Below are 55,406 nucleotides of genomic sequence, written 5' to 3' on the forward strand. Positions count from 1 at the left end.
GACGTCGACGCGATGTCGCGCGGCGCCGACCAGTGCTCGCCGCGATCGTCCGAGCGGCGCAGCCTGATGTGCATCGTGTCGCCGTCGAACGCCTTCCACGCGAGCCACACGACGTCGCCGCGCGCGACGAGCGCCGCATGCGACGCCTGTTCGGCCGGCGCCGCCGGATTCGCGCCGAACGCCCACGGCGTGCCGCGCGGCCGCCCGTCTGCGTCGATGCGTGAATAGAACACGTCGGCGCGGCCGTCGACCACGCCGAACCACGCGATGTGGCGCGTGCCGTCCGGCGTGATCGCGAGCGCGGGCCCGTGCTCGGGGCACGCGTCGACCCGCCAGTTCGAGAAGGTCGCGCGCAACGGCACGACCGGCTCCGATGCCGCGATCGGCAGCACCGCGAGCGCGTGATCGCGAATCTGCCCGGGAAGCACGTTGCGCCATACGGCCTCGATGCGGCCGGCCGGATCGACGGCCATCGCGATCCGGCAGCATTCGCAGGTGTGGTCGGTCACCTTGCGCTCCGCTTCGAACGACGCGCCGCCGTCGCGCGACACCGCGTAGTAGACGGCCGCGCCGTCGTACGACTGCCCCGCCGCCTTCGCCGCGACGAGATCGCGCTTGTCGATCCACGCGATCGCGATGTTGCCGGCCGGGTCGACGGCCATCATGTCGAAGCGGTGCGTGATCGCCTGACGGTCGCGATGCACGGTGATCGGCACGCTCCACGTCGCGCCGCCGTCGAGCGAACGCGAGAAGCGCACCATCCCCGTGTAGGGCGCATCGAGCGGCATCGACCACGACACGTACACCGCGCGGCCGTCCGGGCTCGTCGCGAGCTTCGGCCGATTTTCCGCGCTGGTGTAGATCGGCTCGGGCATCGCGTTGACGGTGACCGGCGCGGACAGCGTGCGGCCCGCGTCATCCGAGTGCGCGACGACGACGTGCGCGCCTTCTACCCATGCGACCCACAGCCGGTGCCGCGCATCGAACGCCGCGCCGGTGGCGAGCGGCGGCTTCTGCTGCGCCGGCGCCGGCTGCATGCTCATGTGCGCGGCATGCGGATCGGCCGCCTGCGGTGCGGCGTGCGTATCCCGCAGATCGTGCGCGGCGGCGCACGACAGCGTTGCGAGCCACAACGCGCAAGCTGCCGCGAACGATTTCACAGCGACCATTTCAATTCTCCAAAGAAGGTACGGCCCGGGTACGGATGGAACACGTAGTAGCGGCGGTCGGTCACGTTGTCGATGCCGACCGAGGCGCTCCAGTGACGGTCGAAGCTGTAACGGGCCTTCAGATCGACGATCGTGAAGTTGCTGGTGCCGCCGTACACGTCGGGATTCACGTCGCTGTTGTCGAGCGTGTTGAACTGGCGGCCCGAGTAGCGCACGCCGACGCTTCCCAGCCAGTGTTCGTCGAAGCGGTACGACGCGAGCAGGTTCGCGCGCACGCGCGGGATGCGCGGAAAGCGCGACCCCACGTACGCCGGATTCGCGGCATCGGCCAGGATCTGCGCGTTGCTCGCCGACACGTTCGCGTCGATGTCGAGCCCGCGCAGCCCGACGTTGCGGCCGCTGAATGCGAGCTCGACGCCGCGCACGCGCACGCGGTCGACGTTCGAGATATTGGTGACCGTCGTTGCGCCCGACACCGTCGTCTGGCTGTAGATCGAATCGCGCAGGTCGCTCTGGAACACGCTCGCCCGCACCACGCCGACGCCGACGTCGCGCTCGGCCGTGAAATCCCAGTCGATCGCCTTTTCCGGCCGCAGGCCCGGGTTGTTGTTGACGATCGCGTTGTTCGAGATCGTCCCCTGGAACAGCTCGCCGACCGTCGGAAAGCGCGTGCCCGTCGCGAACGACAGCCGGAAGCGCCACACGTCGGTCGCATCCCATTGCAGCGCGACCTTCGGCGACAGCGCATTCGCGCCGCGGTCGGCGTAGCCGAGCGTGGCGCTCCCGTTGCCGAGCGCGCCGCCGTAGGCGTCCCAGCGCTCGTAGCGCAGGCCGAGCGTCGCGAGCCAGCCGGGCGCGAACCGCCACGCGTCCTGCGCGAACAGCGCCTGCGTGCGCGTATCGCCGCGGTAGACGCTCGCGACCGACGTGCTCGGCCCAGCCAGCCAGTCGGCCGTGTTGTACGTGACGTTGCGCAGGAAATAGTTGTCGTAGTGATAGCCGAACGTGAACGTATGACCGTGCACGTCCGGCGCCTCGGCCTTCAGGTCGAGCGTGCGCCAGCCCGTGCCGTTGCCGTCGAACAGCGTCCCCGCACCGCCCTGCGCGGTCGACGCGGCGCGCAGCACGTCGCGCGACACGTCGTAGGCCGACACCACGCCCGACAGCCTCCAGCCGGAATCGAGCCGGCCGTTCAGCCCGAGCGCGTACAGCCAGTTCTCCTGGTCGCCGCGCTGCGGCGCGAATGCGCTTGGCGCGACGGTCATGTTGCGGCCGCCGATCGACACGTTGCCGCCGTACACCGGATTGCCGGCCGCGTCGCGCAGGAAGGTGGCGCCGTGCTGCCGGTAGTGGTTTTCCCAGTGACCGAGCGTGAGGGTCGCATCGACGTGGTCGGTGAACGCATAGCCCATCCGCACCGTGCCGTTGAGCTGCTCGGTCCGCTCGATGTTCTGCGCGCCGACGATCGTGCGCGGCTTGCCGTTGGGCCCGATGTCGGTGGCCGCGCCGGTCACGGGCACCGCCGCGCCGAGCCGCGGGTTGTACGCGGCATTGGGACTCGCATACTGCATCGGCTGGCCATCGTTCTCCAGCCGGTCGAGCGACAGCGAAAACCAGAACCTGCCGATGCGGTTCGCGATTCTCGCCGTCTGATGGTTGCCGCCGAAGCTGTCCGCGAACCCGTAGCCGTCGCGATAGCGCTGCGTGAAGAACTGCGTCGACACCGACGCCTCGAGCCGGTCGGGCTTGCGCGTCGTCAGCAGCACGGTCGAGCCGATCGCGTTGCCCGGATAGAGCGCGGAAAACGGGCCGTACAGCACGTCGACGCGCGCGATGTCGTCGGGGGCGATCAGCGACCAGCGCGGCGGATACGCGTAGCTCGAGCCGAGCAGGTTCGACAGCAGCAGGCCGTCGGCATAGACGAGCCCGCGCGCACTCTGCAGCTCGTTGAAGTCGCGCCCGGCGAACACGCTGTTGCGGTCGCCGATGTAGCGCTTGCGCACCATCAGGTTGGGCGCGTACTTCAGCGCGTCCTCGGTGCTGGTGTTGGTGTGCGAGTCGATCTGCTCGCGCGTGATCGACTCGACGACGGCCGGCGTGTCGGGATCGACGCTTTGGCGCTGGGCGGTGATGCTGACGGCGCTGAGCGTGTCGCCGGTCGGCGTGGGTGCGGGCGTGGGTACGGCAGCGGACGGCACGCCGTCGGCGGACACGCGCGTCGCGCCGGAGGTCGGATCGGCGGACGCGCCGTCGATCGGGGCCGCTTGCGCGAGCGGCCATACGAAAGCGGTCGCGCACGCGAGCGCGAGCCGTCCGCGCGGCGGGCGCGCGGCGAAGGTGAACGACATGGATCAATTCCTGAAAACGTGACCGAATGCCGCAGCACGCGAGCGCACGCAGCGCGCGCGTGAGGCGTGGCGCGCGGAACGCGCCCGCGGGCGGCACGCGCGCCGTCGAGGCGCGCGGACGATATCAATCAGATCGGGACGTATTCAGGCGGGCCGCGCGGCTGCGCGAGTCGGATAGGCTGCCCGGGACGATCGGGCACGACAGGTGCGACGGCCCGGTAGGCGAACGCGCGCACGAAGCCGGGCAAGACAGGCACGCTAGTGGCGAGCGCGACGTTCGACGCGAAGCCCGGGCAGTACACGCAGTGCGGTACGGCGGCATGGTCGAACGACGCCGCGCCCTGCTCGTCGGCGGACGGTGCGAACACGACGCGGTGGGCGCCGGCCGCACTGCACAGCTCGAGCGGAAGCGCGCCGGAACCGCTCGCCGCGACGCGCGCATAGCCGATGACTGGCGACAGTACGTTCAGTACCAGCGCCAGCCAGACGAGGCCGATCCATCGCGTCTTTCGTGTCATCGCGGTCGAGGAAAAAGTGCGCGCGAAGTATAACAAGCGGACCGATCGTTGCCGATCCTGCGCGGCGCAATAGTCGGCATCGGACAGCGCGCGCCAACGCATGTGCCGTTAATACAACAGAGACAAAAACTAACGATTCGCCTCTGGCATAAATCCGAGCGCGAGGTTGATAATTATTGAACCCGCTGGAGAAACGATCATGGATGAAAGACCAACCCGCATGCCGCCGCCCGAGCAAGTGATGAGCCCGGATCCGGAGCCCGTCGGCGTCGAGTTCCTCGCCGAGTTGCCCGAGCACGTCCGGGCATTCTTCGACGAGCAGCACAAGCTCTACGCGCCGAAGTGATCGCGCGTTCCGTTCCGTAACCGTCGCGTGTCGATCGAGATCGTGCGGTTTCTCGCTGCGTTTCGTGCGCAGATCGCTTTGCACCCGGGCTGCAACGGCCTGACGGTGCCGGTTCGGCGCGTCCGCTGAATATCCGCTGTCGCGTCGCTCCGCCGCGCGGCCGTCTTCGTCTATCCTTCTGGTTTTCCCGCCACGGCCCCTGCGGCCACTTCCGAACGTCCCGATGAAACAAGCCATTCGTGCCAGCCTCGCTGTCGCCACGCTGGGTGTCGCATTCCTTTCGGCGCCGCCCGCGGCGCGCGCAGACGGCGACGACACCGCGCTCACCAATCTCGTCGCCCTTGCGTCGCAGCGGCTCGCGCTTGCCGAGCCGGTCGCGCGCTGGAAATGGGCCAACCACCAGGCGATCGAAGACAAGCCGCGCGAAGCCGCGCTGCTCGCGTCGGTGGAAAAGCGCGCGGTCCAAGCCGGCGTCGACGCGGCGGTCGCCCGCACCTTCTTCGAGGACCAGATCGCCGCCAGCAAGGACGTGCAAAACGCGCTGTTCGCCAACTGGCGCGCGACGCGGCCTCCGGAAGGAACGCCACCCGACCTCGCGACCAGCACGCGCCCGGCGCTCGATCAGCTCACGCAGAAGATGCTGGCCGCGCTCGCGCAAGCCGCGCCGGTGCGCGACGCCCCGGATTGCCAGGCACGGCTCGCGCGCAGCATCGCGAACTGGAAGACGCTTACCCGCTACGATTCGACGCGTACGCAGGCGCTCGGCACCGCGCTGTCCCATGTTTGCTCGGCGGGCGGTGCCAGCGCGATCGGCTGACCGGCCGCCACGATCGCAGGCAGCCGCGCGCGATTCTCAGTCGGCGGCCGCGAGCGCCGCCAGCGGGATCAATTGCAGGCCGCGCGCGAGATAGGTCTGCAACAGACGCTGCGTATGGGGCTCGAACGCGCCGTCCGTGCCGTCCGCCGCGAGCCGCGCGGCGGCGTCGAGCGACTCGGCCACGCCGAGGTAACGCCACGCATCGATCACATGAAACAGGCTGCGCTCGCCGTGCGCCTCGAACGCGACCGCGCCGTCGAACGGCCAGGGCGCATCACCGGCACGTACGGCCGCAGCCGTGGGTCGCCGGTTGTATGCCGGGCGCAGGCGCGCGATCCACTGCGCTTCGGCAAGCATCGCGCCCAGCTCGTTGCCGGTCTCCCGCCACTCGACGCGCCGCACCTGCTGCGCGATCCGCATTTCCTTCGACGAGCGCCGCTCGCCGGTCAGCAGCGCACGCAAGCGCTGCCGGACACGCACGCTGCGGCCGACGTACAGCGCTTCGTCGCCCTCGCCGAACAGCGCATAGGCGCCGCATCCGGCCGGCGCGGTATCGAGCCATGCTTCGGTCAAGTCGCCGCCCAGACGGAAGTGGCGCGTCGTACGTGCGATCTGGTCGCGCAAGCGCTCGAGCGGCACGAGCGTGTGTAATTGCCGCCAGAACTGCCAAATCAGGTCCGCATCCGCGAGCGCGCGGTGGCGCGCGGCGGGGACCAGCCCATACCGCTCGATCAGCGCATCGAGGCCATGCCGCGACTCGCGCGGAAACAGCGCGCGCGACAGCTTCACCGTGCATAGCACGTCGGGGTTGAATGCGAGGCCGGCGCGCTCGAATTCTGCGCGCAGAAAACCACGGTCGAAGCTCGCGTTGTGCGCGACGAACAGCTTGCCGTCCAAACGCTCGAACAGCGCCGGCGCGAGCGACGCAAACGACGGCGCGTCGCGCACCATGTCGTCCGAAATACCGGTCAGCTGTTGGATGAACGGCGGGATCGGCTGCCCGGGATTGACCAGCGTCGTCCATGTGGACATGTGGCCCGGACCGATTTCGACTACCCCGATTTCGGTAATGCGATGTTCGGCGGGCGATCCACCAGTGGTTTCGAGGTCGACGAAGACGAGCGGCTGTTCGCTGGCAGGATCGGACGGATAAAGGTCGGACATGAAGAGACGGGAGAAACGATGCTTCCGCGAGTATGCACCGGCGCGGGTGTCGCGGGCCAGTGCAACCGAAATCGATCCGCCCGTCGACCGTTTTCGCGGCCGGAAAAGCAAAAAGCCCCCGCTATGCGGGGGCCGGACGTGATCGGTACTACGCGGCGCGTCAGGCTGCCTGGATATTCGCTGCCTGCTTGCCCTTCGGGCCGACCTTCACCTCGAACGAAACGCGCTGGTTTTCCTTCAACGTCTTGAAGCCTTCCATCCGGATTTCGGAGAAGTGCGCAAACAAATCTTCGCCGCCATTGTCGGATGTAATAAAGCCAAAACCTTTAGCATCGTTAAACCATTTTACGATACCGGTATCCATACCTTCGTTCCCCACTCGTTTAGATCAAAAAAGCTACCATTTATAGCCGCTTCCCGAACACCCGTAACAGCGTGCCGATTCTCAATGGGCGCTGCGTCCGGGGACGGAGTGCTCACTTTATAAATTGGACGATCCAGGCGCGTCAAGCGAATTTTTAACGCCCTCTTTATCAAAATCACATCAATGCCATTGGAATGGGCACACACTCGTCTTCTATTAACTAATTCGCGCCAAAACCCTGTCAATATTACCGGGCATGGATCACCGTTAATCGAAGTGATGAAAAACATACCGGGGTCGAATCATGCCGGTAAAATCCTCGGGGTTTTTTCCGGTTGCGCAAGCCGCGCCACGTTGCGATGCTGGAGTCACGCAATTGGAGGAGAAGGTCATGTGGCTGGACGGAATCAAGCGCTTCGCGAGCCGACTCGCACGCGCACGCCGCAAGTCCCGCGCGCTGGCCGAGTCCCGTGAAGCGCCGTGTGACACCGAGTTCGATCCGACCTGGCACGGCGACCATTGGCAAAACCTGTTGGCGTCGCCGCTGGATGCCCGTCACTACGTGATGGAAGACTGGACCTATACGCCGCCGCAGGCGCAAACCAAAGACGCGGAACCGGCTGCGAGACGCAAGCGACGCTCGTACTCGTAGCGGCGCGGGAGAAGCCGCGGGGAAGGACAGGAACGACGGGCAAAAAAAAGCGCGACTGGGAAGTCGCGCCGACAAAGGTTTGGAGATCTTTTCCGTCAACGAAAAAGTCTGCTTCGGAAAGCAGAGACTGCAGTATAACGAGATTACATCCTTTCATTATCCATGCTCCGCACAAACCTCTATTGCCGATGTGTCAATAATCGGATTGTTTGCGCGGAGGCGTTGGCAGTGTCGCGACGGCGCAACGTCAGTACGCACTGCTGACGACTGCAATCGTATGTTGCGCCGCCGCAATGCCCGGATAATCGGGGCACTCCGCCCGCGCGACGATTCTTGCGCCATCCTAAATACAGTATTGCGGCACGCGCTTCTCTACCGGAGCCACGGCGCTTCATACACTACAAAACGGATTGGTGACTGAGCGGCCGCTGCCCCGCATGTCACGCGTGTACAGCTCGATGGCGATGCACGCGACAGCCCGCTGCGGCTTCGATCGACAACAATCGTTTGGAGACAGATCATGAAAAAGACGCTGATCGTTGCCGCATTGGCCGGCATTCCGGCGATCGCCGCCCATGCGCAAAGCAGTGTCACGCTATACGGGCTGATCGACGCCGGCATCACCTACACGAACAACCAGGGCGGCCACAGCGCGTGGCAGGAAACGAGCGGCTCGATCAACGGCAGCCGCTGGGGGCTGCGCGGTACCGAGGATCTCGGCGGCGGCCTGAAAGCAATCTTCACGCTGGAGAACGGCTTCGGCATCAACAATGGCACGCTGAAGCAGAACGGCCGCGAGTTCGGCCGGCAGGCATTCGTCGGGCTCGCGCATGACGGCTTCGGCTCGCTCACGCTCGGCCGCCAATACGACAGCGTCGTCGATTACCTGGGGCCGCTGTCGCTCACGGGCACGCAGTACGGCGGCACCGAGTTCGCGCACCCGTTCGACAACGACAACCTGAACAACTCGTTCCGGATCAACAACGCCATCAAATACCAGAGCGTGAACTACGGCGGCCTGAAATTCGGCGCGCTGTACGGCTTCTCGAACGCCACGAATTTCGCGAACAATCGCGCATACAGCGTCGGCGCGTCATACAGCTACCTCGGCTTCAACGTCGCGGCCGCTTACATGCAGCTGAACAACAACGTCAACGCGCCGGCGTTCGCAGCGAGCGACCCGGGCGCCGTGGCCGGCGACTGGACCTTCGCGGCCGGCCGCCAGCGTACCTGGGGCGCCGGCCTGAACTACGGCTTCGGCCCGGCGACCGCCGGCTTCGTGTTCACGCAGACCCGCCTCACCGATTCGGCCGGCATCAGCGCCGGACAGTCGGGCGTGTCGCGCGGCATCGCGCTCACGGGCGGCACGCGCTTCAACAACTATGAGGTGAACGGCCGCTATGCGCTGACGCCGGCATTCTCGCTGGCCGGCTCGTACACCTACACCGATGCCCGCCTCGACGGCCAGTCGCCCAGCTGGCACCAGTTCAACCTGCAAGCCGACTATGCGCTGTCGAAGCGCACCGACCTGTATCTGCAAGGGGAATACCAGCGCGTCAACGCGGACGGCTTGGCGATCGGCGCGAACATCAACGGGCTCGGCAGCGCGTCGTCGACGAACAAGCAAATCGCCGTCACCGCGGGTATGCGCCACCGCTTCTGAACCATTGCTGCGGCGATCGCGCCGCCGTCATGGGGGCTGGCCGTGCGGGCGCCGCGGACGTCGATACGCACCGCTGCGACGCCGCACGCCGCTACGCGCTCATGCGTCGTCCCGCGCCGGATAGCGCACGTCGAGCACGTCGATCGGTTGCGGGCCGGCCGGCGTCATCAACGTGACGGTATCGCCGATCTTCGCCTTGATCAGCGCCCGTGCAATCGGCGAGATCCAGCTGACGCAGCCGCGGTCGAGGTCCACCTCGTCGATCCCGACGATCGTCACGGTGTGGTCCTCGCCGTCCGGCGTCGCGTAATCGACGGTCGCGCCGAAGAACACCTGGTCGACGTTCTCCTGCCGGCTCGCGTCGACGACTTCGGCGAGATCGAGCCGCTTCGTCAGGAAGCGGATCCGGCGGTCGATTTCGCGCAGCCGCCGCTTGCCGTAGATGTAATCGCCGTTCTCGGACCGGTCGCCGTTCGACGCGGCCCACGACACGAGGCGCACGACCTCCGGACGCTCGACGTCGATCAGGTTCAGCAACTCGTCCCTGAGCCGCTTGTGGCCGGCCGGCGTGATGTAGTTCTTGGTGCCCGCCGGGATCGCCGGCTGACCGGGGTCGAGATCGTCGTCGTCGCCTTCCGATTCTTTGACAAACGCCTTGTTCATGATGCTGATTCGATACGTGAATGACTGATGCCCCAAGGGTACACGAACGCGGGCATGCAAGATCAGGCGACATTTTTTGCGGATAAGGCTTCCCTTTTTATACAACCCTGCTATACTTCCGCTTCTGCGTGCGGCTGTAGCTCAGTTGGATAGAGTACTTGGCTACGAACCAAGGGGTCGTGGGTTCGAATCCTGCCAGCCGCGCCACCTTTTCGAGGGCCTTCCAAACCGAAGGCCCTTTCAGTTCGAAGCAGTAGTGTTTGTTGTTGCGTGCGGCTGTAGCTCAGTTGGATAGAGTACTTGGCTACGAACCAAGGGGTCGTGGGTTCGAATCCTGCCAGCCGCGCCACTTTTTTGGGGGCCTTCCCATCGCAGAAGGTTCCGACAGTTGAAGCAGTACCGTCTTGCGTGCGGCTGTAGCTCAGTTGGATAGAGTACTTGGCTACGAACCAAGGGGTCGTGGGTTCGAATCCTGCCAGCCGCGCCACCTCAGAAGGGCCTTCCTCCGGGAAGGCCCTTTTTTCTTTTCCGCTCCCTTCTTCGGCTTCCCTTCCGTCGCCCCAAAGAAAACGGCGGCCCGTGGCCGCCGTCTCGACTCGCCGCAACCGTGCAGCGTCAGTAATCCTGGCGCTCGCGCTCGATCCGCATGCCGCCGTCGTGACGCGCATGCGCGCCGTCCTCGGTCGAGCGTTCGCGCATGATCCGCATCACGTCGGGATTGGTGCGCACGCGGCGCATCACGTTCGCGAGATGCAGGCGGTCGCTGACCTGGATGACGAAGCGCAGCACCGTCGACTCGTGCGTCAGATCTTCGTCCATCGCGATATGCACGATGTTCGCGTCGGCCGACGTGATGTCCGCCGCAACGCGCGCGAAGATGCCCTTCGTGTTCTTGACCAGCGCCTTCACCGCGACGTCGAACAGCCTGCCCGGCTGCGGCGCCCATTCGACGTCGATCCAGCGCCCCGGATCGCGCCGGTGGATGCGCTGCGCGACACGGCAATCGGTCGTATGAATCGCCATCCCGAGGCCGATGCCGATATAGCCCATGATCGCATCGCCCGGAATCGGCCGGCAGCATGCCGACAGCTGCACCGACATGCCTTCGGTGCCGGTGATCACGACCGGCGGCGCATGGTGCGCGGGATGGCGCTCGGACTTCGGCAGATCGTCGTCCGCGTCGCGGCCGCTCATCAGCACTTCGATGCGCTTGGCCATCACGGCCGCCACCCGCCGGCCGAGGCCGATGTCCGCGAAGATTTCCTGGCGACTCTTGTTGCCGGTCCACTGGACGAGCTTGTCCCACACCTCCGGCGTCACGTCGGCGAGCGCGAACCCATAACCCTTCAGGCTCTGGTCGACGAGCCGCTCGCCGAGTTGCACCGACTCGTTCAGGCGCATCGTCTTCAGATAGTGACGAATCGCCGAACGTGCCTTGCCGGTGCGCACGAAGCCGAGCCACGCGGGGTTCGGCTTCGAATACGGCGCCGTGATCACCTCGACGATATCGCCGCTCTTGAGCTCGGTGCGCAGCGGCAGCAATTCGTTGTTGATCTTCACGGCCACGCACTGGTTGCCGAGATCGCTGTGGATCGAATACGCGAAGTCGAGCGCCGTCGCGCCGCGCGGCAGCGCCATGATCTTCGACTTCGGCGTGAACACGTAGACGGCGTCCGGGAACAGGTCGATCTTCACGTGCTCGAGGAACTCGCTCGAATCGCCCGCTTCGCTCTGGATGTCGAGCAGCGACTTCAGCCACTGGTGCGCGCGCTTCTGCACGTCGTTCAGATCGGCGCCGCCGTTCTTGTACAGCCAGTGGGCGGCCACGCCGGCCTCGGCGATCTCGTGCATCTTGCGCGTGCGCACCTGGAACTCGATCGGCGCGCCGAACGGGCCGACGAGCGTCGTGTGCAGCGACTGATAGCCGTTGATCTTCGGGATCGCGATGTAGTCCTTGAACTTGCCGGGCACCGGCTTGTACAGCGCATGCAGTGCGCCGATGCACGTGTAGCAGTCGAGCGGGTTGTCGACGACGACGCGAAAGCCGTACACGTCGAGCACCTGCGAGAACGACAGCTGCTTGTCGCGCATCTTGCGGTAGATGCTGTAGATGGTCTTTTCGCGGCCGGTGATTTCCGCGTCGATCTTCGCGTCGGTCATCGCACGCTGCGCGGCCTCGAGGATCTTGCTGATCACCTCGCGACGATTGCCGCGCGCGGCCTTCACGGCCTTCTCGAGCGTCGCGTAGCGATGCGGGTTGAAGTTCGCGAAGCTCATGTCCTGCAGCTCGCGATACGTGTTGTTCAACCCGAGGCGGTGCGCGATCGGTGCGTAGATGTCGAGCGTCTCGCGCGCGACGCGGCGGCGCTTTTCCATCGGCACCGCGCCGAGCGTGCGCATGTTGTGCAGCCGATCGGCGAGCTTGACGAGGATGACGCGCACGTCGCGCGCCATCGCGAGCAGCATCTTGCGGAAGTTTTCCGCCTGCGCTTCCTCGCGGCTGCGGAATTCCATCTTGTCGAGCTTCGACAAGCCATCGACCAGTTCCGCGACCTTCGGGCCGAACCGTTCGGCCAGCTCGCTCTTGGTCACGCCCTGGTCTTCCATCACGTCGTGCAGCAGCGCGGCCATCACGGCTTGCGCGTCGAGCTTCCAGCCGGCGCAGATTTCCGCGACGGCGACCGGATGAGTGATGTAGGGTTCGCCGCTCTGGCGATATTGACCGAGGTGGGCTTCGTCGCTGAAGTGGAACGCCGCCTTGACCTCTTTGATTTCGTCCGGACCGAGATACTCGGCAAGCGCGGTCGTCAGATTCGCGATCGAAACGACGCCGTGCTTGCGAGGCTGCTCCGGTGTGGCGGTCGGCCCGAACAGATGCCGGAAGGATTGTTCGAGGACCGCGTCGATGTACTGGCGCGCAGGCGACTGGGCCGTGACTTCGGTGGTCGAATCCGCGGAGGCGGACGATGGGGTGGTGCTCATATTCGCCTCCAGGTCGAGTCGTTGCGCGCGTGCACTACATGGCTGGAACGGGCCGGATGCGCGTTACACCGGCACCTTCTTCAGCATCTCGACGCCGACCTGACCGGCAGCGATTTCGCGCAGCGCGACGACCGTCGGCTTGTCGCGGCTTTCGATCTTCGGCGTATGGCCTTGCGCGAGCTGCCGCGCGCGGTAGGTGGCGGCGAGCGCCAGTTCGAAGCGGTTGGGGATTTGCTTCAGGCAGTCTTCGACGGTAATGCGAGCCATGTTGGAAATTCCTTCTGAATATAGTCGTTATTCTACCTTATGTCCCTCTACCCTCGCGTCATTCCGCGTGGGGCAGATGGATGCCGAGTTCGATGAACAGCTCCGCATGTCGCGCGTACTGCGAACCAAAACGCAGGCGCGTCGCCGCGACGATGCACTCCAGTTCCGCGAGCGCACGATCGAAATTCTCGTTGATCACCACGTATTCCGCTTCGGACGCGTGCGCCATCTCGCTGCCGGCCGCGAGCAGGCGGCGCGTGATGACGTTCGGCTCGTCCTGGCCGCGCTTCTTCAGACGCTCCTCGAGCGCATCGAGCGACGGCGGCAGGATGAAGATGCCGACCGCGTTGTGAAACTGCCGCTTCACCTGCTGCGCGCCCTGCCAGTCGATCTCGAGCAGCACGTCGTGGCCGCTCGCCATCTGCTCCTCGATCCACACGCGCGACGTGCCGTAGTAGTTGCCGTGCACTTCCGCGCTTTCGAGGAATTCGTGCGCGGCGTGACGCGCGCGGAAATCCTCGACGGTGGTGAAGTGATAGTGCTGGCCGTCCTGCTCGCCCGGGCGCGGCTTGCGCGTCGTGTACGAAATCGACAGGCAGATGTCGCTGTCCTTCGACAGCAGCGCGTTCACGAGCGTCGACTTGCCGGCGCCCGACGGCGCGATGACCATGAACAGGTTGCCGGGATAGACGCCGCCGTGCAGCGCATGCGACGCGTGGCCGTCGCGATGGGAATCGGTCATGACAGCCTCCGCCGGGCCGCCCCCTCGGGGGGCAGCGAACGTAGTGAGCATGGGGATCGTTTCATCTCTGTTACTCCAGGTTTTGCACTTGCTCACGCATCTGCTCGATCAACAGCTTGAGCGCCATCGATGCGTCGGCGAGCTCCTTCGCCGCCGCCTTCGAGCCGAGCGTGTTCGCTTCGCGATTCAGTTCCTGCATCATGAAGTCGAGACGCTTGCCGACGCGGCCGCCCTTCTCGATCACATGACGCGTTTCGTTCAGGTGCGCGGTGAGGCGCGACAGCTCTTCCGCGATGTCGATGCGGATGCCGTACATCGTCACTTCCTGACGAATGCGCTCCGCCGCTTCCTCGCGCGTGACGATCGTCGCGCTGCCTTCCGGCGCCGCGAGGCCAAGCGCTTCCTGCAGCCGCTCGACGATCTTCTGCTGATGTTTCGCGATCAGCTCCGGCACGAGCGGCGTGATGCGCGCGACGATCGCCTCCATTTCGGTGACGTTCGACAGCAGCATCGTCGCAAGTTGCGCGCCTTCGCGCGAGCGCACCACGACCAGCTCGCCGATCGCTTCCTTGCCGCACGCGAGCACCGCGTCGCGGATCGCGTCCGCCGACACGCCGCTCTCGGCCAGCACGCCGGGCCAGCGCAGGACTTCACCGGCGCGCAGGCGGCCGACGCCCGGGAACGCATCGAGCACGGAGCGCTCGAGCTCGGCGAGCTGGCCGAGCGCCGTCTGGTTCAGCGCGCCCGCGCCGATGCTCTGCTCGCCGCGCTGCAGGTTGATACGGACGTCGACCTTGCCGCGCGACAGCTTGTTCATCAGCATTTCGCGCAGCGCCGGCTCGCATGCGCGCACGTCGTCGGGCATCCGGAAATTGAGGTCGAGGAAACGCGAGTTCACGGTGCGCAGTTCGACCGACACGCTCGCGCCGCCGTTGCCGGCAGCCGTCGCGAGTTCGCGCGTCGCGCTCGCATAGCCCGTCATGCTGTAGATCATGGTTCGTCTCGCCGTGGGTGTGCCCGGATCGGGCGGGAATAAGTCGAGGCGCCCGGCGCATTGCAAGGCGCGGGGCGGGAAGCGCGCATTATCCCATTTTTGCGCGCGACCCCGCCGGGCAAGGCCGCCGTTCGGCGCTAAAATCGGGGTTTCCTCTTCCGTGCCCGATTCCCGATGACGTCATCCCTGTCCCGCCCGAGCGGCCGTCGCGCCGACGAACTGCGCAAGGTCGCCCTCACGCGCCACTACACGAAACACGCCGAAGGCTCGGTGCTCGTCGAATTCGGCGATACCAAGGTGATCTGCACGGCAAGCGTCGTGGAACGCGTGCCCGAATTCCTGCGCGAGCGCGGCCAGGGCTGGCTGACCGCCGAATACGGGATGCTGCCGCGCGCGACGCACACACGCAGCGATCGCGAAGCGGCGCGCGGCAAGCAGACGGGCCGCACGCAGGAGATTCAGCGCCTGATCGGCCGCGCGCTGCGCGCGGTGTTCGATCTGGAAGCGCTCGGCCCGCGCACCATCAACATCGACTGCGACGTGATCCAGGCCGACGGCGGCACGCGCACGGCGAGCATCACCGGCGCGTTCGTCGCCGCGCACGACGCCGTGTCGAAGCTGATCGCGGCCGGCAAGCTCGCGCGCTCGCCGATCACCGATCACGTCGCGGCGATCTCGGTCGGCGTGTACGAAGGCGCGCCCGTGCTCGACCTCGACTACGCGGAAGACTCGCGCTGCGACACCGACATGAACGTCGTGATGACGGGCGCCGGCGGCTTCGTCGAAGTCCAGGGCACCGCCGAAGGCGTGCCGTTCTCGCGCGCCGAAATGAACGCGCTGCTCGACCTCGCGCAAGCCGGCATCGGCCGGCTCGTGCAGCTGCAGAAGGACGTTCTGGGCGCCGACCATGTCTGACGATCGCACTGCCGCGCCGCTGTCGCGCATCGTGCTCGCGTCGAACAACGCCGGCAAGCTGCGCGAATTCGCGGCGCTGTTCTCGACGGTCGGCATCGAGATCGTCCCGCAGGGCGAACTGGCCGTGCCCGAGGCCGACGAGCCGTTCGGCACGTTCATCGAGAATGCGCTGACCAAGGCGCGCCATGCGGCGCGCCTCACCGGCCTGCCGGCGATCGCCGACGATTCCGGCCTGTGCGTGCGCGCGCTGCGCGGCGCGCCGGGCGTCTATTCGGCGCGCTATGCGCAGCGTGCCGGCGGCGCTCGCGGCGACGCGGCGAACAACGCGCATCTGGTCGAGCAGCTGCGCGGCGTCGACGACCGCCGCGCCTACTATTGCTGCGTGCTCGCGCTGGTGCGTCATCCGGACGATCCCGAGCCGCTGTTCGCCGAAGGGCGCTGGCTCGGCGAGATCGTCGACACCCCGCGCGGCGAGCACGGCTTCGGCTACGACCCGTATTTCTACGTGCCGGCGCTCGGCGCCACGGCCGCCGAGCTCGAGCCGTCCGTGAAGAACACGCACAGCCATCGAGCGCTTGCGCTCGACGCGCTGCTCGCGCGGCTCGCAGAGGAAACCGCATGATCGTCTACGTCACGCCTTCGCAACCGGAGGCCGCATGAGCCAGGCGGCGCAAACCGGCGCACGCGTCGTCGCAACGTTCACGTCGCCCGGGCAGGTGCGGCTCACGTCGCTACCGCCGCTCGCGCTGTACGTGCATTTTCCGTGGTGCGTGCGCAAGTGCCCGTACTGCGATTTCAATTCGCACGAATGGAAAGGCGAGCGCTTCCCGGAAACCGAGTATCTCGACGCGCTGCGCGCCGATCTCGAGCAGGCGCTGCCGCTCGTGTGGGGCCGCCAGGTGCATACGGTGTTCATCGGCGGCGGCACGCCGAGCCTGCTGTCGGCGGCCGGCCTCGACCGGCTGCTGTCCGACGTGCGCGCGCTGCTGCCGCTCGACGCGGATGCCGAGATCACGCTCGAGGCGAACCCCGGCACGTTCGAAGCGGCGAAGTTCGCGCAGTTTCGCGCGAGCGGCGTGAACCGCCTGTCGGTCGGCATCCAGAGCTTCAACGAAGGTCATCTGAAGGCGCTCGGCCGCATTCACGACACGGCGCAGGCGCGCGCGGCCGTCGAGATCGCCGCGCAGACCTTCGACAACTTCAACCTCGACCTGATGTTCGCGCTGCCCAACCAGACGCTCGCCGAATGCCGCGCCGACATCGAGACGGCGCTGTCGTATGCGCCACCGCATCTGTCGCTCTATCACCTGACGCTCGAGCCGAACACGCTGTTCGCGAAGTTCCCGCCGGTCGTGCCGGACGACGACGCGTCGGCCGACATGCAGGAATGGATCCACGAGCGCACGGCCGAGGCCGGCTACGGCCGCTACGAGGTGTCCGCGTATGCGAAGCCGAATCATCAGTGCAAGCACAACCTGAATTACTGGCGCTTCGGCGACTATCTCGGAATCGGCGCGGGCGCCCACACGAAGCTGTCGTTCCCGAACCGGATCCTGCGCCAGGCGCGCTACAAGCATCCGGCCACCTTCATCGAACAGGCGATGGCCGGCACGCCGGTGCAGGAAGAACGCGAAGTGGGCGCGCGCGACCTGCCGTTCGAGTTCATGCTGAACACGCTGCGGCTCGTGGAGGGCTTTCCGGTGCACAGCTTCGCCGAACGCACCGGCCTGCCGATGGGCACGATCGAGCCGGCGCTGAACGAAGCGGAACGCCGTGGGCTCATCACGCGCGACTTCACGCAGATCGCGCCGACGCCGCTCGGCCAGCGCTTTCTCAACGACCTGCAGGAATTGTTCCTGCGCGACGATTGACGCGGAACGACGCGGCATTTCGGTTACAATGCACGCCTCGCGTGGAAGCGTGGCCGAGCGGTTTAAGGCACCGGTCTTGAAAACCGGCGACGGGAAACTGTCCGTGAGTTCGAATCTCACCGCTTCCGCCAGGAAATTCGCCAAACCCCGTCCATTCATCGAATGACGGGGTTTTTGTTTGTGTCCGCGGCGTTTGCACGCGCAGCGCCGCAACGCGCCGACGCGCGCCGCCGGATGCCGTTACAATCCGGCGCTCCGAATCGCGAAACGGGACACCCACGTCATGAAACCCTTCATCGCCTCCTCGCTCGTCGCGCTGCTGGCCACGGTCGGCACGCATGCGGCGGCTGCCGATTCCGCCTCCGACGCCGACGCGCAAACGCCGTCGTGCGCGATCGCGTACGTGAAAGGCGTCGGCGGCTCGCCGCGCAGCCTGCGCGAATATCTGGCGAGCCCGACGCCGTACAACTACCTGAAGGAAAACGAGCTGCAGTGCAAGGTGTCGGACGACGGGCGCGCATCGAACTGCACCGGCGTGACCTACATCCGCAACGAGCAGGTCAGCGTGTACGACGATTCCGACCCGGCGACGCTGACGGTCGTCGCCCCGGTGGAGCTCGATCACGGCCAGAAATATCCGGTGATCCTCGTCATTCAGCGCAAGGACGCGCGCTGCGCCCGTTGAGCGGCGCTGCCGCGGGATCGTGGCGGGTGTGAGAACGACTGCGAGCCGCTTCGTGCAGCGAAGGCCCACTACACGCAACACTGACGACCCGCGCCGCCATCGCCTAGAATTCGATCAGCACGGCGACACGACCGCCGCCGCGACTCGCTGCCGCCCGCACCATCCCCGCGCGCGGCACATGGAGAGCGCCATGACCGAACTGTCGACCGCGACCGATCACGTCGATTACGAAGGCTTCGAAATTCATGTCGTGCCCGGCCTCGCGCCCGGCAGCGACGCGCGTTATACCTACACCGGCTATGTGTGCCATCCGGGCGTGAATCCCGCCCTGCCCGATCATGCGGTGGCCTTCCATGCCGACGGCGAAGAGAACTTCGCGAGCCTCGACGAAGCGGTGCGCGAAGCCGTGCACATCGGTAAAAGCATCGTCGACGGCACACATCCGGATCTGTCCGTTCTGGCGCTCGTGACGCACGGCTACTGAACGCGTTCGGCCGTGGCTGCATCCGCCGCGTCGAATCGCGACGTGGCCCCGGCGCCGCACCGGTTGCCGTTATCCGCGCATCGCGACGGCGCGTTTCGCGCGCTATGCGTTTCCCCGGATAACACGCCGCGCGCGGACGCCTATCATTTTTGTATCGTCACCCTCCGGCACTTCCCCATGCGCTCCGTTCTCCGCCCGTGCGCCAGCCGGCGGCGTATTGCCGTGCTCGTCGCCATCCCGCTGCTCGCCGCCTGCACGATCACGCCGCCGCCGTCGCTGCACTCGGTGCTGACGATCCCGTCGGTCGTGCGCAGCGCGAACCTCGACCAGTATCGCGTCGAAGTCGCGCGGTGCGTGGCCGACCACAACCCGTCGGGCGTGTCGCGCGGCACGCCGCAGGCGATGCTGCGCTCGCTCGTCGTCGTCGCGTTCACCGTCGATCGCGGCGGCCGCGTCGTCAATGCTTCCGTCTATCGCAGCAACGGCGACAGCGAGGCCGAAGCCCTTGCGCTGGCGTCGCTGCGCCGCTCGGCGCCGCTGCCTCCTCCGCCGCCGAAACTGCTCGACGGCAACGGCCGGCTGGAGATACTGGAAGGCTGGCTCTTCAACGACGACGGCCGCTTCGCGCTGCAGAGCACCGCGTCCGCGCAGGCGCAATCGCTCGATTGAACCGTCGGCACTCCGCACTTACCGCTCCGCGGCCGCGCTCGCTATAATTTTTCGCCATTGCGCGGCCATCCCGCCGCGCACGCGTTCGCACGCCGCATCCGGCACGCGAGCCGATCACGCCGGCATCCGGCGGCGGCGGCCTATCCGTCTCCATCGTCGAACGGCGGGCGATGCCCGCGCCACGACACGCGGCGCGCAACGCCACCGCGTCATCCGCTCGGCCGCGCCCGGCTGCGCCAGTCCGCGCTCGCCGCGGCCGAACACCCCAACGATAAAACGGAGACATCCATGTCCGCATTCCCCCCGGCCGTTGCACGCGCAACCGGCTCGGCCGGCGCCGTCAGCCATCGGCGCATCGTGTTCGCGAGCTTCATCGGCACCGCGATCGAGTTCTACGATTTCTACGTGTATGCGACGGCCGCGGCGCTCGTGATCGGGCCCGTGTTCTTCCCGCACGGCTCCGCGACCGCGCAGGCGCTGTCGGCGTTCGTGACGTTCGGCATCGCGTTCATCGCGCGGCCGATCGGCTCGTTCCTGTTCGGTCACTTCGGCGACCGCATCGGCCGCAAGTCGACGCTGGTCGCGTCGCTGCTCGTGATGGGCATTTCGACCACCGCGATCGGCTTCGTGCCGGGCTACGACACGATCGGCACGCTCGCGCCGGTGCTGCTGTGCGTGCTGCGCTTCGGCCAGGGCATCGGCCTCGGCGGCGAATGGGGCGGCGCGGCGCTGCTCGCGACCGAGCACGCGCCGCCCGGCAAGCGCGGCTGGTTCGGGATGTTTCCGCAACTGGGCCCGTCGGTCGGCTTCCTGATGTCGAACGGGCTGTTCTTCGCGCTCGCGCTGTCGCTGTCGGACGAACAGTTCCGCAGCTGGGGCTGGCGGATTCCGTTCCTGGTCAGTGCGGTGCTCGTCGCGGTGGGCCTGTACGTACGACTGAAGATCGCCGAGACGCCGGCCTTCCAGGCCGCGCTCGAGCGCGACGAACGCGTGCGCGTACCGGTCGCGACGCTGATCTCCCAACACTGGCAGCCGACGCTGCTCGGCGCGCTCGCGATGGTGGTCTGCTACACGCTGTTCTATATCTCGACGGTGTTCTCGCTGTCGTACGGCGTGTCGGCGCTGCATATTCCGCGCCAGAGCTTCCTCGGTCTGCTGTGCTTCGCCGTCGTGTTCATGGGGCTCGCGACGCCACTGTCGGCATGGGCGGCCGACCGCTTCGGGCGCAAGCCGGTGCTGGCCGCGGGCGCGATCGCCGCGCTGCTGTCCGGCTTCGCGATGGAGCCGCTGCTCGGCAGCGGCTCGATGCCGCTCGTCGCGCTGTTCCTGACGCTCGAGCTGTTCCTGATGGGCGTGACGTTCGCGCCGATGGGCGCGCTGCTGCCCGAGTTGTTCCCGACCAACGTCCGCTACACGGGCGCCGGCGTCGCGTACAACCTCGGCGGGATCCTCGGCGCGTCGATCGCGCCGTACATCGCGCAGCTGCTCGCCGCGCGCGGCGGCCTGTCGTGGGTCGGCGGCTATGTGTCGGTCGCGGCGGCACTGAGCCTGATCGGCGTGCTGCTGATGCGCGAAACCCGCGACGCATCGCTCGTCTGAACTCCGGGACAGCCCCCGTTGTACGGCGCGCGGCGCTGCCTATACTCGGAGCCGGGCGCACCGCGCCCGGAACTTCTCCATCTCAAGGAGGCGCCGCGATGAACGTCCATCTGAACAACGCCGACCTCGTGCTGATCCTCGCGCTCGCGCTCGGCAGCGCGCTGCTGCTCGCCGCGCGCTTTCGGCCGCAAAGCTGGCGCGGGCTGCTCGTCGAAGCCTTGCTGGCGAATCTGGCCGCGATCGCGGCGGTGGTGACGGTCGAAGCGTTGCTCGCGTGAAGCGCTCGCGCGCACAGCGGCGTCGATAGCCCCGTCAGGCCGTCAAGCGCACACGCCGCGCGCCATGCGCCGGGCCGACCGCATCGATCGCGTCGAGCACCTGCGCAACCGACGGCGGCGCACCGGGCTCGCCGATCGACAGCGCGTGCGGCGCGCCGCCGATGCCGCAATGGTGCCGCGACGTCGCGACGAAGATCATCACGGTCGGGCGCTTCAATGCGTGCGCCATATGCACGAAGCCGGTGTCGACACCGACCACGAGCGTCGCCAGACCGATCGCCGCGCCCAGTTCGCGCACGGACATCGCGGGCAGCACGATCGCGCCGGGCGCCCGCGCGGCGATCTGCTGCGCGTCGTCGTGTTCGGCCGGCGATCCCCACGGCAGCAAGACGCGCACGCCGCGCGCGATCATCTGCGTGGCCAGCGCGGCCCAGTGATCGGCCGGCCATTGCTTGTCCGGATTCGACGTCGCATGAAACAGCAGCACGAACGGCGTGCCGTCGGTCAGCGCGGCCGGCAGGCGCGCGTCCTGCGGCGCGACGATCCCGTGATCGGCGAGGCCTTCGGGGACATAGCCCAGCGCCTCGCCGGCGCTCACGCGCATCCCGTGCCACGCGTCGCAGTCCGGCCGCGGGCCGAAGCGATGCGAGTACGCGAAGCGGGCGCCCGTCTCGCCGAGATCCTGGGTCTGGTAGCCGACGCGGCGCGCCGCGCGCGCCAGCGCCGAGATGATCGCGCTCTTGTAGACGCCGTGCAGATCGATGACCGCATCGTAGCGATGCGCGCGCAACGCGCCGATCGACGCGGAGATCGCCTTGAAGTCACCGCCGTTGCGCAGCTTCTTGAAACGCCGCAGCGGCGCGCACAGCACGTTGCTGACGCCGGGGTGCCAGCGCACGACTTCGGCGCAGGATTCGTCCACGGCCCAGTCGACCGCCACACCGGGGAACGCACGATGGAGGTCCGCGACGACAGGCAACGTCTGGACGACGTCGCCGAGCGAGGTCACTTTTACGATGAGGATGCGTTTCACTTTTCTTGTGGGGAATGGCCGGCCATTTCGCCATGCTAACGACGCTTGGCGGCCCCACACATTACACCAACATTACATTTGCAACAAAATGCGTCGGTTTCGTAAAGTTTTGTCATGCGCCCATGGCATCCGAATCTTCCTATAATGCGTCTTTGCCCTGCCGGCCGACGCCGATGCAACGCTCAGAGCTTCCCGCCCCGCTTTCCCGTCTGTTTCCGTTCCTCACCCGACGCTCGCTGCGAATCTGGCGCCAGTTCGGCGTCTTCTGGCTCGGCGCCATCGCCGTCGGTCTCGTGGCCGTGCTGTATGCGCGGCTGATCGACTGGGGTTACGACACGTTCCGCACGATGCGCGAGCACGCCGCCTGGCTGCCGCTGCTGCTGACGCCGTCGATCGCCGCGGCGTCCGCGTGGATCACCCGCCGCTTCTTCCGCGGCGCCGAGGGCAGCGGGATTCCGCAAGTCATCGCCACGCTGCATGCGAGCCCGCGCGCATTCGGCTCGCGGCTGCTGACGCTGCGCATCCTGTTCGGCAAGGTGCTGGTTTCGTTCCTGGGGATCCTGGGCGGCTTCACGATCGGCCGCGAGGGCCCGACCGTGCAGGTCGGCGCCGCGCTGATGTTCAACCTGCGGCGCCTCTATCCGCGCTCGAACGCACAAATCGAACGGCAGCTGGTGCTCGCCGGCGCGGCGGCCGGCCTGTCCGCGGCGTTCAACACGCCGCTCGCCGGTATCGTGTTCGCGATCGAGGAACTCACGCGCAGCTTCTCCGCGCGCGCAAGCGGCGTGCTGATCACCGCGATCATCCTCGCCGGCGTCGTCGCGTTGGGCGTGAACGGCAACTACACGTACTTCGGCACGATCAACGCCGGCCAGCATTTCCCGAAGATGCTGGCGGTCGCCGTGCTCGTCACCGCGATCGTGACGGGCATCGCCGGCGGCCTGTTCAGCTGGCTGCTGCTCAACACCGGACGCTGGCTGCCCGCGCGCCTGCTCGTGCTGTATCGCGAGCGCCCGATCGCGTTCGCCGCGCTGTGCGGGTTCGTGATCGCCGTCGTGGGCATCGCGTCGGGCGGCACGACGTTCGGCAGCGGCTATGCCGAGGCACGCGGGCTGCTCGACGGCCACGAGCAGCTGTCGGTGTTCTATCCATTTCTGAAGATGGTGTCGATGGTCGGGTCGTACCTGCCCGGCATCCCGGGCGGGATCTTCGCGCCGTCGCTGTCGATCGGCGCGGGGTTCGGCAACCTGCTGCACCTCGCGTTCGGCAACATGAGCCTGCCGATGCTGATCGCGCTCGCGATGGTCGGCTACCTCGCGGCGGTCACGCAATCGCCGATCACGTCGTTCGTGATCGTGATGGAGATGATCAACGGCCACGCGCTCGTGATTTCGCTGATGGCGACCGCGCTGGTGTCGAGCCGCATCGCGCGCTTCTTCGCCCCGCCGCTCTATGAAACGCTCGCGGAGCGCTATCTCGCGCCGCCGGCCGCCGCACCGTCCGCTACGGCACCGGCGGCGGCTGCCGCTGCGGCTGCGACCGCAAGCGGCGTCACGGAGCCGCAGGATGCGCCCGCCGATCCGCTCGACACGCTGCGCGAAGAAGACGGCGACGCAGAGGTCGCGACGCAGGCGCAGGCGCAGTCATCCGGATCGGCACCCGCAGCCGGCCACGACGCCGCGCACGCCTCTGCGGCACGGCCCGATGCCGACTCACCGGCGTCGACGGCGGCCGACCCGCGCGGCCCTCAGTAGATCACCACCGGCGCAGGCCGATAGTAAATCGGCCGGGCCGGCACGACGATACAGCCGGCGAGCGCGATGGCGACGAGCGCAATCGCGATGGCGGTTCGTTTCATCGCAGCCCCCGGTCAGGCCCAGTGGCCGCGCGTCCAGAACCAGTTCGGCCCGCGCTGATCCCAGTGGCCCGGCACCCAGTGCATGCCGATACGCTCGGCTTCCCAGTGGCCGCCGATCCAGACGTAACGGCCATGCTCCCAACGCCAGTGACCGCGCTCCCACACGTAGCCGACGCGCGCGTCCGGCACGACCTCGTAGCGAACCGGCGGCGGCGCGTTCGGCGCGACGACGACGATCTGCCCGGCCGGCATCGCGACCGGCTCCGCGACGACCATCCGGCCCGACGGCACCATCAGCGGCGCGCCGACGAGAATCTCGTCCGCGCGCGCGGCGAGCGGCGCGACGACGGCCGACAGGCCCGCGACGCACAAGGCCAGCGAAACGATACGGCGTTGAACAGTAGAGACAGCCATCACAACCTCCTGATTGACGAATGACGCGAGCGTATTCGTTCAATGCGGGAGGCCGGCGAGCGGCCGACAGGCGCCGTGTTACGGCGTGCCCGAAAGTGCAACAGGGCGTAAGACGCGCACGGCGGCGTGGCGCCGCCGTGCGGAGAGGGACCGAACAGCTCAGGCTTGCGGAATCTCGATCTTCACTTCGAGCACTTCGAGATCGTCCTGACGCTCGAGGCTCACGCGGATGTCGTCGTTCGAAATCTGCACGTACTTCGAAATGACCGCGACGAGTTCCTTCTGCAGCGCCGGCAGGTAATCGGCCGGCGGACGGCCGCCGACCCGCTCGTGCGCGATGATGAGCTGCAGGCGCTCCTTCGCGACCGACGCGGACTTCTTCTTCTCACCGAGGAGAAACGAAAGAATGGACATGGGCGGCCTCCGTTACTTGCTGCCGAAGAGGCGCTGCAGCAGGCCCGGCTTCTGGTAATCGGTGAAGCGCAGCGGCTTGTCCTCGCCGAGGAAGCGCGCGACGACGTCCTTGTACGCTTCGGCGACGTCGGTGCCGTCGATATGGACGGCCGGCAAGCCCTGGTTCGATGCGTGCAGCACGGCTTCCGACTCCGGCACCACGCCGATCAGCTTGATGCGCAGGATCTCGCTGATGTCCTCGAGCGACAGCATTTCGCCTTCGCTCACGCGCTTCGGGCTGTAGCGGGTGATCAGCAGATGCTCCTTGATCGGCTCCTTGCCTTCGGTCGCGCGCTTGGTCTTCGACGACAGGATGCCGAGGATGCGGTCCGAGTCGCGCACCGACGACACTTCCGGGTTCGTGACGATCAGCGCTTCGTCGGCGAAGTACATCGCGTGCAGTGCACCGGCCTCGATACCGGCCGGCGAGTCACAGACGATGAATTCGAAGTCCATTGCGGCCAGGTCGTTCAGCACCTTCTCGACGCCGTCACGCGTGAGCGCATCCTTGTCGCGCGTCTGCGACGCCGGCAGGATGAACAGGTTCTCGCACTTCTTGTCCTTGATCAGCGCCTGGTTCAGGTTCGCTTCGCCCTGGATCACGTTCACGAGGTCGTACACGACGCGACGCTCGCAGCCCATGATGAGATCGAGGTTGCGCAGGCCGACGTCGAAGTCGATCACGGCCGTCTTGTGGCCGCGCAGCGCAAGGCCGGACGCGAAGCTGGCGCTCGTCGTCGTCTTGCCTACGCCGCCCTTGCCCGAAGTCACCACGATGATTTTTGCCATTTACCCAATACCCTGTGTTCGTCAATGAGAGCCGATCGATCCGGAGCGCAGCGCGTGAATCACGTCAGGCGCAGCGGTTCGATCATCAGTTTTTCCTCTTCGAGCCGGATCTGCACCGCTTTACCCAGTATGTCGGCGGGCAACGGGTTCTCGGTGGTTCGATAGATACCCGCGATCGAAATCAGTTCCGGCTCCAGACACGTGCAGAAAATGCGCGCATCGTGGTTGCCGTGCACGCCCGCGAGTGCGCGGCCGCGCAACGGCGCGTAGATGTGGATGTTGCCTTCCGCGATGATCTCGGCGCCGTGGCTGACCGGCGCGAGCACCACGAGGTCCCCTTTCGCGTAAATCTGCTGCCCCGAACGCAGCGGCCGGTCGATCACCAGCGTCTGCGCACCCGTCGTGGGCGCGCTCGGTGCGAGCTCCGGCGCCGGTTCCGGCACCGCTTCCGCTGCCGCCGCAGCGACAGGCGGCTCGGCCTCGTCGGCCGGCTCCGGCTTCGCCGTGGCCCCGCGGCGATCGCGCGCCTCGAGCAACGGCAGGCCGGCTTCGGCCGCCCACGCCTGCGACGCCTGCGCGACGACACCCACCGGACGCATCCGCACGTCGTTCAGCATCTGGCGAATGTCCGAGAGCGCGACGCGTTCGCCCTCCGCCAGGCGGCGGACGTCGATCGCGACGACGTCGTCGGCGAAAAATTCGGGAGTCGCTTCGAAGCGCTTGACCAGTTCGGCACGCAACGCATCGAGATCGGTCGTCTTCACGGTGAACAGCAACGTATCGACCGATCCGCTGCGCAGCTCGAAGAATGGCGATTTTTTAAGCGACATGGACACTCTGCAAAAATTTTTTGCGTATTTTACAGGCGTCCAAGCGGCCGGCCATTATTTTTGGGCGACCTGGCAAGCGGTATCGCAAGGCGCGCGCGACCAGCGCGCGGACAGCGGGACGCGTACACGGGCCTTCGTCGCTCGGCGCGGGCCCGCACCGGCGCGCGTCACGGTGTATCGATGTGGGATACGAACAACGACTTCATCGCGCCGGGCATCCGCGCGACCGGCGCGTGCTCGCCCGTGTTGCCGAAGCCGGCGCGCTCGTAGAAACGGATCGCGTCGCGGTTCGCATCGGCAATCCATGCGTAGATGTCCCGCGCGCCGCGCTCGGCCAGCCAGCCGGTGGCGGTTTCGAGCAGCAGCACGCCGCCGCGCAGGTGACGCACCGCGTGCGCGACCCACAGCTCGCTGACGAACGCGCGCCGCTCGCGCGTATTGTCGAAATACGCGCCGATCATGCCGGCCGGATGGCCTTCGGTGTACAGCAGGAAAGTCGTCGATTCGTCGGACGCGGCGCGCAACGCGGCAATGGCCGCCGCCGCGTCGGCGTCGACGGTCAGCAATTCGGCCTCCGGCGCTTCGCCCGGCGCGTAGGGCTCACGAAGCGACGCGGCGCGGAGTTCGCGATACACGCTGCCTTGGTCGGCAGCGATACGACGAACAGTCAAGGTCGAACTCATGCAGGCACAGCCCCCTTCGGACAGCAAGCTACTAGCTTCAACCGAAAGCGGGGCATGAGTCAAATCGTTATTTTCAAACGGCCGCGCCGATCGAGAGTCGGCACGCAACGCAAGCGCGTGCGGGCCGCCGCCGCTGTGCAGGTGCAGCATGCTGCCGTCGGTCGGCGAACCGTCACGACGATCGCGTCCGGCCTTCGGACCGTGCGCCTCGCTCGGCTTGTCACTCGGGCATTCGAGCAATCGACGTCCGATGCGGAGACGTCGAAACCGTCAGCGTCCGGCATCCGCACATGCGAAAACGCGGCGCGCGCCGTCCTCGTCGCGCGATCGATATTGCGACGCAACATTCGTTGCAGCGTCGGTCGTCGGCTGTCGCACAGGCTTCGGGCATGCATTCATCTGATCAGAACGCGGGCCGCGCGGGCAGATCGCGCCGCGCGGTGCCCGTTTCAATCGCCCGGCGTCGCCGCCCGCCCGCGAGCCCCACATGCGGTCCGCCGTTTGGAGTTTCGCGCCTAGCGCCGGAGTTTGGAAAGCGGCCGCGCCCATCGTATAACTGGCACAGCCGGACGATCGATCCGGTGCCGCGCCTGCCTCACGCCGCATCGCGGACCACCACGACGAAATGACACGAGCGGCCGTCGCGCTTGCAGGCGCAGCCGGCCCCCAATGGAGGGAGACGATGGCAACGACCGACGGACCGGCCTCGGGCTGGTCGGATGGCAAACGTTATCTGTGGCTGCTCGGCGCGGTGACGATCACGTTGCCGATCCTCGCGGCGCAACTCGCACTGTCGACCGGCGTGCACCTGTTCTGGTGGTTCGGCCCGCTGTTCGCCTTCGGCGTGATCCCGATCCTCGACACGCTGATCGGCGACGACCGCGACAATCCGCCCGAAGCCGTGGTGCCGCAACTCGAACGGTCGCGCTACTACCGCTGGATCGTCTATCTGGCGACGCTGGTCGAATACGTCGCCTTCTTCATGTGCGTGCGGATCGTCGGCACACATGCGCTCGCGTGGTACGACTACGTCGGCTTCGCGCTGTCGCTCGGTGCCGCCACCGGCATCTCGATCAACACCGCGCACGAGCTCGGGCACAAAACCAACCGGTTCGAGCGCTGGCTCGCCAAAATCACGCTCGCGCCGGTCGCGTACGGACACTTCTTCGTCGAACACAACCGCGGCCATCACGTGCGCGTCGCGACGGCCGAGGATCCCGCCAGCGCCCGCTTCGGCGAGTCGTTCTGGGCGTTCCTGCCGCGCACGGTGGCCGGCAGCATCCGTTCGGCGTGGCGGCTCGAGAAGGCACGCCTCGAACGGCTCGGCCGCTCGCCGTGGACCTGGCGCAACGAGGTGCTGCACGCGTGGGCGATGACCGTCGTCGTGTGGGGCATCGCGATCGCGATGGCCGGCCCGGTCGTGATCCCGTTCCTCGTGATCCAGGCGGCGTACGGCGCGTCGCTGCTCGAAGTCGTCAACTACGTCGAGCACTACGGGCTCGGCCGCCGCAAGCTGCCGAGCGGCCGCTACGAGCGCTGCACGCCGCAGCATTCGTGGAACAGCAATCACGTCGTCACGAACCTGTTCCTGTACCAGTTGCAGCGCCACGCCGACCATCACGCGAATCCGACGCGCTCGTATCAGGCGCTGCGCCATTTCGACGACTCGCCGCAGCTGCCGGCCGGCTACGCGACGATGATCCTGTTCGCCTATGTGCCGCCGCTCTGGTATCGCGTGATGAACCCGCGCGTGGTCGCACATTACGGCGGCGACATGGCGCAGTCGAACATCAAGCCGTCGATCCGCGAACGCGTGCTCGCGCAGTATCCGGCCGCGACCTGACGCGGGCCTAGGCGGTCGCGGCCGCGCCGCTCAAGCGGCCTGCGGCAGCCTGAATACGGCTACCGCGCGCCGCAGCGCGTTCGCCTGCTCGGCGAGCGCCTGGGTCGCGGCCGAGGCCTGCTCGACCAGCGCCGCGTTGCGCTGCGTCGCTTCGTCCATCTGCGCGACGGCGACGTTCACCTGCTGGATGCCGGCGCTCTGCTCCTGCGATGCCGACGAGATCTCGCCGACGATCGTGGTCACGCGCTCGACCGCGCCGACGATCTCGCGGATCGAGTCGCCCGCGCGGCCGATCAGCACCGCGCCCTGATCGACGCGCTGCGTCGATTGCTCGATGAGCCCCTTGATCTCCTTCGCGGCGGACGCGCTGCGCTGCGCGAGCGAGCGCACCTCCGACGCGACGACCGCGAACCCGCGCCCCTGCTCGCCGGCCCGCGCCGCCTCGACGGCCGCATTCAGCGCGAGGATGTTGGTCTGGAACGCGATGCCGTCGATCACGGCGATGATCTCGCCGACCTTCGCCGAACTCGCGGCGATGCCGTCCATCGTCTGGACGGCGTCGGTCATCACCCCGCCGCCCGCCGACGCGACCTCGGACGCGTCGCGCGCCAGTTGCGCCGCATACTGCGCGTGCTCAGCCGATTTACCGACGATGCCGGTCAGCTCGGTCATGCTGGCCGCGGTTTCCTCGAGCGACGCGGCCTGCGACTCGGTACGCGACGACAGGTCGTGATTGCCCGAGGCGATCTCCGCGCTCGCGGTCGCGACCGCTTCGGCGTGCGTGCGCACTTCGTGCACGACCTCCGACAGGCTCGCCTGCATCGTCTGCAACGCGCGCAGCAGATCGGCGATCTCGTCGCGGCCGGCCGCGTCGACCGTACGCGTGAGGTCGCCGCCGGCCACCGCCTGCGCACAGGCGACCGCGCGATCGAGCGGCCGCAAGATCGCGCGACTGAACAGGAAGGCGCCGATCATCGCGATGCCGAGCACGATCAGCATCAGCACGACGCTCGTCACGCTCGCGTAGCTCGCATCGCGGCTCGCCTGCGCGGACACCGCCGCGCTCTGCTCGGCGATCACCTTCGCCGCGCGTTCGAGCAACGCGGCGGGCGTCCGGTCGACGCCGGCGACCGCCGCGTCGCCGGCGGAAGGCTCGAAGCCCGCGGCCTTGAATGCGTCGAAGCCGCGGCGATAACCGTCGCCCATCGCCGCATGCGCGCGCGTGAACTGCTCGACGAGCGTTCTGCTGTCGCCGGGCGGCAGCTGCTTGACGAGCTGCGCGGCGAGCGTATCGACGGTGCGCTCGCGCGTCTCGAACGCGTGCCAGTATTTGTCGAGCATCTCCGGCTGCTTGCCGCGCAGCAGCGTGTCCTTCCATTCCTGGACCTGCAGCTTGAATTCAATCAGCGTCGCCGACACGAGCCGCTCGTTGGCGACCTGCGTCTGGACGTCGTTGGCGAACGTGTCGATCGAGCGATTGAGAATGCGGATGCCGTACAGCGCACCGCCGAACATCAGCAGCAGCGCAACGGCGAATGCGAGAGGAATCTTGTAACTGAGCTTCATGGGGCCTTGAATCGGAAGACGGCGACGACGCGGAAAACGCGCGTTGCTGACTTCTGTTAACGGCGTAAGGGGCCGGGGCTGAAGCGGCGAAGCCGCGGGGATGGGCGGTGCTGGCGACGTTGCGGAGCGGAATGCCTGCCGGCGCGCATGCGGGGCATCGAAGGCATCGACACCGCTTCCGTTCGCGATCGCACGGACAAAACGAAAAACCCCGTGATCCTTTCGAATCACGGGGCTTCGTATTTTGGCGGAGAGGGTGGGATTCGAACCCACGGTACGGGGAAACCGTACGCCTGATTTCGAGTCAGGTACATTCGACCACTCTGCCACCTCTCCTTCCTTGCTGCATTTCGCGGTTGGTCGTTTCCGCGAGAAAAAGATTATAAGACGATCACTTCGCGGCTGACAAGCCCTTTCTGAAAATTTTTTACGAGGGCTTCGCAAGACCCGCGTTACGACGCCTGCACCGGTGCGTCGATCCGCTCCATGCCACCCATGTACGGACGCAGCACTTCCGGCACCGTGACCGAGCCGTCCGCGTTCTGGTAGTTCTCCAGCACTGCGACGAGCGTACGACCGACGGCGAGACCCGAACCGTTCAGCGTATGCACGAGTTCCGGCTTGCCCTGCGCGTTGCGGAACCGCGCCTGCATCCGGCGCGCCTGGAACGCCTCGGTATTCGAGCAGCTCGAGATCTCGCGATAGGTGTTCTGCGCGGGCAGCCATACCTCGAGGTCGAACGTCTTCGCCGCCGAGAAGCCCATGTCGCCCGTGCACAGCGTGATCACGCGGTACGGCAGGCCGAGCTTCTGCAGGATCGCTTCCGCATGGCCGACCATCTCGTCGAGCGCAGCGTACGACGTGTCGGGCGCGACGACCTGCACCATCTCGACCTTGTCGAACTGGTGCTGGCGAATCATGCCGCGCGTGTCGCGGCCATACGAGCCGGCTTCCGAGCGGAAGCACGGCGAATGCGCGGTCAGCTTGATCGGCAACGCCGACGCATCGACGATCGACTCGCGCACGGTGTTCGTCAGCGAGATCTCGGACGTGGAGATCAGGTACTGCGTGATCGTGTTTTCGGCGCCGCCCTTCTCGACGCGGAACATGTCGTCCGCGAATTTCGGCAACTGGCCGGTACCGTACAGGATCTCGGGATTCACGATGTACGGCGTGTACGTCTCGCTGTAGCCGTGCTGCTGCGTGTGCGTGTCGAGCATGAACTGCGCGAGCGCGCGGTGCAGGCGCGCGATCGGCCCGCGCAGCATCGTGAAGCGCGCGCCGGCGAGCTTCGCGCCGGTTTCGAAATCGAGGCCGAGCGGCGTGCCGACGTCGACGTGATCCTTCACGTCGAAATCGAACTGGCGCGGCGTGCCCCAGCGACGCAGCTCGACGTTGTCGGCCTCATCCTTGCCGACCGGCACGCTTTCGTGCGCGATGTTCGGCATGCCCAGCATCAGGTCGGACAGGCGCGACTGGATCTCGCCGAGCTTCACCTCCGACGCCTTCATCTCGTCGCCGATGCCGCCGACTTCGGCCATCACGGCCGACGTGTCCTCGCCCTTCCCCTTCATCGCGCCGATCTGCTTCGACAGGCTGTTGCGGCGCGCCTGGAGCTCTTCGGTACGGGTCTGGATCGCACGGCGTTCCGCTTCGAGGGCGGAGAACGCGGCGACGTCGAGGGTGTAGCCGCGATCGGCGAGGCGCTTCGCGACGCCGTCGAGGTCTTTGCGCAGCAACTGGATGTCGAGCATGGGAGGACTTGGAAAATCGTTGTGTAAGACGCGAATTCTAACGCACCGCGGCGGCGCCACGGCATCGGCCGGACGGACAGTGCCGCAAATAGCCGGCCGCGTGGCAGTATCGGATCCGGCGGCGCACCCGCGTCTGTGCCGCGCCGGCCGCACGCGACGTCGCCGGCAACGCGTGCACCCGCACCACCCTCAACGGAGCAACCCGATGGCCATCGATCTGGACAAGGACGTACGCGAGCGCGCGATCGCATCGCTGCAACGCTATTTCACCGAAAACATGGACGAGCCGATCGGCAACATCCAGGCCGGTGCGCTGCTGCACTTCTTCGTCGAGGAGATCGCGCCGGCGATCTACAACCTCGCGATCGCGGACGCGCAGGAGCGGCTGCACGCACGCGTCGCCGAACTCGACATCGAATGCCACGCGGAGCCGTTCGAATACTGGAACAAGCAGCCGGGCCGCAGGCGCTGATGTGCCGAGGCCCGTCGCGGCCGGCCGCTCAATCCTTCTTGCCGGCGTCGCGATCGAGCTCGCGCAGCCATGCGAGCTTCTCGGCGATCTTCGATTCGAGCCCGCGCGGCACCGGCTTGTACCAGTGCGGTTCGCGCATGCCGTCCGGCAGATAGGTCTCGCCGGCCGCATACGCGTTCGGCTCGTCGTGCGCGTAGCGATACGCATGGCCGTAGCCGAGCTCCTTCATCAGCTTGGTCGGCGCATTGCGCAAGTGCACGGGCACCTCGCGCGACTTGTCCTGCTTGACGAACGCCATCGCCTGGTTGAACGCGTTGTAGCCCGCATTGCTCTTCGCCGCGCACGCGAGATAGATCACCGCCTGCCCGAGCGCCAGTTCGCCTTCCGGCGAGCCGAGCCGTTCGTAGGTTTCGGCCGCATCGTTCGCGATCTGCAGCGCGCGCGGGTCGGCCAGGCCGATGTCTTCCCATGCCATCCGCACGATGCGCCGCGCGAGATATTTGGGATCGGCGCCGCCGTCGATCATCCGGCAGAACCAGTACAGCGCACCGTCCGGGCTCGAACCGCGCACCGACTTGTGCAACGCCGAGATCTGGTCGTAGAAATTGTCGCCGCCCTTGTCGAAGCGGCGCGCGTTCAGCGTCATCGCGCTGCTGACGAAATCGGCGTCGATCGTCGTCACGCGCGCGGACGACGCGGCCGTCTGCGCCTGCTCGAGCAGGTTCAGGAAGCGCCGCGCGTCGCCGTCCGCATAGCCGATCAGCGTATCGACCGCCTTGTCGTCGAACGCGAGGCCGTCGAGCGCAATTTGCTGCGCGCGCTCGAGCAGCTGACGCATCTCGTCGTCGTCGAGCGACTTCAGCACGTACACCTGAGCGCGCGACAGCAGCGCCGAGTTGACCTCGAAGCTCGGATTCTCGGTGGTCGCGCCGATGAAGGTCACGAGCCCCGACTCGACGAACGGCAGCAATGCATCCTGCTGCCCCTTGTTGAAGCGGTGGATTTCGTCGACGAACAGGATCGTGTGGCGGCCGGTGCGATTCAGCGTGTCCTTCGCCTGCTCCATCGCCTCGCGGATATCCTTCACGCCGCCGAGCACCGCGGACAGCGCGATGAACTCGCAGTCGAACGCGAGCGCGGTGAGGCGCGCGAGCGTCGTCTTGCCGACGCCCGGCGGCCCCCACAGAATCATCGAATGCGGCTTGCCGGATTCGAAGGCGAGCCGCAGCGGCTTGCCTTCGCCCAAGAGATGCGTCTGGCCGATCACTTCGGCGAGCGTCTTCGGCCGCAGCGCCTCGGCGAGCGGCCGGCGCGGCTCGACTTGAAACAGGTCGGACATGAACCCTCGCTCCAGATCAAACGGTGGCGGCCGCGACGGCCGCCGGACCCGCCATTATGACAGCCGCACGACCCGGCGGCGGTGCGCGCCGCCGCAAGCGCGGCGCGCCAAAACAGCACGGGCCCGCCGTCGCCGGCAGGCCCGTGCAGCGAAACGGCGCGATGCCGGTCAGCCGTTGATCACGTCCGCGCCCTTCGGCACGACGAACTTGAACGTATCGCTCTTCAGCGGCGGGTTCGTCTGGATGTTGGTGAACGTGAGCAGCGTCACGTTGCCGAACACGTCGTGCAGCTCCATCGCGGCGAGCGTGCCGTTGCGAAAGCCGATGCCGATCCGCTGGAACTGCGTGTCCTGCGCCTTCGGCAGCATCTCGAGCCAGTCGATGCCGCCCTTCTCGCCCGCGTCGCGCAGCGTGTAGTTCTTGTCGAGATCGTTGCTGCCGAACAGGATCGCGGCCGGGCTCGCGCCCAGTGCGCCGTTCAGCTTGCGCTCGGTCACCTGGTTCAGGTCGCGGTCGTACACGTAGAGCTTGTCGCCGTCGGCCTGCAGCACCTGCTGATACGGCTTCTGATAAGTCCAAATGAATTTGCCCGGGCGCGCGAACACGAACGTGCCGCTCGAGTTGTCGTTCGGCTTCGGCGCGACCTGTGCGGCGCTCGCGCCCTTGGCCGGCGCCTTGACGATCTGCTGCGTGAAATCGCCCCGCGCCGAGCGCACCTGCGACACGAAGGCCTTCAGTTGTTCGGTGCCGCCCGCGAACGCGTGCGTCGCCGCGAGCATCAGCGATGCGCCGGCGAGCGCCGCGCCAAGCCAGCGCCGCGTCGAACGAAGGGAAGGAACGAACGAATGTTGCTGCATGATCCGGTTTTCTCCGTGGGTGGCCGGCGCCTCGGGCGCCGCGGACTCATTCCGCGTCGCGCGCCGGCACAAGAATTTCGCGGTTGCCGCTCGACGACATCGCCGACACGAGCCCCGACTGTTCCATTTGTTCGAGCAGCCGCGCCGCGCGGTTATAGCCGATCCGCAGATGACGCTGCACGAGCGAGATCGACGCGCGGCGGTTCTTGATGACGATCTCGACCGCCTGGTCGTACAGCGGATCAGACTCGCCGCCGCCTTCGCCGGTTCCCGCGCCGGCCGAACCTTCGTCGCCGTCGACGGTGCCGCCTTCGAGCAGACCTTCGACGTAGTTCGGCTCGCCGTGCTCCTTGAGCTTCTCGACGACGCGATGCACCTCGTCGTCGGCGACGAACGCGCCGTGCACGCGCACCGGCAGCCCGCTGCCGGGCGGCAGGTACAGCATGTCGCCCATCCCGAGCAACGATTCGGCGCCCATCTGGTCGAGAATCGTGCGCGAGTCGATCTTCGACGACACCTGGAACGCGATGCGCGTCGGCACGTTCGCCTTGATCAGCCCGGTGATCACGTCGACCGACGGGCGCTGCGTCGCGAGGATCAGATGAATGCCGGCCGCGCGCGCCTTCTGCGCGATCCGCGCGATCAGCTCCTCGACCTTCTTACCGACGACCATCATCAGGTCAGCCAACTCGTCGATCACGACGACGATGTTCGGCAGCCGGCCGAGCGGTTCCGGTTCGTCCGGCGTCAGGCTGAACGGGTTCGGAATCTTCTCCTCGCGCTTGGCGGCCTCGTCGATCTTGTTGTTGTAGCCGGCCAGGTTGCGCACGCCGAGCTTGCTCATCAGCTTGTAGCGGCGCTCCATCTCCGCGACCGTCCAGTTCAGCGCGTGGCCGGCCTGGCGCATGTCGGTCACGACCGGACACAGCAGATGCGGAATGCCTTCGTAGACGCTCATTTCGAGCATCTTCGGATCGATCAGGATCAGGCGCACCTGCTCGGCCGTCGCCTTGTACAGCAGCGACAGGATCATCGCGTTGATCCCCACCGACTTGCCGGAGCCCGTCGTGCCGGCGACCAGCAGGTGCGGCATCTTCGCGAGATCGGCGCACACCGGCTTGCCGCCGATGTCCTTGCCGAGGCTCAGCGTCAGCGCCGACGACGCGGCCGCATAGACCTCGGAGCCGATGATCTCCGACAGATGGACCGTCTGACGGCGCTGGTTCGGCAGCTCGAGCGCCATGTAGTTCTTGCCGGGGATCGTCTCGACCACGCGGATCGACACGAGCGACAGCGAGCGCGCGAGGTCCTTCGCGAGATTCACGATCTGGCTGCCCTTCACGCCGGTGGCCGGCTCGATCTCGTAGCGCGTGACGACCGGGCCCGGATAGGCGGCGACGACGCTCGCCTCGACGCCGAAGTCCTTCAGCTTCTTCTCGATCAGGCGCGACGTGAATTCGAGCGTGTCGGCGGAAATGGCTTCCTGCGCCCTCGGCGCGGGATCGAGCAGCGACACCGGCGGCAGCGTCGAATCGCCGGGCAGATCGGTGAACAGCGGCACCTGGCGCTCGCGCTCGACGCGCTCGGACTTCGCCGGCGTGACGACCGGCGGCACGATCGTCACGGGCTCGTGATCCTCGATCCGCACGCGCTCCTCCTCGACCTTGCCTTCGCGGCGCACGGCCGCGGCCTCGCCGAGCCGGCGGTCGCGCTCGGCCTCGCGGCGCAGCTTCGCGACGTTGACGGCGGACAGGATCGCCCCGCCGACGCGCTCGGCGACCGACAGCCACGAGAAGCGAAAATACAGCGACAGCCCGATCGCCAGCAGGACCAGCAGCAGCAGCGTGCCGCCGGTGAAGCCGAAAGCATGCGACATCGCGCCGGCCACCGCCTCGCCGATCACGCCGCCCGGCGCGCGCGGCAACTGCACCTTCAGCGACCACATCCGCAACGCCTCGATGCCGTCGCACGCGAGCACGACGAGCACGAACGCGAAGATCTCGGTGAGCCAGCCGATCGGCCGCTCGGGCTCGTCGACGACGGCCTCGTGACGCGTGATGCGCCGGTAGTTGACCGCGATGCGCCGCCCGAGCGGCACGATCAGCCAGTAGGCCGACAGGCCGAACAGCAGCAGGATGATGTCGGCCGTCCACGCGCCGACGCGCCCGGCCCAGTTCGAGATGTGATCGACCTGCGCGGCATGCGTCCAGCTCGGATCGCGCCGGCTGTAGCTCAGCAGGGCCATCACCAGAAAAGCGCAGAGCGCGACCTGGAGAATCCAGCGGATCTCCGTGAGGAGCTTCGACATCCGGTGCGGCAACGCCTGTGCCTGGGCGGAATAAGGAGCTTTTGCCATGAATCCGTATAAAGATGGCGGGCCGCGCGCCCGCCTGTCGTTCGTTCCCGCTTATTGTAAACGCTGCACTGCGCCGCCAAGTGTAAATGACGGTTACATCGCGCGAAGACCACCGCGCACCGAGGCGCCGCCTGCGCGCACGCCGAACGCCACGCGCGCATCGCATTCGATGCATGGGACTTTTGCATGCGGCAACGCGCCGCGACAGGCGGCCGGGCAGCCGCCTGCGCCGCGCTCCCCCGCTCCTGCCGGCCGCCGCGTGCTTGGCCCGGTACGTGCCGCCGCCACACGCTATCGCCGCGATTGAAACTCTCGTTCGGCAGTGCCGCAACGGGGCCTTTATAATGCGCGTCTGATACCCATCTATGACGGCATACCGGTCAACCCAGACCGTCCGGCGAGCCTTGTCCCGCACGCCGCGGCCGCCTTTTACGGATTCGCACATGTCCACGCCCAAACACGCCAAAGTCCTGATTCTCGGTTCCGGCCCTGCCGGCTACACGGCTGCCGTCTACGCGGCACGCGCCAACCTGTCTCCGGTGCTGATCACCGGCATCGCGCAGGGCGGCCAGCTGATGACGACGACCGACGTCGAAAACTGGCCGGCGGACGCGAAGGGCGTGCAAGGTCCGGAACTGATGGCGCGCTTCCAGGAGCACGCCGAGCGCTTCAACACCGAGATCGTGTTCGACCACATCCACACCGCGAAGCTGCACGAGAAGCCGATCCGGCTGATCGGCGACGCGGGCGAATACACGTGCGACGCGCTGATCATCGCGACCGGCGCATCGGCGCAGTATCTCGGCCTGCCGTCCGAGGAAGCGTTCATGGGCAAGGGCGTGTCGGCCTGCGCCACCTGCGACGGCTTCTTCTATCGCAACCAGGAGGTCGCGGTGATCGGCGGCGGCAACACGGCCGTCGAAGAAGCGCTGTACCTGACGGGCATCGCGAAGAAGGTCACGGTGATCCACCGCCGCGACAAGTTCCGCGCGGAGCCGATCCTGATCGACCGGCTGCTGGAGAAGGAAAAGGAAGGCGTCGTCGACATCAAGTGGGATCACGTGCTCGACGAGGTGACCGGCGAAGAGTCGGGCGTCACGGGCCTGCGCATCAAGAACGTGAAGACCGGCGCGACGCAGGACCTGACCGTGCAGGGCGTGTTCGTCGCGATCGGCCACAAGCCGAACACCGACCTGTTCCAAGGCCAGCTCGAGATGAAGGACGGCTACATCCTGACGAAGAGCGGCCTGCAGGGCAACGCGACGTCGACCAGCGTGCCGGGCGTGTTCGCCGCGGGCGACGTGCAGGACAACGTCTACCGTCAGGCGATCACCAGCGCCGGCACCGGCTGCATGGCCGCGCTCGACGCGCAGCGCTACCTCGAAACCCTGCACGACAAGCAGTAAGCGCGAGAAACGAGCCGCGGGCCCCGCGGCAGCACGGCGCTACAATGGCGTTCGCTGCCGCCGAGCGGGCTCGACCGAACAACCGCTGCCGTCGCGCAGCGGTTTTTTTGTGCCCGCGCGCCCGAACGCGCCTGCCCCGTTATCGAATCATGGCGAAGAACCAGCCCCACCCGAGCGATCCCGCGAAGCGGCAGCTCGCCGCCCGCCCCGTGACCCCCGCGCCCGCCGCGCCGCCGCCCGCGCTCGACGCCGCTGCCTTGCGCGGCCAGGGCCTCGCCGGCCTCGGCGCCTTGCGCAAGTCGCTGCAAGGCGAAGCCGAACGGCGCGAACGCACGCGCGTCGAAGCCGCGAAGGCCACGCGCCAGGCGGAGGCCGACGCAAACCTGTTCCGCAATGAAATCGGCGCGATCCGGCCGCTGAACGCGCCGCCGCGCGCGAGCGCCGGCCGCACGCCGCCCGATCCGGTGCCGAAGCAGACGCAGCGCGACGAGGAAGCGGTGCTGAACGCGACGCTGTCGGACGAATTCGATCCCGAAACGCTGCTCGACAGCGACGAATCGCTGTACTACCACCGCCCCGGCATCAGCCGCGACGTGGTGCGCAAGCTGCGCAGCGGCGCATGGATCGTGCAGGCGCAGCTCGACCTGCACGGGATGCGGCGCGACGAGGCGCGCGACGCGCTCGCGGAATTCATCCGCGAAGCCGGCAAGAAGGGCTTGCGCTGCCTGCGCGTGATCCACGGCAAGGGGCTCGGCTCGATCGGCAAGGAGCCGGTGCTGAAGGGCAAGGTGCGCGCGTGGCTCGTGCAGAAGGAAGAAGTGATCGCGTTCTGCGAGGCGCGCGGCCACGACGGCGGCGCCGGCGCGGTGCTCGTGCTGCTGCAGCCGCCCGCGTCGCCGGCCGATCGGGGGCCGCGTGCCGCATCCTAGGCTCACGCTCGCGATCTCGATCCTCGAGGCGATCGCGACGCTGGCGTTTGCGATCTCCGGCTTCATCGAGGCGCGCAAGAACCGCCTCGACTCGGTCGGCACGTTCGTCGTCGCGCTCGCCACCGCGTTCGGCGGCGGCACGCTGCGCGACATCCTGCTCGAACGCCGGCCGTTCTACTGGGTCGTGCACGACGACTACGTGATCGCGATCTTCGTGCTCGCGCTGTTCGCGCCGTTCGTGCTGCGGATGCTGTCGCGGCTGTCGGCCGAGCGCCTGCTGCTCGTCGCCGACGCGATCGGGCTCGGCATCTTCAGCATCTCCGGCACCGCGATCGCGCTCGACGCCGAGATGCCGCGCTTCATCGCGGTGATGATGGGCGTGATCACCGGCGTGGTCGGCGGCATCGTGCGCGACGTGCTGTGCAACGACATCCCGCTGATCCTGCGCGATTCACGGCCCTATGCGACCTGCGCGTTCGCCGGCTGCTGGTTCTATCTGCTGCTCGTATGGCTGCAGTACGACTCGGTGTACAGCGTGCTGCTCGCGACCGGCTTCATTCTCGTCGCGCGGCTGGCGACGTTCAAATTCGACGTGCGGCTGCCGCACTGACATCGTCGCGCCCCACCCTATGCCGTGCCGCGCCGGCGCCCGAAAACGAACGGGGCCGTCCATCGACGGCCCCGTTCCGTTTCATTCAGCGCATCAGCGCACGCGCTGCGTCACGCGATCCGCTCTTCCGACGCCGGATCGAACAGCACCGCCTTCGACACGTCGAACAGCAGCGACTGCGTCTGCCCCGGCTGCGGGTTCGCGGCCGGATGCACGCGGCTCACGATCCGCTTGCCGTTCACCTGCGCGAACACGTGCGTGTCCGGGCCCGTCGGCTCGGTCACGTCGACGCGCACGTCGATCGGCTGCAGTTTCGACGCCTCGCCGTGATGGGCGTTGCGCGCGTCGGTGATGCGCTCCGGACGCAGCCCGAGGATCACCTCGCGGCCGACGTGGCCGTTCATGCGCTGCGCGTCGAACGGCAGGTGCAGCGCGCTGCGCGCGAGGCCCGTGTCGATCTCGAGCGCGACGCCGCTGCCCTGCTCGACGAGCTTGCCGTTGATGAAGTTCATCGGCGGCGCGCCGATGAAGCCCGCGACGAACAGGTTCGACGGCGAATCGTAGATGTCCTGCGGCGCGCCGAATTGCTGGACCACGCCGTCCTTCATCACCGCGATGCGGTCGCCGAGCGTCATCGCCTCGATCTGGTCGTGCGTCACGTAGACGATCGTCGTGCCGAGACGCTGGTGCAGCAGCTTGATTTCGGCGCGCATTTCGATGCGCAGCTTCGCGTCGAGGTTCGACAGCGGCTCGTCGAACAGGAACAGCGACGGATCGCGCGCGAGCGCGCGGCCCATCGCGACGCGCTGCCGCTGGCCGCCGGACAGCTGGCCCGGCTTGCGGTCGAGCAGATGCTGGATCTGCAGCATCGCCGACACGCGCTCGACGATCTGCTGCTGCTCGCTCTTCGGCACCTTGCGGATGTTCAGGCCGAACGAGATGTTCTCGCGCACCGTCATCGACGGATACAGCGCGTACGACTGGAACACCATCGCGATGTCGCGATCCTTCGGCGACAGGTCGTTGACGACCTTGCCGTCGATGCAGATCTCGCCGCTCGTCACCGTCTCGAGGCCGGCGATCATGTTGAGCAGCGTCGACTTCCCGCAGCCCGACCCGCCGACCAGGATCAGGAACTGTCCGTCCTCGATCTCGATGTCGACACCCTTCAGGACCGGCACCCCGTTCGGGTAGGTCTTGTACACGTCACGGATGGAAAGGCTTGCCATGCTGTGAATCCTCTGTCTCGTCTCGCGCGGCGCACACGGGCGCCGCGTCGGGTTCGTTTCGATGCGCCGCGCGCGCGGCGCGGCCGGTTCGTCGTATCGGATGGAGCCGCTTACCCCTTCACCGCGCCCGCCGTCAGCCCGCGCACGAAGTAGCGGCCGGCGACCACGTAGACGAGCAGCGTCGGCAGCGCGGCGATGATCGCGCCGGCCATGTCGACGTTGTATTCCTTCACGCCCGTCGACGTGTTGACGAGGTTGTTCAGCGCAACCGTGATCGGCATCGAGTCGACGCCGGAGAACACGATCCCGAACAGGAAGTCGTTCCAGATCTGCGTGAACTGCCAGATCAGGCAGACCATGAAGATCGGCAGCGACACGGGCATCAGGATCTTCGTGAAGATCGTGAAGAAGCCCGCGCCGTCGATGCGCGCGGCCTTCACGAGCTCGGCCGGCACGCTCACGTAGAAGTTGCGGAAGAACATCGTCGTGAATGCGATCCCGTACACGACGTGCACGAACACCAGGCCCGGAATCGTGTTCGCGAGGCCGAGCATCCCCTGCAGGCGCGCCATCGGCAGCAGGATCACCTGGAACGGAATGAAGCAGCCGACCAGCATCATCGTGAACAGCGCGTCGGCGCCGCGAAAGCGCCAGTGCGTGAGCACGTAGCCGTTGAACGCGCCGATCAGCGACGAGATCAGCACGGCCGGGATCACCATCTGCAGCGAGTTCAGGAAGAACGGCTTCATGCCGTCGCAGCGCACGCCGGTGCACGCGCCGCTCCACGCCTTCACCCACGGATCGAAGGTCCAGTGCGACGGCGGCGTCAGCAGGTTGCCGGTGCGCAGCTGGTCGAGATCCTTGAACGAGGTCGACAGCATCACGTAGATCGGGAACAGGAAATACAGCGCGAACAGGATCAGCGCCGCATAGATCACTGCCCGGCTGATCGTCATCTTAGGCTGCATTGCGGGTGCTCCTCGATTCCATATACATCAGCGGCACCAGCACCGCGACCACGGTCGCGAGCATCATCACCGACGACGCCGCGCCGAGCCCGAGCTGGCCGCGGTTGAACGAAAACGTGTACATGAACATGGCCGGCAGCGACGACGACGTGCCGGGGCCGCCCGCCGTCAGTGCGACGACCAGGTCGAAGGTCTTGATCGTGATGTGGCAGAGGATCAGCAGCACCGAGAAGAACACCGGGCGCATGCTCGGGATCACGATCTTGCGGTAGATGGTCGGCAGCGTCGCGCCGTCGACCTGCGCGGCCTTGAAGATCTCCGCGTCGACGCCGCGCAGCCCCGCGAGGAACAGCGCCATCACGAAGCCGGTCGACTGCCAGACGGCCGCGATCACGATACAGAAGATGGCCTTGTCCGGATCGTCGAGCCAGCCGAACGAGAAGCTCGTCCAGCCCCAGTCGTGCATCACCTTCTCGAGGCCGAGGCCGGGGTTCAGGATCCACTGCCATGCGGTGCCGGTGACGATGAACGACAGCGCCATCGGATACAGGAAGATCGCGCGCAGCGCGCCTTCGTTGCGGATCCGCTGGTCGAGCAGGATCGCGAGGAACAGCCCGAGCCCGACGCAGAACGCGATGAACGGAATCCCGAACCAGCCGAGGTTGGCGGCGGAGGTCCACCACACGTCGTTCTGGAACAGGTCCGTATAGCGGCCGAAGCCGTCGAATTCGTAGTTCGGCAACAGCCGCGAGTTGGTCAGCGACAGATAGCCGGTAATCAGAATGAAGCCGTAGATGAACACCACGGCGATCGCGAGGCTCGGCGCGAGCACGAGCTTCGGGATCCAGCGATCGGCGAAGGCCGACATCGGCGACGTGCGCCGTGCGACGGCAGCGCCGGATCCGTTTCCGCTAAGAGGGGCAGCCACTTGATTCGACTCCTGGAACGAGGGCGGCGCAGGCCGGGCCGGCGCCGGGTACGGCACGGGCTCGCGGGCGAGCCCGTTTGCTGCACATGCAAAAACGCCCGGCCGACGATGCGTGCGCGGCCGGGCGCCCGTCGCGCGTTACTTGACCTTCGCGGCCTTCGCGAGCGCGGCGACCGCGCTCTTCGAATCCTGCTGCGAGTTCATGAACTTCGTCACGACGTCGGTGATCGCGCCGGCGGTCGCGTCGCCCTGGGCCATCCCGTGCGCGAGCGACGGCACGAACCCGCCCGACTTGATCGCGGTCTGCTCGTCGGCATACGACTTCTTCGCGCAGTCGTCGAACTTGTCCATCTTCACGCCGAGACGCACCGGCACCGAACCCTTCAGCAGGCTGAACTGCTCCTGGAACGCCGGCGTCATGATCGTCTTCGCGAGCGCGAGCTGGCCCGGCGTCGCGTTCTTCTCGCCCTTCTGCTGGAAGAACACGAACGAGTCGACGTTGAACGTGTAAGCGTTCGCGGTGCCCGGCACCGGCGCGCAGATGTAGTCCTTGCCCGCCTTCTTGCCGGCGTTCTCGAACTCGCCCTTCGCCCAGTCGCCCATGAACTGCATGCCGGCCTTGCCGTTGATCACCATCGCGGTCGCGAGGTTCCAGTCGCGGCCGTTGCGGCCGGTGTCGAAGTAGCCCTGGATCTTGCGCACCGTGTCGAACACCGACAGCATCTGCGGCGACGTCAGCGTGGCCTGGTCGAGATCGACCAGCGCCTTCTTGTAGAACGCCGGGCCCTGCGACAGCACGACGTCTTCCCACAGCGTCAGGTCCTGCCACGGCTGGCCGCCCATCGCGACCGGCTGGATGCCCGCGGCCTTCAGCTTGTCGGCGACCGCGAAGAATTCAGGCCAGGTGGTCGGCACCTTCGCGCCGATCTTGTCGAGCGCGGCCTTGTTCACGTAGAGCCAGTTGACGCGGTGCACCGAGAACGGCGCGGCGACCGTGTGGCCCTTGTACTTGATGATCTTGTCGATTTCCGGCGGCAGGTTCTGCTTCCAGTCGGTGGCGGCGGAATCGATGTTGACGAGCACGCCCTGGTCGGCCCAGTCCTGGATCAGCGGGCCCTTGATCTGCGCGGCCGACGGTGCGTCGCCGCTGATCACCTTGGTCTTCAGCGCCGTCATGGCCGCCGCCCCCGCGCCGCCCGCGACCGCGAAGTCCTTCCACACGTAGCCCTGCTTCTGCAGGTCGTCCTTCAGCACGCCGACGGCCTTCGACTCGCCGCCCGAAGTCCACCAGTGCAGCACCGTAACGTTCTCGGCCGCCTGCGCCGCCACGGCGCCAGCCATCAGACCCGCGGCGCAGAGCGCGCCCATGATCGAGCGAACTTTCATTACTTATCTCCTCCAGACTGAATCAACTCTTGAAGTTCCCCGCGGGGAACCGGCTTCTTGATAAACGACGGGGAAATCGAGCCGCGGGACGCATGCAGCGTACGGGGCCGATGACCGGCCGGGCTCTTACAGAAAGCGTGAATCGAGATTCAACGGCGTGTCTCCTCTTTGTGTTTCTGGCCCGCCGCAATGCCGCGACGCGAGCCCGGGGCGACGGCGCGCGAACCATGCGCACCGCCAATGTCCGATAACATTCGGCACAAGGCGCTCCACCGGCGAAGCTCGTGCAGTTCGTCGACCGCACATGTTTTTTTCTTCACCCAGGTGCTACCCCTTGCGGCGGATTGTAGTTAAACTACAATTCAGTGTCAAAAATATTTTTATCGCACTACGGATCGCTTCCCAGCACCCCAACCGGCGGAGACACATGCATACCGATTCCAGCTTTACTTTCGTCCTTTTCGGCGGCACCGGCGACCTGTCGATGCGCAAGATCCTGCCCGCGCTGTTCGAAGCGCACCGCGGCAACATGCTCGCGGAAGGCGGCCGGATCGTCGCCGTCGCGCGACACGAATCGGATCAGGCCGGCTATCTCGAATGGGTCGACACGCACGTGAAACCGCACGCGGTGAAGGCGGCCGGCAAGGCGTTCGACGAAAGCGCGTGGAAGTCCTTCCTCGCGCGCATCGAATACGTGAAGCTCGATCTCGGCCGCGCGGAAGACTACGTCGTGCTGCGCGACGCGGTGGCGCCGCACGAGGGCATCCGCGTGTTCTATCTGGCGACCGGCCCGTCGCTGTTCGTGCCGATCTGCAACGCGCTCGCGTCGGTTGGGCTGAACGAAGGCGCGCGCATCGTGCTGGAGAAGCCGCTCGGCTACGACCTGCGCTCGTCGAACGCGATCAACGACGCGGTCGGCGAGATCTTCGCGGAAGACCAGATCTACCGGATCGACCACTACCTCGGCAAGGAGCCGGTGCAGAACCTGCTCGCGCTGCGCTTCGGCAACGCGCTGTTCGAGCCGCTGTGGCGCCGCGAATGGGTCGAGAGCATCCAGATCACGATCGCCGAGGAGCTCGGCGTCGAGGCGCGCGGCGATTTCTACGACAATACGGGCGCGCTGCGCGACATGGTGCAGAACCACCTGCTGCAGTTGCTGTCGATCGTCGCGATGGAGCCGCCGCATTCGATGGATTCCGACTCGGTGCGCGACGAGAAGCTGCGCGTGCTGCGCGCGCTGAAGCCCATCGATCCGCGCGACATCGGCAAGGTCGCGGTGCGCGGCCAGTACCATGCGGGCGTGATCAAGGGCGCGCAGGTGCCGGCCTATGCGACCGAGCCGGGCGTGAAGCCCGACAGCCCGACCGAAACCTTCGTCGCGCTGAAGGTCGAGATCGAGAACTGGCGCTGGGCCGGCGTGCCGTTCTTCCTGCGCACGGGCAAGCGTCTGGCCGACCGCGTCGCCGAGATCGTCGTCAACTTCCGGCCGGTGCCGCACTCGGCGCTCGGCGCGCCCGCGCTGCGCCCCGGCTCGAACCGCCTGGTGATCCGGCTGCAGCCGAACGAGACGATTCGCCTGTATTGCCTCGCGAAGCAGCCGGGCGAAGGCATGAACCTCGCGAGCGTGCACCTCGATCTGGCGTTCGACCGGTTCTTCAAGGAAGGGCAGATGGAGGCGTATCAGCGCCTGCTGCTCGACGTGATCAACGGCCGCCTCGCGTTGTTCGTGCGCCGCGACGAGCAGGAAGCCGCATGGCGCTGGGTCGAGCCGATCCTGAATGAATGGGCACGCACGCTGAAGCCGCCGAAGCCGTACGCGGCGGGCACGTGGGGGCCGGCTGCGTCGAGCGCGATGCTCGCGCAGCACGGCACCTGCTGGCTCGAAGAGGAAAACTGATGCAGACCGGTGGCGCGCGCCACCGTGTCAGATGGTTCACATGAATTGAACAGACAAAGCAGTCCGGAGGAGATGTGATCGAGATCCACGCTTTCGACACCCAGGAAGCGCAAAGTGAAGCGCTCGCACGCGCCGTCGGCGACGCGCTGCGCGCGGCCCTCGCCGGCCCCGCGCGCCCGACGCTCGCGGTGTCGGGCGGCACCAGCCCGCGCCCGTTTCTGCACACGCTGTCGCACACGGCCCTCGACTGGGCCGGCGTCGACGTGACGCTGGTCGACGACCGCTGGGTACCCGAGGACGACCTGGCCAGCAACGCGCAACTCGTGCGCGACACGCTGCTGCAGGACGCGGCGCGCGCCGCGCGCTTCCTGCCGCTCGTCGACACGCGCGTGCCGCTCGACGCGCACGTCGCCGCGCTCAATGCGAACGCCGACCATCGCGTGCCGAACGTCGCGGTGCTGGGCATGGGCGAGGACGGCCACACCGCGTCGATCTTCGCCGACGCGCCCGAATGGCAGCACGCGATCACGACCCGCGAGCGTTTCGTCGCGGTTCATCCCGGCGCCGCGCCGCATGCACGCGTGAGCTTGTCGCTCGATGCGCTCAAGCGCGTCGAGCGACTGTTCCTGCTGATCGCAGGCGCCCGCAAACGCGACGTGCTCGAAGCCGCGGCCGCAACGCTGCAGCACAACGCGATTTCCCAACTGGCCAACGACAAGGGGACCCAGCTCGATGTCTACTGGTGCGCAAAGTAAGGCCGTCGTCGCGGGTCAGCATGCCGACGGCCCGCGCCTGCTCGCGGATGTCGGCGGCACCAACGCGCGTTTCGCGCTGGAAACCGGCCCGGGTGAGATCACGCAGATCCGCGTCTATCCGGGCGCCGATTATCCGACGCTCACCGACGCGATCCGCAAGTATCTGAAGGACGTGAAGATCGCCCGCGTGAACCACGCGGCGATCGCGATCGCGAACCCGGTCGACGGCGACCAGGTCACGATGACCAACCACGACTGGAGCTTCTCGATCGAGGCGACGCGCCGCGCGCTCGGCTTCGACACGCTGCTCGTCGTCAACGACTTCACCGCGCTCGCGATGGCGCTGCCCGGCCTCACCGATGCGCAGCGCGTGCAGATCGGCGGCGGCACGCGGCGCCAGAACAGCGTGATCGGGCTGCTCGGCCCGGGCACCGGGCTCGGCGTGTCGGGCCTGATCCCGGCGGACGACCGCTGGATCGCGCTCGGCAGCGAAGGCGGCCACGCTTCGTTCGCGCCGCAGGACGAGCGCGAGGACCTCGTGCTGCAGTACGCGCGCAAGAAGTTTCCGCACGTGTCGTTCGAGCGGGTGTGCGCAGGCCCCGGCATCGAGATCATCTATCGCGCGCTCGCCGCGCGCGACAAGAAGCGCGTCGCCGCGAGCGTCGACACGGCCGACATCGTCGAGCGCGCGCACGCGGGCGAAGCGCTCGCGCTCGAGACGGTCGAATGCTTCTGCGGCATTCTCGGCTCGTTCGCGGGCAGCGTCGCGCTCACGCTCGGCGCGCTCGGCGGCGTCTACATCGGCGGCGGCGTCGCGCTCAAGCTCGGCGAGCTGTTCACGCGCTCGTCGTTCCGCGCGCGCTTCGAGGCGAAGGGCCGCTTCGCGCACTATCTGCAGAACATCCCGACCTACCTGATCACCGCCGAATATCCGGCGTTCCTCGGCGTGTCGGCGATCCTCGCGGAGCAGTTGTCGAACCGCTCGGGCGGTGCGTCGTCGGCGGTGTTCGAGCGGATTCGCCAGATGCGCGACGCGCTGACGCCGGCCGAGCGCCGCGTCGCCGATCTCGCGCTGAACCATCCGCGCTCGATCATCAACGATCCGATCGTCGATATCGCGCGCAAGGCCGACGTGAGCCAGCCGACGGTGATCCGCTTCTGCCGCTCGCTCGGCTGCCAAGGGCTGTCGGACTTCAAGCTGAAGCTCGCGACCGGCCTCACCGGCACGATTCCGATGAGCCACAGCCAGGTGCATCTCGGCGACACGGCCACCGACTTCGGCGCGAAGGTGCTCGACAACACGGTGTCGGCGATCCTGCAGCTGCGCGAACACCTGAACTTCGAGCACGTCGAGAACGCGATCGAGATCCTGAACGGCGCGCGCCGCATCGAGTTCTACGGGCTCGGCAACTCGAACATCGTCGCGCAGGACGCGCACTACAAGTTCTTCCGCTTCGGGATTCCGACGATCGCCTACGGCGACCTGTACATGCAGGCCGCGTCGGCCGCGCTGCTCGGCAAGGGGGACGTGATCGTCGCGGTGTCGAAATCGGGGCGCGCGCCCGAGCTGCTGCGCGTGCTCGACGTCGCGATGCAGGCGGGCGCGAAGGTGATCGCGATTACGTCGAGCAACACGCCGCTCGCGAAGCGCGCAACCGTGGCGCTCGAAACCGACCACATCGAGATGCGCGAGTCGCAGTTGTCGATGATCTCGCGGATCCTGCATCTGGTGATGATCGACATCCTCGCGGTCGGCGTCGCGATCCGCCGCGCGTCGACCGCCGGCGAACTGCCGGAAGCCGTCGCGCAGGCGCGTGCGCGCGCGAGCGACGACGAAACGGCCGACGTGCTCGACTGGCTGAGCCACGGCGCGTCGCCGGCGGCGAAGGACGTCGCGCGCGACTGAGGTGCTCGGCAGCGGTCGGCGGCGCTCGCCGCCGTGCGCGCGCCGCAAAACGAAACGCCACCGCGCGCGCTGCGCCGGTGGCGTTTTTCATGGCGGGCCGCAGCCGCGGCGCGTCGGGCGTCAGGCGTCGGCCTTCACCGGCCGGCCATGCCAGCGCAGCACGAACCAGCGGCCGACGAAACATAGCACGCCGCACACGCCGATCGTCACGCCCATCGCGAACGGCGTGCCGTCCGCAAGCGCGCCGATCGCGACGCTCGCGAGCGCGCCGAGCGCGAGCTGCATCGCGCCGAACACGGCCGCCGATGCGCCCGCGTTGTGCGGATAGCGATGCATCAGGTCGGTCGTGCAGTTGGCCGACAGGATGCCGACTACGCCGACCACGAAGAATAGGCACACGACGATCGACCACAGCCCGCCCCACCCCGTCAGCGCGACGAGCGCGACCGCGAGCGACGCGATGCAGCTCACGAGCGACGCGGCCGCGATGATGCGCAGCGAGCCGACGCTGCCCACCAGCCGCGTGTTCGCGAAGTTGCCGATCATGATCCCGACGACGTTCAGCCCGAACAGCAGCCCGTAGTGCTGCGGCGAGACGTGGAAGTACTCGATGTAGACGAACGGCGTCGCGGTGATGTACGAGAACATCGACGCGAACGCCATCCCGCCGCACAGCATGTGCCCCCACGCGACCGGGTCGGACAGGATGCGCCCGTACGACGCGAACGATGCGAGCACGGCCGCGCTCTTGCGCCGCTCCTTCGGCCAGGTTTCGGGCACGCGCAGGTAGGCGGTCGCCGCGCACAGCGCGCCGAATGACGCCAGCACGACGAACACGCCGCGCCAGCCGGCGAAACGCAGGATCTGGCCGCCGATCAGCGGCGCGAGCAGCGGCCCGACCGCGGTGACGATCGCGACCATCGACAGCACCTTCGCCGCATCGGTCGGCTCGTGCGCGTCGCGCGCGATCGCGCGGGCCAGCACGGACGCGGCGCCCGCGCCGAGCGCCTGCAGGAAGCGCACGAAGATCAGCATGTCGATGGAGCCCGCGACGAAGCAGCCGATGCTCGCGAGCGTGAATAGCGCGATGCCGCCGAGCAGCACGGGCCGGCGGCCCCAGGTGTCGGACAGCGGGCCGTACAGCAGCATGCCGATCGAGAAGCCGGCCATGAAGCTCGTGAGCGTGCGCTGCGCGGCGCCGGCGCTCACGGAGAAGCCGTCGGCGATCGACGGCAGGCTCGGCAGGTACATGTCGGTGGCAATCGGCCCGCAGGCAGCGAGCGCACCGAGCAACAGGATCAGCCGGGCATCGGGCCGGCGCCGGACGACGTGGGACATGGGTATCCGCAATGGGAGCCCGCGCGCAGCGGCGCGCGTGGCAGTGAAGACGACAGAGCGCGCCGCGGGCGGCGCATCGGCCCTTGATTGTACGCGCAACTTTTCGCGCCGCCGGCCGTCGGCCGGTGTCGGCGCAGAGCCGCAAACGCGCGCGCAGTGAGCGCGTGCTTCGCCCGCGCGCCCGAGCCGAGTCGTCTCAATCGTATTAAGCTTGCCGCTCGCCGCTGCCCCCATCCGACCCAATCGACGCACGACCGAACCGATGACCGCCTTCCTGCTGATCTGGAGCCCCAAGAAATGGCCGTGGCCCGAACTGCCCGACGTCGCCGCGCGCGTGAAGGCCGGCGACGCCGTGCACGACGTATGGGGCTGCGGCTTCGCACGCGGCATCGTGCCGGGCGACCGCGTGTTCCTGCACCGCGTCGCGCAGGCGCCGAAAGGCGTGTTCGGCTCCGGCTACGTGACGCGCGCGCCGTACGAGGTGCCCGACGCGACGACCAAGCGCGGCTACCGGCTGTGCATCGACTTCGTCTACGACTGGCTCGTCGACGCGCATCAGGACGTCATGATCCCGCGCGACGCGCTGCGCGTGCATCCGTACTCGGTGCAGACCTGGGATGCACAGAGCTCCGGCACGTCGATCAAGCCGATGGTCGAAGGTCCGCTGGAAAAGCGCTGGGCGGAGCTGACCGGCAAGCGCAAGCCGCGCCGGTAAACGGGTCCATAAGCTGGCCGAGATTCGAGCCGAGAAGCTGGCCGAAAAGCGTGCCGCATCGCCCCGGCCGGCCCTGTGCGCGCCGGCCCGCGTCGCGCGCGCAAAGGCCGCAGCGCGCGCGCCGGGCCCGCCGCGTGCGTCTCCGGTACAATCAGACGATCGTTCCGCCCAGGCGCCGCGGCCCGTGCACGAGGCCCCCGCGCCCTTCTCTCAGGTTTCGCTCATGTCCAACAACCAGATCCTCTTCGAACGCGCCCAGAAGACCATCCCGGGCGGCGTCAACTCGCCCGTCCGCGCGTTCCGTTCCGTCGGCGGCACGCCGCGCTTCGTGGCGCGCGCGCAGGGCCCGTACTTCTGGGACGCCGACGGCAAGCAGTACATCGACTACATCGGCTCGTGGGGCCCGATGATCGTCGGTCACGTCCATCCGGAAGTGCTGGCGGCCGTGCAGCGCGTGCTCGCCGACGGCTTCTCGTTCGGCGCGCCGACCGAGGCCGAGATCGAGATCGCCGAAGAAATCTGCAAGCTGGTGCCGTCGATCGAGCAGGTGCGGATGGTGTCGAGCGGCACCGAGGCCACGATGAGCGCGCTGCGTCTCGCGCGCGGCTTCACGGGCCGCAGCCGCATCGTCAAGTTCGAGGGCTGCTACCACGGCCACGCGGACAGCCTCTTGGTCAAGGCCGGCTCGGGCCTGCTGACGTTCGGCAATCCGACCTCGGCCGGCGTGCCCGCCGACATCGCCAAGCACACGACCGTCCTCGAATACAACAACGTCGCCGCGCTGGAAGAAGCGTTCGGCGCGTTCGGCGACGAAATCGCCGCGGTGATCGTCGAGCCCGTCGCGGGCAACATGAACCTCGTGCGCGGCACGCCGGAATTCCTGAACGCGCTGCGCGCGCTGTGCACGAAGCACGGCGCGGTGCTGATCTTCGACGAGGTGATGTGCGGCTTCCGCGTCGCGCTCGGCGGCGCCCAGCAGCACTACGGCATCGCGGCCGACCTCACCTGCCTCGGCAAGGTGATCGGCGGCGGGATGCCGGCCGCCGCGTTCGGCGGCCGCCGCGACATCATGGCCCATCTCGCGCCGCTCGGCGGCGTGTACCAGGCCGGCACGCTGTCGGGCAATCCGATTGCGGTCGCCGCGGGCCTGAAGACGCTGCAGCTGATCCAGGCGCCCGGCTTCTACGACGCGCTCACCGCGCAGACGAAGCGCCTCGCCGACGGCCTCGCGGCGGAAGCGCGCGCGGCCGGCGTGCCGTTCGCGGCCGACTCGATCGGCGCGATGTTCGGCCTGTACTTCGCCGAGCGCGTGCCGGCGAGCTTCGCGGAAGTCACGAAGAGCGACGTCGAACGCTTCAATCGCTTCTTCCACCTGATGCTCGACGAAGGCGTGTACTTCGCGCCGTCCGCGTACGAGGCCGGCTTCGTATCGAGCACGCACGACGACGCGGTGATCGACGCGACGCTCGCCGCCGCGCGCCGCGCGTTCGCGGCGCTCGCCGCCTGACCGGGCCCGCGCGCATGTTCTCCGATACCGACTTCGCGCACATGCAACGCGCGCTCGCGCTCGCGGCGCGCGGCATGTATACGACGGCGCCGAATCCGCGCGTCGGCTGCGTGATCGTCAAGGACGGCGACGTGATCGGCGAAGGGTTCACGCAGCCGGCCGGCCAGGATCACGCGGAAGTGCAAGCGCTGAAGGACGCGCGCGCGCGCGGCTGCGACGTGGCCGGCGCGACCGTCTACGTGACGCTCGAGCCGTGCAGCCACTTCGGCCGCACGCCGCCGTGCGCGAACGCGCTGATCGACGCGCGCGTCGCGAAGGTCGTGGCGGCGATGGAAGACCCGAACCCGCAGGTGTCCGGGCGCGGCCTCGGGATGCTGCGCGACGCAGGCATCGACGTACGCTGCGGGCTGCTCGCGTACGAAGCCGGCGAACTGAACATCGGCTTCGTGTCGCGGATGACGCGCGGACGTCCGTGGGTGCGGATGAAGACCGCCGCCTCGCTCGATGCGCGCACCGCGCTGCCGTCCGGCGAAAGCCAATGGATCACCGGCGAGGCCGCGCGTCTCGACGGCCATGCGTGGCGTGCGCGCGCGTGCGCGATCCTCACCGGCATCGGCACCGTGCGCGAGGACAATCCGCTCCTGACCGTCCGCGGCATCGACACGCCGCGTCAGCCGCAGCGCGTGCTGGTGGACAGCCGGCTCGACCTGCCGCTCGACGCCCGGCTGCTCGAAGGCGCGCCGCTGCTGATCTTCTGCGGCCGGCTCGACGCCGCCGGCGAGATCCGCGCGAACGTGCTGCAGTCGCGCGGCGCCGAAGTCGTGTCGCTGGCGAACCTGCAAGGCAAGGTCGATCTGCCCGGAATGCTTGCGGCGCTCGGCGCGCGCGGCGTCAACGAGCTGCACGTGGAGGCCGGCCACAAGCTGAACGGTTCGCTGCTGCGCGAGCAGTGCGTCGACGAGCTGCTCGTCTATCTGGCGCCGAGCCTGCTCGGCAGCGACGCGGCCGCGATGTTCGATCTCGCCGCGCCGAGGAGCCTCGACGGCCGCACGCGGCTGGCGTTCCACAGCGTCGAGCGGGTCGGCGACGATCTGCGGATCGTCGCGCGCGTCGCGCCGCCCGCGGGCGCCCACTGAACGGCGCCGTCGCCGTCGCGATGCTCACCGGCATCGTCGCGGCCGTCGGCCGCATCGAATCGCTCCGCCCGCTCGGCGCGCCGGCCGACGCCGACGCCTGCGTGCGGCTGACCGTGCACGCAGGCGGCCTCCACCTCCCCGATGGCGCACTCGGCCACAGCATCGCGATCGAGCGGATGATCTGCGCGTCGCAGAGCCTGCACCGGGACTGATGCGACGGGCGCGGGCCCGCGGTCGTCCGATGGCCGTCGGCGGCGCGTGCCGACACCTGGCCGGACGGCCAACGGCGCGCACGCGCCGGCGCGTCGCGCTAAGATGCAACGGCAGCGGATTCGGCGCCACGCCGCGTACCGGCTGCTCCCTTTTCCACCAGGAGTCGTTTCCATGTCCATCTCGATGTATCAGGCTTCGCTGCCCGTCCTGATCCGCGGCCTCACCAACCTGCAGCACATCCTCGGCAAGGCGCAGGCGCATGCGGCCGAGAAGCAGATCGATCCGTCGGTGTTCATCGGCGCACGCCTCTATCCGGACATGCTGCCGCTCGTGCGCCAGGTATACATCGCGACCGACACGGCCAAGGGCTGCGCCGCGCGGCTTGCCGGCGTCGATATCCCGAGCTATCCGGACGTCGAACAGTCGTTCGACGAGTTGCATGCGCGCGTCCAGAAGACGATCGACTATCTGAAGAGCTTCGACGCAGCCCAGATCGACGGCAGCGAAGCGCGCCAGATCGTGCTGAAGATGCGCGTCGGCCCGATCGAGTACACCGGCCAGTCTTACCTGCTGAACTTCGTGCTGCCCAATTTCTTCTTCCACGTGACGACCGCGTACGGCATCCTGCGCCACAACGGCGTCGAACTCGGCAAGCTCGATTACCTCGGCGGCCGCAACGACCACGCTTGATGCCCTGCGTGACGAACACGTGACACCGGGCGCGACGGCCGGCGCGGCGGCCCGGCCGGCCGTCCTGCCGTCGCGCATTGCAGGTTCGCGTCACGGCCCGGTCGCGCGGCTTTTCGGCGCGCTTGCCGGGCGCGCGGCCCGTGCCAGCCGAAACGCGGTCCGGCTGGCGTAAAATACGCACTTTCCTTTTTCTCGCCCCTTTATGACGCTCGCCTCCACGCTCGACATCATCGCGGAGTTGAAAGCCGGCCGGATGGTGATCCTGGTCGACGAAGAAGACCGCGAAAACGAAGGCGATCTCGTGATCGCCGCCGAGTTCGTCACGCCGGAAGCGATCAACTTCATGGCCCGGTAC

52 protein-coding genes, 5 tRNA genes and 1 pseudogene (2 of these 58 only partly in view) are annotated in these 55,406 nt (G+C 67.4%); 31 read left to right on the forward strand and 27 right to left on the reverse strand.

Annotation, left to right across the window (positions count from 1 at the left end):
* From AK36_RS24345 to AK36_RS24355, 3 genes are all read right to left on the reverse strand, one after another.
* On the reverse strand, positions 1 to 1,169 hold the 5' portion of the coding sequence (locus tag AK36_RS24345; RefSeq protein WP_045579360.1) for a sialidase family protein. 109 nt of this gene lie to the left of the window's left edge; 1,169 of the gene's 1,278 nt are visible here — the first part of the coding sequence; its start codon is at positions 1,167 to 1,169; the stop codon falls past the left edge of the window.
* Positions 1,157 to 3,517, reverse strand: coding sequence for a TonB-dependent receptor (locus tag AK36_RS24350; protein ID WP_045579361.1), 2,361 nt, complete (start codon positions 3,515 to 3,517; stop codon positions 1,157 to 1,159). The genes AK36_RS24345 and AK36_RS24350 overlap by 13 nt, the downstream gene beginning before the upstream one ends.
* A gap of 128 nt (positions 3,518 to 3,645) precedes the next feature.
* Complete coding sequence (locus AK36_RS24355) at positions 3,646 to 4,035, reverse strand: DUF2946 domain-containing protein (protein ID WP_045579503.1); 390 nt, start codon at positions 4,033 to 4,035, stop codon at positions 3,646 to 3,648.
* Positions 4,036 to 4,234: 199 nt separating this feature from the next.
* Here AK36_RS24355 and AK36_RS34030 point away from each other — a divergent pair, with 199 nt between their 5' ends.
* Both AK36_RS34030 and AK36_RS24365 read left to right on the forward strand, forming a co-directional pair.
* On the forward strand, positions 4,235 to 4,381 hold the full coding sequence (locus tag AK36_RS34030) for a hypothetical protein (protein ID WP_006476612.1): 147 nt from the start codon (positions 4,235 to 4,237) through the stop codon (positions 4,379 to 4,381).
* Positions 4,382 to 4,604: 223 nt separating this feature from the next.
* Positions 4,605 to 5,198 (forward strand): chorismate mutase, encoded by a 594-nt coding sequence (locus tag AK36_RS24365; RefSeq protein WP_011883744.1) that lies wholly within the window; start codon positions 4,605 to 4,607, stop codon positions 5,196 to 5,198.
* A gap of 36 nt (positions 5,199 to 5,234) precedes the next feature.
* On the opposite strand, the gene AK36_RS24370 is transcribed toward AK36_RS24365, so the two are convergent.
* Complete coding sequence (locus tag AK36_RS24370) at positions 5,235 to 6,362, reverse strand: exonuclease domain-containing protein (RefSeq protein ID WP_045579362.1); 1,128 nt, start codon at positions 6,360 to 6,362, stop codon at positions 5,235 to 5,237.
* 160 nt (positions 6,363 to 6,522) lie between these two features.
* Positions 6,523 to 6,726, reverse strand: a complete 204-nt coding sequence (locus tag AK36_RS24375; RefSeq protein WP_011883742.1) for a cold-shock protein — start codon at positions 6,724 to 6,726, stop codon at positions 6,523 to 6,525.
* A gap of 391 nt (positions 6,727 to 7,117) precedes the next feature.
* Here AK36_RS24375 and AK36_RS24380 point away from each other — a divergent pair, with 391 nt between their 5' ends.
* Both AK36_RS24380 and AK36_RS24385 read left to right on the forward strand, forming a co-directional pair.
* Complete coding sequence (locus AK36_RS24380; RefSeq protein ID WP_045579363.1) at positions 7,118 to 7,378, forward strand: hypothetical protein; 261 nt, start codon at positions 7,118 to 7,120, stop codon at positions 7,376 to 7,378.
* 520 nt (positions 7,379 to 7,898) lie between these two features.
* Positions 7,899 to 9,041 (forward strand): porin, encoded by a 1,143-nt coding sequence (locus tag AK36_RS24385; protein ID WP_045579364.1) that lies wholly within the window; start codon positions 7,899 to 7,901, stop codon positions 9,039 to 9,041.
* 99 nt (positions 9,042 to 9,140) lie between these two features.
* On the opposite strand, the gene greB is transcribed toward AK36_RS24385, so the two are convergent.
* Positions 9,141 to 9,704, reverse strand: coding sequence for a transcription elongation factor GreB (gene greB / locus AK36_RS24390; protein ID WP_011883732.1), 564 nt, complete (start codon positions 9,702 to 9,704; stop codon positions 9,141 to 9,143).
* A 130-nt stretch (positions 9,705 to 9,834) separates the two neighbouring features.
* Here greB and AK36_RS24395 point away from each other — a divergent pair.
* The 3 genes from AK36_RS24395 (at position 9,835) to AK36_RS24405 (ending at position 10,191) form a co-directional block, all read left to right on the forward strand.
* Positions 9,835 to 9,911: transfer RNA gene (locus AK36_RS24395), tRNA-Arg, on the forward strand.
* A 65-nt stretch (positions 9,912 to 9,976) separates the two neighbouring features.
* Positions 9,977 to 10,053 (forward strand) — tRNA-Arg (locus AK36_RS24400).
* A 61-nt stretch (positions 10,054 to 10,114) separates the two neighbouring features.
* Positions 10,115 to 10,191 (forward strand) — tRNA-Arg (locus AK36_RS24405).
* A 128-nt stretch (positions 10,192 to 10,319) separates the two neighbouring features.
* On the opposite strand, the gene AK36_RS24410 is transcribed toward AK36_RS24405, so the two are convergent.
* The 4 genes from AK36_RS24410 to AK36_RS24425 all read right to left on the reverse strand — a co-directional run bounded on the left by AK36_RS24410 (position 10,320) and on the right by AK36_RS24425 (position 14,689).
* The gene (locus AK36_RS24410; protein WP_011883730.1) at positions 10,320 to 12,686 is read right to left on the reverse strand and encodes a RelA/SpoT family protein; all 2,367 of its coding nucleotides are present in this window, start codon (positions 12,684 to 12,686) and stop codon (positions 10,320 to 10,322) included.
* Between the two features lie 63 nt (positions 12,687 to 12,749).
* Positions 12,750 to 12,953, reverse strand: coding sequence for a DNA-directed RNA polymerase subunit omega (rpoZ, locus tag AK36_RS24415; protein WP_006025620.1), 204 nt, complete (start codon positions 12,951 to 12,953; stop codon positions 12,750 to 12,752).
* Between the two features lie 58 nt (positions 12,954 to 13,011).
* A complete protein-coding gene (gene gmk / locus AK36_RS24420; protein WP_011883728.1) occupies positions 13,012 to 13,695 on the reverse strand; it encodes a guanylate kinase in 684 nt (227 codons plus the stop codon).
* Positions 13,696 to 13,765: 70 nt separating this feature from the next.
* On the reverse strand, positions 13,766 to 14,689 hold the full coding sequence (locus AK36_RS24425; RefSeq protein ID WP_011883726.1) for a YicC/YloC family endoribonuclease: 924 nt from the start codon (positions 14,687 to 14,689) through the stop codon (positions 13,766 to 13,768).
* A gap of 174 nt (positions 14,690 to 14,863) precedes the next feature.
* On the opposite strand from AK36_RS24425, the gene rph reads away from it, so the two are divergent.
* From rph to AK36_RS24470, 9 genes are all read left to right on the forward strand, one after another.
* The gene (rph, locus tag AK36_RS24430) at positions 14,864 to 15,604 is read left to right on the forward strand and encodes a ribonuclease PH (RefSeq protein WP_011883725.1); all 741 of its coding nucleotides are present in this window, start codon (positions 14,864 to 14,866) and stop codon (positions 15,602 to 15,604) included.
* Complete coding sequence (gene rdgB, locus AK36_RS24435) at positions 15,597 to 16,226, forward strand: RdgB/HAM1 family non-canonical purine NTP pyrophosphatase (RefSeq protein ID WP_045579365.1); 630 nt, start codon at positions 15,597 to 15,599, stop codon at positions 16,224 to 16,226. Before rph ends, rdgB begins: the two co-directional genes overlap by 8 nt.
* 34 nt (positions 16,227 to 16,260) lie before the next feature.
* Entirely contained in the window at positions 16,261 to 17,475 is a 1,215-nt protein-coding gene (gene hemW, locus AK36_RS24440; RefSeq protein ID WP_045579366.1) for a radical SAM family heme chaperone HemW, read from the forward strand.
* A gap of 43 nt (positions 17,476 to 17,518) precedes the next feature.
* Positions 17,519 to 17,606, forward strand: a tRNA-Ser gene (locus tag AK36_RS24445).
* Between the two features lie 152 nt (positions 17,607 to 17,758).
* Positions 17,759 to 18,160: a hypothetical protein gene (locus AK36_RS24450; protein ID WP_011883719.1), complete on the forward strand. Its 402-nt coding sequence runs from the start codon at positions 17,759 to 17,761 to the stop codon at positions 18,158 to 18,160.
* 190 nt (positions 18,161 to 18,350) lie between these two features.
* Entirely contained in the window at positions 18,351 to 18,644 is a 294-nt protein-coding gene (locus AK36_RS24455) for a hypothetical protein (protein WP_045579504.1), read from the forward strand.
* Positions 18,645 to 18,821: 177 nt separating this feature from the next.
* The gene (locus AK36_RS24460; protein WP_011883716.1) at positions 18,822 to 19,313 is read left to right on the forward strand and encodes an energy transducer TonB family protein; all 492 of its coding nucleotides are present in this window, start codon (positions 18,822 to 18,824) and stop codon (positions 19,311 to 19,313) included.
* A 288-nt stretch (positions 19,314 to 19,601) separates the two neighbouring features.
* Positions 19,602 to 20,912, forward strand: a complete 1,311-nt coding sequence (locus AK36_RS24465) for an MFS transporter (RefSeq protein WP_045579505.1) — start codon at positions 19,602 to 19,604, stop codon at positions 20,910 to 20,912.
* A 98-nt stretch (positions 20,913 to 21,010) separates the two neighbouring features.
* Complete coding sequence (locus tag AK36_RS24470) at positions 21,011 to 21,190, forward strand: hypothetical protein (RefSeq protein ID WP_011883712.1); 180 nt, start codon at positions 21,011 to 21,013, stop codon at positions 21,188 to 21,190.
* Between the two features lie 34 nt (positions 21,191 to 21,224).
* Here AK36_RS24470 and waaC read toward each other — a convergent pair whose 3' ends face one another.
* A complete protein-coding gene (gene waaC / locus AK36_RS24475; RefSeq protein WP_041493787.1) occupies positions 21,225 to 22,223 on the reverse strand; it encodes a lipopolysaccharide heptosyltransferase I in 999 nt (332 codons plus the stop codon).
* A 173-nt stretch (positions 22,224 to 22,396) separates the two neighbouring features.
* Here waaC and AK36_RS24480 point away from each other — a divergent pair, with 173 nt between their 5' ends.
* Positions 22,397 to 23,977, forward strand: coding sequence for a chloride channel protein (locus AK36_RS24480; protein ID WP_045579367.1), 1,581 nt, complete (start codon positions 22,397 to 22,399; stop codon positions 23,975 to 23,977).
* A gap of 116 nt (positions 23,978 to 24,093) precedes the next feature.
* Here the strand turns inward: AK36_RS24480 and AK36_RS24490 are convergent, their stop codons facing one another.
* The 5 genes from AK36_RS24490 to AK36_RS24510 form a co-directional block, all read right to left on the reverse strand.
* Positions 24,094 to 24,495: a YXWGXW repeat-containing protein gene (locus AK36_RS24490; RefSeq protein ID WP_034194115.1), complete on the reverse strand. Its 402-nt coding sequence runs from the start codon at positions 24,493 to 24,495 to the stop codon at positions 24,094 to 24,096.
* A 159-nt stretch (positions 24,496 to 24,654) separates the two neighbouring features.
* Positions 24,655 to 24,909 (reverse strand): cell division topological specificity factor MinE, encoded by a 255-nt coding sequence (gene minE, locus AK36_RS24495; protein ID WP_006400798.1) that lies wholly within the window; start codon positions 24,907 to 24,909, stop codon positions 24,655 to 24,657.
* Positions 24,910 to 24,921: 12 nt separating this feature from the next.
* Positions 24,922 to 25,737, reverse strand: a complete 816-nt coding sequence (gene minD / locus AK36_RS24500) for a septum site-determining protein MinD (protein WP_011883701.1) — start codon at positions 25,735 to 25,737, stop codon at positions 24,922 to 24,924.
* 59 nt (positions 25,738 to 25,796) lie between these two features.
* Positions 25,797 to 26,567 (reverse strand): septum site-determining protein MinC, encoded by a 771-nt coding sequence (minC, locus tag AK36_RS24505; RefSeq protein ID WP_011883699.1) that lies wholly within the window; start codon positions 26,565 to 26,567, stop codon positions 25,797 to 25,799.
* A gap of 167 nt (positions 26,568 to 26,734) precedes the next feature.
* Positions 26,735 to 27,400 (reverse strand): GNAT family N-acetyltransferase, encoded by a 666-nt coding sequence (locus AK36_RS24510; RefSeq protein WP_224383373.1) that lies wholly within the window; start codon positions 27,398 to 27,400, stop codon positions 26,735 to 26,737.
* Positions 27,401 to 27,932: 532 nt separating this feature from the next.
* On the opposite strand from AK36_RS24510, the gene AK36_RS24515 reads away from it, so the two are divergent.
* Entirely contained in the window at positions 27,933 to 29,093 is a 1,161-nt protein-coding gene (locus AK36_RS24515; protein WP_045579368.1) for an alkane 1-monooxygenase, read from the forward strand.
* A 30-nt stretch (positions 29,094 to 29,123) separates the two neighbouring features.
* Here AK36_RS24515 and AK36_RS24520 read toward each other — a convergent pair whose 3' ends face one another.
* The 3 genes from AK36_RS24520 to serS all read right to left on the reverse strand — a co-directional run bounded on the left by AK36_RS24520 (position 29,124) and on the right by serS (position 32,413).
* Positions 29,124 to 30,659, reverse strand: coding sequence for a methyl-accepting chemotaxis protein (locus tag AK36_RS24520; RefSeq protein WP_045579369.1), 1,536 nt, complete (start codon positions 30,657 to 30,659; stop codon positions 29,124 to 29,126).
* Between the two features lie 245 nt (positions 30,660 to 30,904).
* Positions 30,905 to 30,995 (reverse strand) — tRNA-Ser (locus AK36_RS24525).
* A 116-nt stretch (positions 30,996 to 31,111) separates the two neighbouring features.
* Positions 31,112 to 32,413, reverse strand: coding sequence for a serine--tRNA ligase (gene serS / locus AK36_RS24530; RefSeq protein WP_014722636.1), 1,302 nt, complete (start codon positions 32,411 to 32,413; stop codon positions 31,112 to 31,114).
* A gap of 205 nt (positions 32,414 to 32,618) precedes the next feature.
* On the opposite strand from serS, the gene AK36_RS24535 reads away from it, so the two are divergent.
* The gene (locus AK36_RS24535) at positions 32,619 to 32,885 is read left to right on the forward strand and encodes a DUF2164 domain-containing protein (RefSeq protein ID WP_045579370.1); all 267 of its coding nucleotides are present in this window, start codon (positions 32,619 to 32,621) and stop codon (positions 32,883 to 32,885) included.
* A 28-nt stretch (positions 32,886 to 32,913) separates the two neighbouring features.
* Here AK36_RS24535 and AK36_RS24540 read toward each other — a convergent pair whose 3' ends face one another.
* The 3 genes from AK36_RS24540 to AK36_RS24550 all read right to left on the reverse strand — a co-directional run bounded on the left by AK36_RS24540 (position 32,914) and on the right by AK36_RS24550 (position 37,438).
* Positions 32,914 to 34,224, reverse strand: a complete 1,311-nt coding sequence (locus AK36_RS24540; protein WP_011883689.1) for a replication-associated recombination protein A — start codon at positions 34,222 to 34,224, stop codon at positions 32,914 to 32,916.
* Positions 34,225 to 34,392: 168 nt separating this feature from the next.
* Entirely contained in the window at positions 34,393 to 35,082 is a 690-nt protein-coding gene (gene lolA / locus AK36_RS24545; protein ID WP_011883687.1) for an outer membrane lipoprotein chaperone LolA, read from the reverse strand.
* A 46-nt stretch (positions 35,083 to 35,128) separates the two neighbouring features.
* Positions 35,129 to 37,438 carry a DNA translocase FtsK gene (locus AK36_RS24550; protein ID WP_011883685.1) on the reverse strand — a complete coding sequence of 770 codons (2,310 nt, stop codon included), beginning with the start codon at positions 37,436 to 37,438 and terminating at the stop codon, positions 35,129 to 35,131.
* A 443-nt stretch (positions 37,439 to 37,881) separates the two neighbouring features.
* On the opposite strand from AK36_RS24550, the gene trxB reads away from it, so the two are divergent.
* The 3 genes from trxB to AK36_RS24565 all read left to right on the forward strand — a co-directional run bounded on the left by trxB (position 37,882) and on the right by AK36_RS24565 (position 40,383).
* Positions 37,882 to 38,844 carry a thioredoxin-disulfide reductase gene (trxB, locus tag AK36_RS24555; RefSeq protein WP_045579371.1) on the forward strand — a complete coding sequence of 321 codons (963 nt, stop codon included), beginning with the start codon at positions 37,882 to 37,884 and terminating at the stop codon, positions 38,842 to 38,844.
* Positions 38,845 to 38,993: 149 nt separating this feature from the next.
* The gene (locus AK36_RS24560; protein WP_045579372.1) at positions 38,994 to 39,773 is read left to right on the forward strand and encodes a Smr/MutS family protein; all 780 of its coding nucleotides are present in this window, start codon (positions 38,994 to 38,996) and stop codon (positions 39,771 to 39,773) included.
* Complete coding sequence (locus tag AK36_RS24565) at positions 39,760 to 40,383, forward strand: trimeric intracellular cation channel family protein (protein WP_045579373.1); 624 nt, start codon at positions 39,760 to 39,762, stop codon at positions 40,381 to 40,383. Before AK36_RS24560 ends, AK36_RS24565 begins: the two co-directional genes overlap by 14 nt.
* Positions 40,384 to 40,493: 110 nt before the next feature.
* Here the strand turns inward: AK36_RS24565 and AK36_RS24570 are convergent, their stop codons facing one another.
* The 4 genes from AK36_RS24570 to AK36_RS24585 form a co-directional block, all read right to left on the reverse strand.
* Positions 40,494 to 41,612, reverse strand: coding sequence for an ABC transporter ATP-binding protein (locus AK36_RS24570; protein WP_011883678.1), 1,119 nt, complete (start codon positions 41,610 to 41,612; stop codon positions 40,494 to 40,496).
* Between the two features lie 110 nt (positions 41,613 to 41,722).
* Positions 41,723 to 42,580 carry a carbohydrate ABC transporter permease gene (locus AK36_RS24575; protein WP_011883676.1) on the reverse strand — a complete coding sequence of 286 codons (858 nt, stop codon included), beginning with the start codon at positions 42,578 to 42,580 and terminating at the stop codon, positions 41,723 to 41,725.
* The gene (locus AK36_RS24580) at positions 42,570 to 43,508 is read right to left on the reverse strand and encodes a carbohydrate ABC transporter permease (RefSeq protein ID WP_045579374.1); all 939 of its coding nucleotides are present in this window, start codon (positions 43,506 to 43,508) and stop codon (positions 42,570 to 42,572) included. Before AK36_RS24580 ends, AK36_RS24575 begins: the two co-directional genes overlap by 11 nt.
* A 138-nt stretch (positions 43,509 to 43,646) precedes the next feature.
* A complete protein-coding gene (locus AK36_RS24585; protein ID WP_011883672.1) occupies positions 43,647 to 44,894 on the reverse strand; it encodes an ABC transporter substrate-binding protein in 1,248 nt (415 codons plus the stop codon).
* A 427-nt stretch (positions 44,895 to 45,321) separates the two neighbouring features.
* On the opposite strand from AK36_RS24585, the gene zwf reads away from it, so the two are divergent.
* The 3 genes from zwf (at position 45,322) to AK36_RS24600 (ending at position 49,452) form a co-directional block, all read left to right on the forward strand.
* Complete coding sequence (gene zwf / locus AK36_RS24590) at positions 45,322 to 46,791, forward strand: glucose-6-phosphate dehydrogenase (RefSeq protein WP_045579375.1); 1,470 nt, start codon at positions 45,322 to 45,324, stop codon at positions 46,789 to 46,791.
* A 74-nt stretch (positions 46,792 to 46,865) separates the two neighbouring features.
* A complete protein-coding gene (gene pgl, locus AK36_RS24595; RefSeq protein ID WP_014722626.1) occupies positions 46,866 to 47,546 on the forward strand; it encodes a 6-phosphogluconolactonase in 681 nt (226 codons plus the stop codon).
* Positions 47,524 to 49,452 (forward strand): bifunctional transcriptional regulator/glucokinase, encoded by a 1,929-nt coding sequence (locus AK36_RS24600; protein ID WP_011883666.1) that lies wholly within the window; start codon positions 47,524 to 47,526, stop codon positions 49,450 to 49,452. Before pgl ends, AK36_RS24600 begins: the two co-directional genes overlap by 23 nt.
* A 120-nt stretch (positions 49,453 to 49,572) precedes the next feature.
* Here the strand turns inward: AK36_RS24600 and AK36_RS24605 are convergent, their stop codons facing one another.
* Complete coding sequence (locus AK36_RS24605) at positions 49,573 to 50,790, reverse strand: Bcr/CflA family multidrug efflux MFS transporter (protein WP_011883664.1); 1,218 nt, start codon at positions 50,788 to 50,790, stop codon at positions 49,573 to 49,575.
* A 262-nt stretch (positions 50,791 to 51,052) separates the two neighbouring features.
* Between AK36_RS24605 and AK36_RS24610 the strand changes: the two genes are divergently transcribed.
* The 6 genes and pseudogenes from AK36_RS24610 to ribBA form a co-directional block, all read left to right on the forward strand.
* Positions 51,053 to 51,505 (forward strand): hypothetical protein, encoded by a 453-nt coding sequence (locus AK36_RS24610; protein ID WP_011883662.1) that lies wholly within the window; start codon positions 51,053 to 51,055, stop codon positions 51,503 to 51,505.
* A 223-nt stretch (positions 51,506 to 51,728) separates the two neighbouring features.
* Complete coding sequence (gene hemL / locus AK36_RS24615) at positions 51,729 to 53,012, forward strand: glutamate-1-semialdehyde 2,1-aminomutase (protein WP_011883660.1); 1,284 nt, start codon at positions 51,729 to 51,731, stop codon at positions 53,010 to 53,012.
* A 14-nt stretch (positions 53,013 to 53,026) separates the two neighbouring features.
* Positions 53,027 to 54,148 (forward strand): bifunctional diaminohydroxyphosphoribosylaminopyrimidine deaminase/5-amino-6-(5-phosphoribosylamino)uracil reductase RibD, encoded by a 1,122-nt coding sequence (gene ribD, locus AK36_RS24620; RefSeq protein ID WP_045579376.1) that lies wholly within the window; start codon positions 53,027 to 53,029, stop codon positions 54,146 to 54,148.
* 20 nt (positions 54,149 to 54,168) lie between these two features.
* A pseudogene (locus AK36_RS24625) lies at positions 54,169 to 54,321 on the forward strand (riboflavin synthase); the annotation flags it as partial.
* 211 nt (positions 54,322 to 54,532) lie between these two features.
* Complete coding sequence (locus AK36_RS24630) at positions 54,533 to 55,051, forward strand: DUF1993 domain-containing protein (RefSeq protein ID WP_045579377.1); 519 nt, start codon at positions 54,533 to 54,535, stop codon at positions 55,049 to 55,051.
* Positions 55,052 to 55,253: 202 nt separating this feature from the next.
* On the forward strand, positions 55,254 to 55,406 hold the 5' end (the start) of the coding sequence (gene ribBA / locus AK36_RS24635) for a bifunctional 3,4-dihydroxy-2-butanone-4-phosphate synthase/GTP cyclohydrolase II (RefSeq protein ID WP_011883653.1). 990 nt of this gene lie beyond the right edge of the window; 153 of the gene's 1,143 nt are visible here — the first part of the coding sequence; its start codon is at positions 55,254 to 55,256; its stop codon lies beyond the right edge, outside the window.

Source organism: Burkholderia vietnamiensis LMG 10929, from assembly GCF_000959445.1.
GTDB lineage: Bacteria > Pseudomonadota > Gammaproteobacteria > Burkholderiales > Burkholderiaceae > Burkholderia > Burkholderia vietnamiensis.

What these genes read in the sequence shown, in the direction of transcription:
- AK36_RS24350 (WP_045579361.1), bottom strand. Translation starts at nt 3,517, where the DNA reads ATGTCGTTCACCTTCGCCGCGCGCCCGCCGCGCGGACGGCTCGCGCTC.
- AK36_RS24355 (WP_045579503.1), bottom strand. Translation starts at nt 4,035, where the DNA reads ATGACACGAAAGACGCGATGGATCGGCCTCGTCTGGCTGGCGCTGGTA.
- AK36_RS34030 (WP_006476612.1), top strand. Translation starts at nt 4,235, where the DNA reads ATGGATGAAAGACCAACCCGCATGCCGCCGCCCGAGCAAGTGATGAGC.
- AK36_RS24365 (WP_011883744.1), top strand. Translation starts at nt 4,605, where the DNA reads ATGAAACAAGCCATTCGTGCCAGCCTCGCTGTCGCCACGCTGGGTGTC.
- AK36_RS24370 (WP_045579362.1), bottom strand. Translation starts at nt 6,362, where the DNA reads ATGTCCGACCTTTATCCGTCCGATCCTGCCAGCGAACAGCCGCTCGTC.
- AK36_RS24375 (WP_011883742.1), bottom strand. Translation starts at nt 6,726, where the DNA reads ATGGATACCGGTATCGTAAAATGGTTTAACGATGCTAAAGGTTTTGGC.
- AK36_RS24380 (WP_045579363.1), top strand. Translation starts at nt 7,118, where the DNA reads ATGTGGCTGGACGGAATCAAGCGCTTCGCGAGCCGACTCGCACGCGCA.
- AK36_RS24385 (WP_045579364.1), top strand. Translation starts at nt 7,899, where the DNA reads ATGAAAAAGACGCTGATCGTTGCCGCATTGGCCGGCATTCCGGCGATC.
- greB (WP_011883732.1), bottom strand. Translation starts at nt 9,704, where the DNA reads ATGAACAAGGCGTTTGTCAAAGAATCGGAAGGCGACGACGACGATCTC.
- AK36_RS24410 (WP_011883730.1), bottom strand. Translation starts at nt 12,686, where the DNA reads ATGAGCACCACCCCATCGTCCGCCTCCGCGGATTCGACCACCGAAGTC.
- rpoZ (WP_006025620.1), bottom strand. Translation starts at nt 12,953, where the DNA reads ATGGCTCGCATTACCGTCGAAGACTGCCTGAAGCAAATCCCCAACCGC.
- gmk (WP_011883728.1), bottom strand. Translation starts at nt 13,695, where the DNA reads ATGACCGATTCCCATCGCGACGGCCACGCGTCGCATGCGCTGCACGGC.
- AK36_RS24425 (WP_011883726.1), bottom strand. Translation starts at nt 14,689, where the DNA reads ATGATCTACAGCATGACGGGCTATGCGAGCGCGACGCGCGAACTCGCG.
- rph (WP_011883725.1), top strand. Translation starts at nt 14,864, where the DNA reads ATGACGTCATCCCTGTCCCGCCCGAGCGGCCGTCGCGCCGACGAACTG.
- rdgB (WP_045579365.1), top strand. Translation starts at nt 15,597, where the DNA reads ATGTCTGACGATCGCACTGCCGCGCCGCTGTCGCGCATCGTGCTCGCG.
- hemW (WP_045579366.1), top strand. Translation starts at nt 16,261, where the DNA reads ATGAGCCAGGCGGCGCAAACCGGCGCACGCGTCGTCGCAACGTTCACG.
- AK36_RS24450 (WP_011883719.1), top strand. Translation starts at nt 17,759, where the DNA reads ATGAAACCCTTCATCGCCTCCTCGCTCGTCGCGCTGCTGGCCACGGTC.
- AK36_RS24455 (WP_045579504.1), top strand. Translation starts at nt 18,351, where the DNA reads ATGACCGAACTGTCGACCGCGACCGATCACGTCGATTACGAAGGCTTC.
- AK36_RS24460 (WP_011883716.1), top strand. Translation starts at nt 18,822, where the DNA reads ATGCGCTCCGTTCTCCGCCCGTGCGCCAGCCGGCGGCGTATTGCCGTG.
- AK36_RS24465 (WP_045579505.1), top strand. Translation starts at nt 19,602, where the DNA reads ATGTCCGCATTCCCCCCGGCCGTTGCACGCGCAACCGGCTCGGCCGGC.
- AK36_RS24470 (WP_011883712.1), top strand. Translation starts at nt 21,011, where the DNA reads ATGAACGTCCATCTGAACAACGCCGACCTCGTGCTGATCCTCGCGCTC.
- AK36_RS24480 (WP_045579367.1), top strand. Translation starts at nt 22,397, where the DNA reads ATGCAACGCTCAGAGCTTCCCGCCCCGCTTTCCCGTCTGTTTCCGTTC.
- AK36_RS24490 (WP_034194115.1), bottom strand. Translation starts at nt 24,495, where the DNA reads ATGGCTGTCTCTACTGTTCAACGCCGTATCGTTTCGCTGGCCTTGTGC.
- minE (WP_006400798.1), bottom strand. Translation starts at nt 24,909, where the DNA reads ATGTCCATTCTTTCGTTTCTCCTCGGTGAGAAGAAGAAGTCCGCGTCG.
- minD (WP_011883701.1), bottom strand. Translation starts at nt 25,737, where the DNA reads ATGGCAAAAATCATCGTGGTGACTTCGGGCAAGGGCGGCGTAGGCAAG.
- minC (WP_011883699.1), bottom strand. Translation starts at nt 26,567, where the DNA reads ATGTCGCTTAAAAAATCGCCATTCTTCGAGCTGCGCAGCGGATCGGTC.
- AK36_RS24510 (WP_224383373.1), bottom strand. Translation starts at nt 27,400, where the DNA reads ATGCTGCACCTGCACAGCGGCGGCGGCCCGCACGCGCTTGCGTTGCGT.
- AK36_RS24515 (WP_045579368.1), top strand. Translation starts at nt 27,933, where the DNA reads ATGGCAACGACCGACGGACCGGCCTCGGGCTGGTCGGATGGCAAACGT.
- AK36_RS24520 (WP_045579369.1), bottom strand. Translation starts at nt 30,659, where the DNA reads ATGAAGCTCAGTTACAAGATTCCTCTCGCATTCGCCGTTGCGCTGCTG.
- serS (WP_014722636.1), bottom strand. Translation starts at nt 32,413, where the DNA reads ATGCTCGACATCCAGTTGCTGCGCAAAGACCTCGACGGCGTCGCGAAG.
- AK36_RS24535 (WP_045579370.1), top strand. Translation starts at nt 32,619, where the DNA reads ATGGCCATCGATCTGGACAAGGACGTACGCGAGCGCGCGATCGCATCG.
- AK36_RS24540 (WP_011883689.1), bottom strand. Translation starts at nt 34,224, where the DNA reads ATGTCCGACCTGTTTCAAGTCGAGCCGCGCCGGCCGCTCGCCGAGGCG.
- lolA (WP_011883687.1), bottom strand. Translation starts at nt 35,082, where the DNA reads ATGCAGCAACATTCGTTCGTTCCTTCCCTTCGTTCGACGCGGCGCTGG.
- AK36_RS24550 (WP_011883685.1), bottom strand. Translation starts at nt 37,438, where the DNA reads ATGGCAAAAGCTCCTTATTCCGCCCAGGCACAGGCGTTGCCGCACCGG.
- trxB (WP_045579371.1), top strand. Translation starts at nt 37,882, where the DNA reads ATGTCCACGCCCAAACACGCCAAAGTCCTGATTCTCGGTTCCGGCCCT.
- AK36_RS24560 (WP_045579372.1), top strand. Translation starts at nt 38,994, where the DNA reads ATGGCGAAGAACCAGCCCCACCCGAGCGATCCCGCGAAGCGGCAGCTC.
- AK36_RS24570 (WP_011883678.1), bottom strand. Translation starts at nt 41,612, where the DNA reads ATGGCAAGCCTTTCCATCCGTGACGTGTACAAGACCTACCCGAACGGG.
- AK36_RS24575 (WP_011883676.1), bottom strand. Translation starts at nt 42,580, where the DNA reads ATGCAGCCTAAGATGACGATCAGCCGGGCAGTGATCTATGCGGCGCTG.
- AK36_RS24585 (WP_011883672.1), bottom strand. Translation starts at nt 44,894, where the DNA reads ATGAAAGTTCGCTCGATCATGGGCGCGCTCTGCGCCGCGGGTCTGATG.
- zwf (WP_045579375.1), top strand. Translation starts at nt 45,322, where the DNA reads ATGCATACCGATTCCAGCTTTACTTTCGTCCTTTTCGGCGGCACCGGC.
- AK36_RS24600 (WP_011883666.1), top strand. Translation starts at nt 47,524, where the DNA reads ATGTCTACTGGTGCGCAAAGTAAGGCCGTCGTCGCGGGTCAGCATGCC.
- AK36_RS24605 (WP_011883664.1), bottom strand. Translation starts at nt 50,790, where the DNA reads ATGTCCCACGTCGTCCGGCGCCGGCCCGATGCCCGGCTGATCCTGTTG.
- AK36_RS24610 (WP_011883662.1), top strand. Translation starts at nt 51,053, where the DNA reads ATGACCGCCTTCCTGCTGATCTGGAGCCCCAAGAAATGGCCGTGGCCC.
- hemL (WP_011883660.1), top strand. Translation starts at nt 51,729, where the DNA reads ATGTCCAACAACCAGATCCTCTTCGAACGCGCCCAGAAGACCATCCCG.
- ribD (WP_045579376.1), top strand. Translation starts at nt 53,027, where the DNA reads ATGTTCTCCGATACCGACTTCGCGCACATGCAACGCGCGCTCGCGCTC.
- AK36_RS24630 (WP_045579377.1), top strand. Translation starts at nt 54,533, where the DNA reads ATGTCCATCTCGATGTATCAGGCTTCGCTGCCCGTCCTGATCCGCGGC.